Origin of the sequence: Streptomyces sp. NPDC048718 (assembly GCF_043198875.1) — a bacterium.
Classification (GTDB): Bacteria; Actinomycetota; Actinomycetes; order Streptomycetales; family Streptomycetaceae; genus Streptomyces.
On sequence record NZ_JBICVG010000027.1, the window covers coordinates 1 to 55604 of the forward strand.

Here is a 55604-nt window from a genome sequence, read left to right on the forward strand (position 1 = left end):
GAGAGCGCGCGCAGGCCCGCGAGGAACGAGTGGGCCGAGCACGGTCGACCGTCGACACACGCACCAGGCACCCGGAGGCGAAGGAGCCACAAAAAAGGCCAACGTGAAGCAAACAACATGCGCTCGCCCCTTGCCGCCTCACTCACGTGCGGCTCCGGCCCTTGCCGCCTCACTCACGTGCGGGTCCGGCCCTTGCCGCCTCACTCACGTGCGGGCCCGCGCCTTGCCGCCTCACTCACGTGCGGGCCCGGCCTTTGCCATCTCGCCCTCGTGCGAGCCCGCGCCTTGCCGCCTCGCCCTCGTGCGAGCCCGCGCCTTGCCGCCTCGCCCTCGTGCGGGCCCGCGCCTTGCCGCCTCGCCCCCGTGCGGGCCCCCGCCTCGCCGTCTCGCCCCCGTGCGGGCCCGCGCCTTGCCGTCTCTCTCAGGCGTGCGGTGCCCAGAAGTCGACGAGCTTGGCCGTGCCCGGTTCCACCGATTTCCAGGGGCCGTTGAAGGTGAGGACGGCGAAGGCGGCCGTCGGGAAGCCGGTCCGGGTCATCCGGGTCAGGGCGTCGCCTTCGGATTCGGCCGCGAGGATGTCGGCGAGGCCGTGCATGCCGGGGTTGTGGCCGACCACCAGCAGGTCGTCGATGGTGTCGGGGGTCTCGTTGATCAGGGCGATGAGTTCGCCGGGCGAGGCCTCGTAGATCCGCTCTTCGTAGACGGTCTTCGGGCGCTCGGACAGTTCCTGGACGGCCAGTTTCCACGTTTCGCGGGTGCGCAGCGCGGTCGAGCAGAGAGCCAGGTCGAAGCCGATGCCGGTGCCGGCGAGCCGGCGGCCCGCGACGGGGGCGTCGGTGCGGCCTCGCTCGGCGAGCGGGCGCTCGTGGTCGGTGGTCTGGGGCCAGTCCGCCTTGGCGTGTCGAAGCAGCACGATCCTGCGGGGTGTATCGACGCTCATGGGCTCAGCTTCGCACGGATCGCCCCGGCCCGGCCCGGGGACGGCGGAGGCTTCAGTGCGACAGGGTGTGCTGGATCTGCTGGACCCTGGTGAGGACGCCGCCGACGCTTCCCGCACCGGTTTCGCCGCCCATCGCCCGCGCCTCGCCCTGTCCCGCTATCAGGACGAACAGGGTGGCGAACGCGATCATGGACAGGGGCAGTGCCCACCAGGGGAGCCGGGTCGCGGCGCGGGCCGCCGTGGGCCGGACACCGGTGTGGGTTCGCGCCGCCATGGCCGCCTCCGTGGTCGGGGTCTTCGTGAGGACTCCCACGCTACGGAGAACGGGGCCGCGGACCCATCAGGTGATCCACCCATACGACCCTGAGAAGCGCCCCCTAGGGGATGGGGGCAGCCCCACCATCCCCTGGGGGCGTGGTCTCGGCGGCCCCGGTCAGGGCGAGGTGGATCAGGGCGACGCGATCGAGGCGATGACGGCGACGACGGCCGCGATGCCGAGCATCGCGCCGAGCACGATGAGCAGCTTCTTCTGACCGTTCGGGGGGTTCGGTTCGAGTACGGGCATGGGGTCAGTCTCGCATCTCAGCACTCGTCCTCGACGGTCCGGTCCCGCCCGGCGAGGGTGCCGACGATCATCTGCGGGATCATCAGGCCGCCCATCAGCATGATGGGCAGTCCCCAGCCCCCGCTGTGCTGGTAGAGCACGCCGACCAGGAGCGGTCCCGGGATGGAGATGAGGTAGCCGACGCTCTGGGCGAAGGCGGAGAGCTTCACGACGCCGGTGCCGGTGCGCGAGCGCAGTCCGATCATGGTGAGGGCGAGGGGGAACGAGCAGTTGGAGATGCCGAGCAGCAGGGCCCAGCCCCAGGCGCCGGCGGCCGGGGCGAGGTAGAGGCCGGTGTAGCCGGAGATTCCGCACAGGGCGAGGGCGACGACGATGGGGCCCTGGGTGCGCATCCGGGTCGCGAGGCGGGGGATGACGAAGGCGAGCGGTACGCCCATGACCATGGTGACGGCAAGCAGGAGGCCCGCGGTCTCGGGCGAGACGCCGGCGTCACGGAAGATCTGCGGCATCCAGCCCATGGTGATGTAGGCGCCGGTGGACTGGAGGCCGAAGTAGGCGCCGAGCGCCCAGGCGGTGCGGCTCCGGGTCACGCGGGGCGCGACCGCGGCGCGTACCGCTCCCCCGGTCCCGGCCGGTGCGGTGGCCGGGGCCGTACCCGCGCCCGGTCCGTCCGTACGGCCGGCCTTCCGGCCCGTGCCCCTGACGGCGCGCGGGGCACTGGACGTGCTCGCGGTGGCCCTGCGGTCGCGGACCAGGGGCAGCCACGGGAGGACGGCGACGGCGGCGAGGGCCGCCCAGACGCCGAGTCCGAGCCGCCAGCTGCCGCCGAGGGCCTGGGTCAGCGGCACGGTCACGGCCGCGGCCGCCGAGGTGCCCAGGGCGAGGGCCATGGAGTAGAGGCCGGTCATGCTGCCGACGCGGTCGGGGAAGTACTTCTTGACGAGGACCGGCATGAGGACGTTGCTGAGCGCGATGCCCATGAGGGCGAGGGCGCTGGCGGCGAGGAAGGGCACGGTGCCGCTCGCGAAGGGGCGCAGGGCCAGACCCGCGCAGATCGCGGCCATGCCGGCGGCGACGACGGCCACCGGGCCGAAGCGGCTCGCGAGGCGCGGGGCGGCGGTGCCGAAGAGGGCGAAGCAGAGCGACGGTACGGAGGTGAGGACTCCGGCCACGCTGCCGCTCATGTGCAGGCCCTGGCTGACCTCTTCGAGGAGGGCGCCGAGGCTGGTGATGGCCGGGCGCAGGTTGAGGGCGGTGACGACGAGTCCGACGGCGACGAGGGGGCCGATCCAGCGGGCGGGGCCGCCGGTCGGGGAGGTGTCGGCTCCGCGGGGTACGCCGGCGGTGTCGCGGGATCGGTCGCCGGACTGTCCGGGAAGCTTCCCGGGGGCGGAATCGAGTGTCTGGGGCTCGTCAAGCATGGACTCATCATAGAATCATGGGATGATTGATTGTCCATGTATTTGATGGTCGATCATGGGTTCGGTACGACGATCCGGTCACACGGGCGGATCGGCCGGACGAACGTGTCGAACGGAACGAACGGGAGGTGCGGCCATGGCGCTCGGCCAGCCGCGGCGCAGCGGGCTCTCCGACCAGGTGATCGCCCAGCTGCGGAATCAGATCACCTCGGGCGAATGGCCGGTGGGCACCCGGATCCCGACGGAACCGGAACTGGTCGAGCAGCTCGGTGTCGCCCGTAACACCGTCCGCGAGGCGGTCCGCGCGCTCGCCCACAACGGGCTGCTCGACATCCGGCAGGGCTCGGGCACCTATGTGGTGGCGACGAGCGAGCTGGCCGGGGTGATGAACCGCCGGTTCGCCGACTCGGACCCCCTGCATGTGGCGGAGCTGCGCGCCACCCTGGAGTCCTCGGCGGCCCGGCTCGCCGCCGAGCGGCGCACCGACCGCGACCTGGTGCAGCTCGACACGCTGCTGCGGCGGCGCGAGGCGGCCTGGGAGGCGCGGGACGCGGAGGAGTTCGTGACCGCGGACACGGCCTTCCACCACGCGGTGGTGGTCGCCTCCCACAACGACGTCCTCATCGAGATCTACGCGGACCTCGGTCATGTCCTGCGCACCTGGCTGCGGGAGGACCTGGGCGGGACGCTGCGCCCCGAGAACCACATGGAACACGGGCGTCTGGTGGAGGCCATCCGCGCCGGTGACGGCGAGCTGGCGGCGACGGAGGCGGCCGGTTATCCGTTCATGTGCCTGCGTGGCCCGAAGGCCGCGGAGAGCCTGCCGGAGGCATAGCCCGCGGGGGCGCCGCGGACTCCCCCGCCTCCCCGGGTTCCGGGGACTCGGGGCGGCCGGGGCCGGCGGTCACGGGCTCATGGGTGACCCAGGCCCAGCGGACCTCTTTCCAGCAGCGGCCGGTCACCTGTGCGAAGTCGGCGGGCTCGACGTCGACGGGAGCGCTGTCGCTGTCGACGTCCCACCAGCGGTCGCACTCCAGGTGCAGACGGACGCGGTCGGCGTACGGGTCGGGGTTGCTGCAATGGGCGGTCACCACCGAGCCCCGCAGGAGCAGCCGGCAGGAGGGTCCGCCGTCCTCGCGCGTCCCGCTCGTTCCCGCGCCGTCCCTCTCCTCTTCCTCCGCCGACCCGGTCCCGGCGCCGGCTCCGCGGGCCGATCCCCCGGCTCCGGGGCCGGCACCGATTCCGGCTCCGCCTCTCGTCTCGGCGACCGGAACCGCGCCCGGCCCCGCGGGGTCCGTGACCCGGACCCGGACCGGCGGGTCGGGTGCGGTGTGCAGGTCGGCGGCGACGGCGAGACCGGCGATCCCCGCGAGAAGAGCGACGGCCGGAACGACGCCGCGAACCCTGTGCCGCCGCGCGCGCATACCCGCACCTCCTGCCCGCCCGTAGCCGGAATGTCACGCCCTGAACATCACGCTCTGCCCCAGTCTGGGGTGGATCGCGTGACATTTCGACCCGGGGAGCGGCCCGGACACACGAAAAGGCCGGGTGCCCGCCGTCCTCTGGCGGGCACCCGGCCCTCGCGTCACGCTGGTCCTACGGTGTACGGCGCGTACGGCGCGTGTGCCCTACGGCGTACGACACGGGTCGTACACCGTACGGGCGCGCTTCCCGTGCGACGTACGAGAGGTCAGGCGCCGATGGCGTGCAGACCGCCGTCCACGTGGACGATCTCGCCGGTCGTCTTCGGGAACCAGTCGGAGAGCAGGGCCACGATGGCGCGGCCGGCCGGCTCCGGGTCGGTCAGGTCCCAGGCCAGCGGCGAGCGGCTGTCCCAGACGCTCGCCAGGTCGGAGAAGCCCGGGATGGACTTCGCGGCCATGGAGCCGAGCGGGCCGGCCGAGACCAGGTTGCAGCGGATGTCCTGCTTGCCGAGGTCACGCGCCATGTAGCGGCTGGTGGCCTCCAGGGCGGCCTTGGTCGGGCCCATCCAGTCGTACTGCGGCCAGGCGAACTGCGCGTCGAAGGTCATGCCGACGACCGAGCCGCCCTCGGTCATCAGCGGCAGCAGCGCCATCGTCAGGGACTTCAGGGAGAAGGCCGAGATGTGCATGGCCGTGGCGACCGACTCGAACGGCGTGTTCAGGAAGTTGCCGCCGAGCGCGTCCTGCGGCGCGAAGCCGATGGAGTGCACGACGCCGTCGAGGCGGTCGCCCAGGTGCTCGCGCACCTGGCCCTCCAGCCGGGCGAGGTGCTCGTCGTTGGAGACGTCCAGCTCCAGGACCTTGACGTCCTCCGGGCGGGGCAGCTTCTTGGCGATGCGCTCGGTCAGCGTCGGCCGGGGCCAGGCGGTGAGGATGATCTCCGCCCCCTGCTCCTGGGCCAGCTTCGCGGCGTGGAAGGCGATGGAGGACTCCATCAGCACACCGGTGATCAGGATGCGCTTGCCCTCGAGAATTCCGCTCATGTGATCAGTGACCCATGCCCAATCCGCCGTCAACCGGGATGACGGCTCCAGTGATGTACGAGGCGTCGTCCGAGGCGAGGAAACGCACCGCGGCGGCGATCTCCTCCGGACGCGCGTAACGGCCGAGCGGCACCTGGGAGACGATCCCGGCGCGCTGCTCGTCCGTGAGCACCTTGGTCATGTCCGTGTCGACGAAACCGGGCGCGACGACGTTGAAGGTGATGTTGCGCGAGCCCAGCTCCCGGGCCAGCGACCGCGCGAAACCGACCAGTCCGGCCTTCGAGGCGGCGTAGTTCGCCTGACCCGCCGAGCCGAGCAGACCGACGACCGAGGAGATCAGCACGACCCGGCCCTTGCGGGCGCGCAGCATGCCTCGGTTGGCACGCTTGACGACCCGGAAGGTGCCGGTGAGGTTGGTGTCGAGGACGGACGTGAAGTCCTCCTCGGACATGCGCATGAGGAGCTGGTCCTTGGTCACGCCCGCGTTGGCCACGAGCACCTCGACCGGACCGTGCTTCTCCTCGATCTCCTTGTACGCCTGCTCCACCTGCTCGGTGTCGGTGATGTCGCACTTGACGGCCAGGAAACCGGCCTTCTCGAGCTCCACCGGGTCACCCGAGCGGTACGTGATGGCGACCTTGTCGCCGGCATCGGCGAACGCGCGGGCGATGGCGAGGCCGATGCCCCGGTTGCCTCCGGTGACGAGAACCGAGCGGCTCAACGGATCACCCTTTCCATAGCGGTCTGGTATGCCGAAAACCTATCGGTCCATTTCGGGATACGGGGAATCGGGCCGTGACAGTCGCGTCAGTACGTCACTGTCGGATCCCTACAGAAACACCTGGGCAACCCGGCCCAAAGAGCGACATGATCGGGGTCGACCGGTCTCACACGACAGGAGACAGCTGTGCAATCTGGGACCCATTCCCTCGATGAAACCTTCACCCAGCTTCCGTTGCGGGCGCTCGCCGACGCCGCGCTCGCGCGGGCCCGGGCGCTCGGCGCGGACCACGCCGACTTCCGCCTGGAGCGGGTGCGCAGCGCCGCGTGGCGGCTGCGGGACGCCAAGCCGTCGGGTTCCTCGGACACCACGGACCTCGGGTACGCGGTACGGGTGGTGCACGGCGGGTCCTGGGGCTTCGCCTCCGGCGTCGACCTGACCATGGACGGTGCCGCGCGGGTGGCCTCGCAGGCGGTGGCCATGGCGAAGCTGTCGGCGAAGGTGATCGCCGCGGCCGGGTCCAAGGAGAGGGTGGAGCTGGCCGGGGAGCCGGTACACGAGGACAAGGTGTGGATCTCCTCGTACGAGATCGACCCCTTCACCATCGCCGCCGAGGAGAAGAGCGCGCTGCTCGCCGACTGGAGCACGCGGCTGCTGCGGACCGACGGGGTGGCGCACGTGGACGCCTCGCTGCTGACCGTCTTCGAGAACAAGTTCTACGCGGACACCGCCGGCACCGTCACCACCCAGCAGCGGGTCCGGCTGCACCCGCAGCTGACGGCGGTCGCCGTGGACGCGGCGACCGGCGAGTTCGACTCGATGCGGACGCTGGCGCCGCCCGTCGGCCGGGGCTGGGAGTACCTGACCGGCACCGGCTGGGACTGGGACAAGGAGCTGGACGAGATCCCGGCACTGCTCGCCGAGAAGATGCGCGCGCCGAGCGTCGAGGCCGGCCGCTACGACCTGGTCGTCGACCCGTCCAACCTGTGGCTGACGATCCACGAGTCCATCGGCCACGCCACCGAGCTGGACCGCGCGCTCGGCTACGAGGCGGCGTACGCGGGCACCTCGTTCGCGACCTTCGACCAGCTGGGCAAGCTGGCGTACGGCTCGTCCGTGATGAACGTGACGGGCGACCGGACCGCCGAGCACGGGCTGGCCACCATCGGCTACGACGACGAGGGCGTCGAGGCGCAGAGCTGGGACCTGGTGAAGGACGGCACGCTCGTCGGCTACCAGACGGACCGCCGGATCGCCCGGCTCACCGGCCTCGGCCGCTCCAACGGCTGCGCCTTCGCCGACTCCCCGGCGCATGTGCCGGTGCAGCGGATGGCGAACGTGTCGCTCCGGCCGGACCCGGGCGGGCTGTCCACCGAGGACCTGATCGGCGGGGTCGAGCGGGGCATCTACGTGGTCGGCGACCGCTCCTGGTCGATCGACATGCAGCGGCACAATTTCCAGTTCACCGGCCAGCGCTTCTTCCGGATCGAGAACGGCCGGCTCGCCGGGCAGCTGCGGGACGTCGCCTACCAGGCGACGACCACCGACTTCTGGGGCTCGATGGAGCAGGTCGGCGGCCCGCAGACGTACGTCCTCGGGGGCGCGTTCAACTGCGGCAAGGCCCAGCCGGGCCAGGTCGCCGCGGTCTCGCACGGCTGCCCGTCCGCCCTGTTCCGGGGCGTGAACATCCTCAACACGACGCAGGAGGCCGGTCGATGAGCCGCCACAGCAAACCGTCCGAGATCATCGAGCGGGCCCTGGAACTGTCCCGCGCCGACGGGTGCGTCGTCATCGCCGACGAGCAGTCCTCCGCCAATCTGCGCTGGGCCGGCAACGCGCTGACGACCAACGGCGTCACCCGGGGCCGCGAGCTGACGGTGATCGCCACCGTGGACGGCGCGCGGGGCACCGCCTCCGGTGTGGTCTCCCGGTCGGCGGTGACCACCGAGGAACTGGAGCCGCTGGTACGGGCGGCCGAGCGGGCCGCGCGGGCCGCCGGGCCCGCCGAGGACGCCCAGCCGCTGGTCGAAGGGCCCGCGGTGTCCCCCGGTTTCACGGACGCGCCGGCCGAGACCTCCTCCGCGGTCTTCGACGCCTTCGCGCCCGCGCTCGGCGAGGCGTTCGCCCGGGCCAGGGCGGGCGGCCGGGAGCTGTACGGCTTCGCGTACCACGAGATGACCTCCACCTACCTGGGGACGTCGACCGGGCTGCGGCTGCGGCACGACCAGCCCAAGGGCACCCTGGAGGTCAACGCCAAGTCGCCCGACCGCACCCGCTCCGCGTGGGCCGGCCGCGCGACCCGGGACTTCACGGACGTCGACCCGGCCGCGCTGGACGCCGAGCTGGCCACCCGTCTGAGCTGGGCCGAGCGGCGGATCGAGCTGCCGGCCGGCCGTTACGAGACGCTGCTGCCGCCGACCGCCGTGGCCGACCTGCTGATCTACCAGCTGTGGTCCTCGACGGCGCGGGACGCGGCGGAGGGCCGCACCGTCTTCTCCCGGCCCGGCGGCGGGACCCGGGTCGGCGAGACGCTGTCCCCGCTGCCGCTGAACCTGCGCAGCGACCCGGGCGCGCCGGGCCTGGAGTCGGCGCCGTTCGTCATCGCGCACGCCTCGGGCGACGACTCGTCCGTCTTCGACAACGGGCTGCCGGTCGCCCCGGTCGACTGGGTACGGGACGGCAAGCTCGCCCACCTGGTCACCACCCGGCACTCCGCGGGGCTCACCGGGCTGCCGATGGCTCCGGGGGCCGGGAACCTCATCCTGGACGGCGGCGGCGAGAAGTCCCTGGACGAGATGGTCGCGGCCACCGAGCGCGGGCTGCTGCTCACCTGCCTCTGGTACATCCGCGAGGTCGACCCGGCGACGCTGCTGCTCACCGGGCTCACCCGGGACGGCGTGTACCTGGTGGAGAACGGCGAGGTCGTCGGCGAGGTGAACAACTTCCGGTTCAACGAGTCGCCGGTCGACCTGCTGTCGCGGGCCACCGAGGCGGGCCGGACCGAGCAGACGCTGCCGCGCGAGTGGTGCGACTGGTTCACCCGGGCCGCGATGCCCGCGCTGCGGGTGCCGGACTTCAACATGAGCTCGGTCAGCCCGGGCGTCTGAGCACCTAGACTGGACTGTCACACCCCAACTGCAATCGAGGAGACGGACGACGTGACCGACATCGTCGACGAGCTGAAGTGGCGTGGGCTCTTCGCCCAGTCCACCGACGAAGAGGCCCTGCGCAAGGCGCTCGCGGACGGTCCCGTCACGTTCTATTGCGGTTTCGACCCGACCGCGGCCAGTCTCCACGTCGGCCACCTGGTCCAGGTGCTCACCGTCCGCCGGCTCCAGCAGGCCGGGCACCGGCCGCTGGCGCTGGTCGGTGGGGCCACGGGCCAGATCGGCGACCCGCGGCCGACGGCCGAGCGCACCCTGAACGACCCCGAGACGGTCGCGAACTGGGTGAGCCGGCTGCGTTCGCAGATCGAGCCGTTCCTGTCCTTCGAGGGCGAGAACGCCGCGGTCATGGTGAACAACCTGGACTGGACCGCCGGGCTGTCGGCGATCGAGTTCCTGCGGGACATCGGCAAGCACTTCCGGGTCAACAAGATGCTGACCAAGGACTCCGTGGCCCGCCGGCTGGAGTCCGAGCAGGGCATCAGCTACACCGAGTTCAGCTACCAGCTGCTCCAGGGCATGGACTTCCTGGAGCTGTACCGGCGGTACGGCTGCACGCTCCAGCAGGGTGGCTCCGACCAGTGGGGCAACCTGGTGGCCGGCCTCGACCTGATCCACCGCCTGGAGCCGGGCGCCGAGGCACACGCGCTCGCGACGCCGCTGATGGTGAAGGCCGACGGCACCAAGTTCGGCAAGACCGAGGGCGGCGCCGTCTGGCTCGACCCGGAGATGACCACGCCGTACGCGTTCTACCAGTTCTGGCTGAACGTGGACGACCGTGACATCTCCACGTACATGCGGATCCTGTCCTTCAAGTCCCGCGAGGAACTGGAGGAGCTGGAGGCGCTCACCGCCGAGCGGCCGCAGGCCCGTACCGCCCAGCGCGCGCTGGCGGAGGAGCTGACCACGCTGGTGCACGGCGCCGAGCAGTGCCAGGCCGTCATCGACGCCTCCAAGGCGCTGTTCGGTCAGGGCGAGCTGTCCGCGCTGGACGCGCCCACCCTGGCCGCGGCCCTGTCCGAGCTGCCGCACGCGCGCGTGGCGGAGCTGGGCGCGGTCGCGGACCTGTTCACCGAGGTCGGCCTCGCGCCGAGCAAGTCGGCGGCCCGCCGTACGGTCAAGGAGGGCGGCGCCTACGTGAACAACGTGAAGGTGACCGCCGAGGACGCCGAGGTGTCGGCGGACGAGCTGCTGCACGGGCGCTGGCTGGTGCTGCGCCGGGGCAAGAAGAACCTCGCGGCGATCGAGTACGCGCCGCAGGGCTGAGCCCCCGGGTCCCGTACGCGAGGGACATGTCCCTGAGGAACACTGACGGACGAAAGGCCCGGGGCCGGTGGAGGAATCCACCGGCCCCGGGCCTTTCGCGTCATGAGCTTCAGCCGCCGATCGCAGGCCGGCCGCCGGTCAGGTTCGTTGTTTGTTGCCCTTGATCGAGACCCACAGCATGTCGCCCAGACCCACGACCACGACGGCGCCGATCAGCTGGAGCAGATGACGGATCCAGTCGATGCCTTTGGTGTCGTTGACCCCGATCCAGGTCGCGACCGCGTTGCCGAGCAGACTGCCCACCATGCCGCACACGATCGTCAGCCACAGCGGGATCTGCTGCTTACCCGGGAGAATCGCCTTCGCGATCAAGCCCAGGACCAAGCCCACAATGATCGCCCACAACCAGCCCATCGTCGCCTCCTCGCGCACGTGTGAGCCCAGTTTCGGCTCGCCGCCCGCACCGCGCATGTCGGGCGGCGCCATCCGTGCCCCGGCCGCTGCCCGGACCGCTGCCGCGCCGCCGCTCCGGTCGCCGCCCCGGTCTCGTCGGGCCGGGCGGGCGGGCGTACCGTGGAAGCAGACCGGGCCGGGGAGTGTTCCGGCATGAGCCGTGGTGGTGGAATGTGATGCGGAAGCGTGGCGGGAGCGAGGTCTTCCGGATCACCGGCGCCCGTCAGGGGCTCGCCGAGGACGTCCGGGGCCGGCAGCGCCGGTACGTCATCTCGATGCTGATCCGCACCGTCGCCGTCATCGCCGCCACGACGCTGTGGAACGTGGAACGGCCCGTGGCGATCGTCGCCCTGGTGCTCGGCGCCCTGCTCCCCTATGTCGCCGTCGTGATCGCCAACGCCGGCCGCGAGACCACGCCGTCCCTTCCGTCCACTTTTGTCGTCAACCAGGTCCGGCCCGCACTGGGCGCCGGACCGGAGGCGGGAGCGGAAGACCAAGCGGAGGACTCGTTCCGCCGGGGCGCTCACCCAGAGTGATACGAACGAGGGAATGAACGCCCGGGTTCACTCCGAGCAATCATGAAGTTTCGGTGCACCACACCCCATCCCCCGTGACATACTGCGTACGCGCTCCGCATCCCCCGTCGGAGCGACGGACCGATGCCGGGCAGCTCCCCCCGTGGCTGCTCGGCATCGCCTTTTGTGGACAATGATCACGTGATCCATGGTCCCGTGAGCGAAGACAAGCCGACCTGTTCCGCCAAGGGCTGCCGGGTGGCCGCCGTGTGGGTACTGGCGTGGAACAACCCCAAGCTGCACACGCCGGAGCGACGCAAGACGTGGCTCGCGTGCGAGGAGCACCGCGAGCATCTGTCCCAGTTCCTGGGGGTACGAGGCTTCCTGAAGGACGTCGTCCCGCTCGCCGAGTGGGAGGCACCGGAGGAGGAGCGGCCGGAGGACTGAGCCCCGGCCCGAGCCCGGCCCCGCGCGCCCGTCCCCGCGGCACGCCCGTCCGTGCGACGCGCCCGCCCAAGAAACCCGCCCGGCCCCCTGAACAGCGCTCAAGAGCCGCTGCCGGGGGCCGCTTTCCCGTAACGGGCGGCTCAGCCGCCGATCGCCGACATCGGGCGTTCGGGCTGGAGGAAACCGGGGTCGTCGAGGCCCGAGCCGGCCTTCTTGCCCCACATCGCCTTGCGCCAGATCTCCGCGATCTCCGCGTCGGAGGCCGTCCCGCGCAGAGCCGCGCGCAGGTCGGTCTCCTCGGTGGCGAACAGACAGGTGCGCACCTGTCCGTCGGCGGTGAGCCGGGTGCGGTCGCAGGCCTGGCAGAACGGCCGGGTCACGGAGCCGATGACGCCGACCGTGTGCGGGCCGCCGTCGACGATCCAGCGCTCGGCGGGGGCGGAGCCCCGGTCGCCGGCCGTCTCGGGGGTCAGCTCGAAGCGGGTGCGCAGCGAGGCGAGGATGTCCTGCGCCGTGATCATGCCCTCGCGCTTCCAGCCGTGCTGGGCGTCGAGCGGCATCTGCTCGATGAAGCGCAGCTCGTACTCCTGCTCGATCGCCCAGGCCAGCAGCTCGGGTGCCTCGTCCTGGTTGAGTCCGGGCATGAGCACGCTGTTGACCTTGACCGGGCTGAGGCCGGCGGCGCGGGCGGCGGCCATGCCGTCGAGCACGTCCCGGTGGCGATCGCGGCGGGTGAGCGTCTTGAAGACCTCGGGGCGCAGGGTGTCCAGGGAGACGTTGACCCGGTCGAGACCGGCGTCCCGGAGCGCGGCCGCGGTGCGGGCGAGGCCGATGCCGTTGGTGGTCAGCGACAGCTGGGGGCGGGGTTCCAGGGCGGCGCAGCGCTCGACGATGCCGACGAGGCCGGGCCGCAGCAGCGGTTCGCCGCCGGTGAAGCGGACCTCGGTGACACCGAGGTCCGTGACGGCGATACGGACGAGGCGGACGATCTCGTCATCGGTGAGCAGGTCCGGCTTGGCCAGCCAGCTCAGGCCCTCTTCCGGCATGCAGTACGTACACCGCAGGTTGCACCGGTCGGTGAGGGACACTCGCAGGTCGGTGGCAACGCGGCCGTACGTGTCGATGAGCACGTAAGTCCCCTCCCCTTTTCCGGTTCGTCTTCCGGTTGTCTCGGCCCGAGCCTACGCGACCGTTCGGACGGCGGGCCGTGAACATCACGGAGTAGGAAACACGCGGCCGGCCGCGCCGTGGTGGTCCACGACGCGGCCGGCCGGTGGGGCGGCGTGCCCGGGAGGCCCGAGGTCCGGGTCCGGGGTCCAGGCCCGGGTCAGTGGGCTCCGACGCCGGTGAGGGACTTGACCTCCAGCTCCGCGTACTTGCCCGCGTCCGGCTCCTCCTTGGACAGGACCGTGCCGAGCCAGCCGAGCAGGAAGCCCAGCGGGATCGAGACGATGCCGGGGTTCTCCAGCGGGAACCAGTAGAAGTCGGCGCCCTTGAACATCGAGGTCGGCTTGCCGGAGACGACCGGCGAGAACAGCACGAGGACGACCGCGGAGACCAGACCGCCGTAGATCGACCAGAGCGCGCCCCGGGTGGTGAACCGCTTCCAGAAGAGGCTGTAGAGGATCGTCGGCAGGTTGGCGGAGGCGGCGACCGCGAAGGCGAGGGCGACCAGGCCGGCGACGTTGAGGTCGCGGGCGAGGGCGCCGAGCGCGATGGAGACGACGCCGATGAGGACGGTGGCCCAGCGGGCGGCGCGTACCTCTTCCTTCTCGGTGGCCTGGCCGCGCCGGATGACGTTGGCGTAGATGTCGTGCGCGAAGGACGAGGAGGAGGCGAGGGTGAGACCGGCGACGACCGCGAGGATGGTGGCGAAGGCGACGGCGGAGATGACGGCCAGCAGTATCGAACCGCCGGTCGAGCCTGAGCCGCCGCCGATCTCCAGGGCGGCGAGCGGCGCCGCGGTGTTGCCCGCCTTGTTGGAGGCGATGATGTCGCTGTTCTTGAGCAGGGCGGCGGCGCCGAAGCCGAGGACGATCGTCATCAGGTAGAAGGCGCCGATGATGCCGATGGCCCAGTTGACCGACTTCCGGGCGGCCTTGGCGGTGGGCACCGTGTAGAAGCGGATGAGGATGTGCGGCAGTCCGGCGGTGCCGAGGACGAGCGCGATGCCGAGGGAGAGGAAGTCCAGCTTCGAGGTGCCGGTGGCGCCGTACTTGAGGCCGGGCCGGAGGAAGGCGTCGCCCTTGCCGCTGTTGGTGGCGGCGGCGCCGAGCAGCTCCGAGACGTTGAAGTGGAACTTCATCAGGATCAGGAAGGTGATCAGGAGCGTGCCCGCGATGAGCAGGACGGCCTTGACCATCTGCACCCAGGTGGTGCCCTTCATGCCGCCGATGGTCACGTACACGATCATCAGGACGCCGACCAGGGCGACGATCGCGACCTTGCCACCGTCGCTGGTGATGCCGAGGAGCAGCGAGACGAGCACGCCGGCTCCGGCCATCTGGGCGAGCAGGTAGAAGATCGAGACGACGATGGTGGACGTGCCGGCGGCGGTACGGACGGGACGCTGGCGCATCCGGTAGGCGAGGACGTCGCCCATGGTGAACCGGCCGGAGTTGCGCAGCGGTTCGGCCACCAGGAGCAGCGCGACCAGCCACGCCACGAGGAAGCCGATGGAATAGAGGAAGCCGTCGTAGCCGAAGAGGGCGATGGCGCCGGCGATGCCGAGGAAGGACGCGGCGGACATGTAGTCGCCGGAGATGGCCAGGCCGTTCTGGAAGCCGGTGAACTGGCGGCCGCCGGCGTAGAAGTCGGCGGCGCTGCGGGTCTGGCGGCCGGCCCAGATGGTGATGACGAGCGTGGCGACGACGAACGCGCCGAAGAGGCCGATGATCAGCGGCCGGTGCTCGGTGGTCGCGTTGGGCGCCGCGGCGGCGAGGAGGAGCGGGGCGGCGGTCATGCGTCGGCCTCCGTACGGGCGTCACCGGGGGTGCGGGGGGCTCCGAGGGGGGTGGGGCCGCCCTCCATGTGCGTCTTGATGGTCGCGGCGCGCGGGTCGAGGCGGCCGGCCGCGTGCCGGGAGTAGAGCCACGCGATGAGGAACGTGGTCAGGAACTGGCCGAGGCCGAGGACCAGGGCCACGTTGATGTTCCCGAACAGCTTGGTGCCCATGAAGCCGTCCGCGTAGTTGGAGAGCAGCACGTACAGCAGGTACCAGGCGATGAAGGCGACCGTCAGGGGGAAGGCGAACGAGCGGTAGGTGCGGCGCAGGTCGCCGAACTCGCTGCTCCCCTGGACCTCGACGAATTCCTCCGTCGTGGGCGGGGCGGGGGCGGTGAAGTCCGGGCCGCTGCGGGGCGGCGGGGCGGCGTCGTAGGCCACGGGATCTCCTCATCTCCTCGGTCCGCAGGAGCGGCCGCGGGTGCGGGTGCAGACGCGCGTGCGAGGCGCGGAGTGCGGACAAGGCGGGCAGGGACGAGCTCAAGGGGCAGGGGAGGCAGGGAGGGTGGGGACACGAGTGCCAAGGTGCCCTTCCTCCCTTGCCCATCGACACGGATTCCGACACCAGGGGGTTCACCCGAGTGGGGAATTCTCCGTGCGATCTTCATGAAGTCTTCTCAACTCATTGAGCGAGAGGAAGATCAGCGCTAGCTTCACTCGTCATGCACCTGTCCAGCCGCACGTCAGCGGCCGGACGGCTCGACGGACGATGTGGAGAAACCATGGCTCACCTGGGATCGCGGCGCGCCCGCGTACTCGCTCTGCCCGCAGGCCTCGCGCTCACCGCTTCGCTGGGCTTCCTGCCCGCCGGCGGCGCCTCGGCCGCCGAGCTGAGCGACGCGCCGACGGCGGCGACCGCCAGTGGCCCGGAGCTGTCGTACGTCGTCAACGTCGGGGGCGGCCGGTGGACCGCCGACGCGGTGCGCGCGTCCATAGCCGAGGCCGGCGGCGACATAGTCCAGTCGTACGACCAGATAGGCGTCATCGTCGTCCACTCGAAGAACCCCGGCTTCGCGGCGGCCATCCGCAAGGCCCCCGGCGTCATATCCGCCGGCGCCACCCGGACGGCCCCGATGGCCGTACAGACCGACGACTCGATCGGCGAGGGCGGCCAGGCGCTGACCGAGGCCGAGATGAAGGCCGCGGCCGCCACGGCGACCGCGGGCCAGGACCCGCTCGAGCCCCTCCAGTGGGACCTGCCGGCCATCAAGGCCGACAAGGCGCACGAGAAGACCCTCGGCAGCAGCAAGGTGACGGTCGGCATCATCGACACCGGTGTGGACGACACCCACCCGGACCTCGCGCCGAACTTCGACCCGGCCGCCTCGGCCAGCTGCGTGGGCGGCAAGCCCGACACCACCTTCGGCGCCTGGCGTCCGAAGCCGGGCGAGAGCGACCACGGCACGCACGTGGCCGGCACCATCGGCGCCGCGAAGAACGGCATCGGCGTCACCGGTGTCGCGCCGGGCGTGAAGCTCGCCGGCATCAAGGTGTCCACGCCCGACGGCTACTTCTACACCGAGGCCGTGGTCTGCGGCTTCGTGTGGGCGGCCGAGCACGGCATCGACGTCACCAACAACAGCTACTACACCGACCCGTGGATGTTCGCCTGCAAGAACGACGAGGACCAGAAGGCCCTCATCGAGGCGGTCACCCGCGCGACCCGGTACGCGGAGAAGAAGGGCGCCGTCAACGTGGCGGCGGCGGGCAACTCCGCCTTCGACCTGGCGGCCGACTCGATCCACGACGGCGGCAGCCCCAACGACTCCACCGCGGGCGGCCGTGACATCGACCCCAAGGAGTGCTTCGACTACCCGGCGATGCTGCCGGGCGTGGTGACGGTCTCCGCGACCGGCGCCCTGAACATGAAGTCCTCCTACTCCAACTACGGTCTGGGCGTCGTCGACGTCGCGGCGCCGGGCGGCGACAGCACCAAGTACCAGCCGCCGCAGGCCCCGGCGAACAACGGTCTGATCCTGTCGACCACCGTGAACGGCGGCTACAACTACAAGGCCGGCACCTCAATGGCCTCGCCGCACGTGGCGGGCGTCCTCGCGCTGCTGAAGTCGAGCCACCCGAACGCCGCCCCGGCGGCCCTGAAGGCCCTGCTGGCCGCGCAGGCGACCGCGACGCCGTGCGCGCCGTACGACTACAACGGCGACGGCAAGGCCGACGCGGTGTGCGAGGGCGGCAAGCAGAAGAACGGCTTCTACGGCGCGGGCATCGTCGACGCGCTCGCCGCTGTCCGTAAGTGACGGTCCTTCCCGAAGAAGCGCCGGTACCTCGCCGATCGGCCTCGGGTCTCCGGCCCGGCCTTTGATCGACGGCTGATCCACCTCATATGAACCGCCCATGGCACTGCGTGCCATGGGCGGTTCATAGTGGTGCCCATGGACACCGACATGCGCACGGACACGGGGATCGGCACGGGTACGGAGTTGTTGTGGTCGGCGCTGGGCGGGGACCCCGCCCTGCTCGGCCGGGTGGTGTACGGCGGCCCCTCGGGGCTGCTCGGGGCGCGGCTGCCGGTGATGGACCTGGCCAGGGCGTCGGTCGCGGTGGCCGGACTCGCGGCGGTGGAGCGGGCGGGGCTTTCGGGGCCGGTACGAGTCCACGACGGGGCGGTGGCCACGGCGTTCACGAGCGAGCGGCGGCTGCGGGTGGACGGCCGGGCGCCCGAGGTCTTCGCGCCCCTCTCCCGCTTCTGGCGGGCCCGGGACGGCTGGGTCCGCACCCATGCCAACTACCCGCACCACCGGGCCGCGCTGCTCGCCGTGCTCGGGCTGAAGGACGGCGCGGATGCGGAGGGTGCGGCGCCGGGCGGTGCCCTTCCCGACGCCGTCGCGGCGGCGATCGCCGAGCGGACGGCGGTGGAGACCGAGACCGCGGTGTACGGGGCCGGCGGCCTCGCCGTCGCCCTGCGTACGCCCGAGGAGTGGGCCGCCCATCCGCAGGGCCGCGAGGTGGCCGCCCACCCGCTGGTCGTCCGGGAGCGGCTCGACGAGGCACCGCCGCGCCGCCGGGACGGCCGTCCGCCGCGCGTACTCGATCTGACCCGGGTCATCGCGGGCCCGGTGGCGACCCGGACGCTGGCCCTGCTGGGCGCCGACGTGCTGCGGATCGACCCGCCGGGCAACCCGGAACTGCCGGACCAGCACGCCGACATGGCGTTCGGGAAGCGGACGGCGGCGCTGGACCTGGAGCGGCCGTCGGACCGGCGTACCGTCCGTGAACTCCTCGACGAGGCCGACGTCCTGGTGACCGGTTACCGGCCGGGCGCGCTCGACCGCTTCGAGCTGACCCGGCCCGGTCTGGTGGTGGCGCGGCTGTCGGCGTGGGGCGATGACGGGCCGTGGGCCGAACGGCGCGGCTTCGACAGCCTGGTGCAGGTGGCGACGGGCATCGCGGCGGTGGAGGGCTCCGCGGAGCGGCCGGGGACGCTGCCGGCGCAGGCGCTGGACCACGGCACGGGATATCTGCTGGCCGCCGCGGTGCTGCGCGCGCTGACCGAACAGGACCGGGACGGCGGCACCCGGCTGGTGCGGCTGGCGCTCGCCCGCACCGGGCATTTCCTGACGCACTCTCTGGCCCGGTACGAGCCGGAGCGGCACCTCACGGAGGCCGACGGCCCGCTCGGGCGGCTGCTGCACGCGCGCCCGCCCGTGACGTACGACGGCGGCCCGGCCGGCTGGTCGCGCCCGCCGGGGGTGGCGGGCGCCGACGCCCCGGTCTGGCTGTAGACCCGGGGGCGGGTGCGGGAGATCCCCTGGGGGAGGGCGGCCCGGGGCTGGGCAGGGGCCGGTGTCGTACCCGGCGCCCGGGCCCTGGTCAGGCCCCGGGCGCCGGGGCGGCTTTGGTGACACGGGGTGCCGTGCCGGTCGTACGCGGCGCCTGTCCGGTGGCCCGCAGGGCTCCGGTGGTGAGCAGGTACTGGGCGGCGAGATAGGTCGCCATCACCCAGAAGTCGTGCCCGGGCAGCCGGGGCCAGTCGGCGACACCGGTCGCGATGAGGCTGTCGGAGAGCAGGAACAGCGCGCCGCCGACACCGGCCGTCACGCCGAGAGAGCTCGACCGGTAGGCCATCGAGGTCAGCAGCAGGGAGTAGCAGGCGACGGGGATCCGCAGGCCGGCGGGGAGGTCGGGCCAGAGCGCGACGACCGTACCGGCGAGGGCGACAGCGTAGAGCGCGCCCAGCGGGACGCTGCTGCGGCGCCGGCCGAACAGCGTCAGATAGCCGACATGACCGGCGGCGAAGCAGCCCATGCCGGCGAGGAAGGCCCAGTCGGGGTCCAGCATGAGGAACACGTCGCCGCCCCAGCCGAGCAGCAGTGCGGCGATCAGGATGCGGGGGGCGCCCTGCGTGGCGGCGTATCCGGCGAGCAGCGGCATGAGCAGCGGCTTGGCGATCATGTGCCCGGTGTGCACGCCGGCGAGCAGCGAGACGAGGTCGACCGCGGCGGCGAGCAGGAAGGCGCCGAGCAGGGCGCGGGACAGACGGTTCACGCGGCGGCCTCCGGTGCGGTGGTAGGGGTGGTGGTGCTGCCGGGCGTCGCGGCGACGGGACCGGAGTCGGTGCCGGGGATGGCGCCGGTGACGGGGACCGCGGCGGCGACGGCAGTGGTGCCGGGAACGGCAGCGGTGGCGGGGACGGCGGCGATGCCGGGGACGGCCGCGGCCGGCTGCCAGCCCGGTCCGCGCAGCAGCCGCCCGGAACGCTCGCGCCAGTCGCGGGCGGCCTTGAGGTCGCGGGCGATGGAGACGTACTCGTGGGTGGCGACGCGCAGCGGGTTGTAGGTGGAGATGTTCTTGGTGAGTCCGTACACGGGCCGCTCCGTCTCGGGGACGAAGGAGCGGAACAGCCGGTCCCAGACGATGAGGATGCCACCGAAGTTACGGTCCAGATAGCCGCCTTGGGAGGCGTGGTGGACACGGTGGTGCGAGGGCGTGTTGAAGACGTACTCCAGGGGGCGCGGCAGTCTGTCGATCCGCTCGGTGTGGATCCAGAACTGGTAGACGAGGCTGATGGAGGAGCAGAACGCCACGGCCGCCGGGTGCACCCCGAGCAGGATCATGGGCAGATAGAACGGCCATGAGGTGAGGCTGGTCCAGGGCTGCCGCAGCGCGGTGCTGAGATTGAACTTCCGGCTGCTGTGGTGCACGACGTGGCAGGCCCACAGGATGCGGACGACATGGTGGCCGCGGTGCTGCCAGTAGTAACAGAAGTCCTGCGCGAGCAGCATGAGCAGGACCGTCCACCACACGACGGGGACGCGCAGCGGCGTCAGCTCGTACAGGAGGGTGTAGAGCGCGACGACGGGGATCTTCCACAGGGCGTCGAAGACGAGGCTGCCGAGACCCATGCCGATGCTGGTGGCGGCGTCCTTGGTCTCGTACCCGGCGGCGTCCTCGTCGGGATGGAGGCGAACGCTGACCACCTCGATCACGGTGAGGAGGACGAACGCCGGTATGGACCAGAGCACGACATCGGGCAGATTCGGCATGCCGATGACGGTAGAGGCGGGCGGGCAGGCAGGGCTAGACGCTGTTACCAACAAGTATGTGAGACGGTTCGTCAGCAGGCTTTGGTAGCTTCCGACAACGCGGAGGGGTCACACCCCCACGGCTCCGAGCAGCGAACCGGCCGCGTAGGTGACGGCCATCGCGAGCGCGCCGCCGCCGACGTTGCGCAGGATCGCGCGGCCGGCCGGGGCCTCGCCGAGGCGGGCGCTCCACCAGCCGGTGAAGGTGAGGGCACCGAGGACGGACACCACGGTGATCCACAACCGGTGCTCGGTGGGCGGCAGGGTGATCGCCAGGAGCGGCAGCAGGGCACCGACGGTGAAGGCGAGACAGCTGGCGCCGGCCGCGTGCCAGGGGTTGGTGAGTTCGTCGGGGTCGATGCCCAGTTCCACGGCGGCGTGGGCGCGCAGCGCGTCGCGTTCGGTGAGCTGGAGGGCCGCTTCGCGGGCCACGTCGGGGCTCAGACCGCGGGCGGTCAGCATGGCGGTCAGCTCGTCGAGTTCGGCCTCGGGGTCCTCGTGCAGTTCACGGCGTTCCTGCGCGAGAGCCGCCTGTTCGGAGTCGCGCTGGGTGGAGACGGAGACGTACTCCCCCGCCGCCATGGACATGGACCCGGCGAGCAGTCCGGCGAGACCGGCGGTGAGCAGGGCGGACCGGGACTCGCTGGCGCCGGCGACGCCGACGACGAGACCGGCGGTGGAGACGACACCATCGTTGGCGCCGAGGACGGCGGCCCGGAGCCAGTTCAGCCGGGAGCCGAGGCCGCCCCCGTGCGCTTCGTCGTGTGCGGGGACTTCGGTCACCCCAGGAGGGTCGCACCCACCGGCCCGGCCGCGGCGGACCGACCCGCCGCCCCGGGCACCCGCCTCCTGAGACGGTGCTCACACGGCAGATGGTGCTCACGCGGCGATCGACGGTCCGGTGACCCCACGACACCTCTTCACCGTCACATTTCGGCCACTGATCACCATCGATTCCGGCCGGGAAAGCGGCACTGGGGGCCCGAGTGTCGGTCGGGGCCCGTATTCTCAGTGACCATGCTCGACGACCGTACGACAGCAGCGACGTGGCCGGCCGCCTACCCACAGGGGTACGCGGTCGTCGACGTGGAGACCACCGGCCTCGCCCGCGACGACCGGATAGTTTCGGCTGCCGTCTACCGGCTGGACGCCCAGGGCGAGGTGGAGGACCACTGGTACACCCTGGTCAACCCCGAACGGGACCCCGGACCGGTGTGGATCCACGGGCTCACCAGCGACATGCTGGCGGGCGCACCGCTGTTCCCCCAGATCGCCGAGGAGTTCTCGGCGCGCCTCGACGGACGGGTGCTCGTCGCGCACAACGCGATGTTCGACTGGCAGATGATCGCCCGCGAGTACGCGCGGGCCGAGCTCACCGCCCCGGTCCGGCAACGGCTGTGCACGATCGCGCTGTCCAAGGAACTGGCGCTGCCGCTGCCCAACCACAAGCTGGAGTCGCTGGCCGCGCACTACGGCGTGGTCCAGCAGCGCGCGCACGACGCGCTCGACGACGCGCGGGTGCTCGCCGAGGCGTTCCGGCCGAGTCTGCGCACGGCCGCCGAGCGGGGCGTACGCCTGCCGCTCCTTGAATGCCGTCCGCTGACCGAGTGGGCCACGACGCCCGCCCGCCCCCGGGTCGGCTACCAGCCGTCGTACGGAGCGGGCAGCTGGCGCCCCTCGCGCAAGCGCCCCGCGTGCCCGTACCCCAACCCCGGCCGCTACACCGCCGACGCCCCGCTCAAGCAGGGCATGCGGGTCGCGTTCTCCGGCGACACCTCGATCGACCGCGAACTCCTGGAGGACCGGACGGTCGAGGCCGGGCTGCACGTGGCGACGAGCGTGTCGCGGGTCACCAGCCTGCTGGTCACCAACGACCTCGACTCCGCCACCTCCAAGGTGGTCAAGGCGAGGTCCTTCGGCACGCCGATCGTCGACGAGGCCGCCTACACCCAGCTGCTGCGGGACGTCGCCCCGGCGGACGAGTGACCGCCTGGGGTGGCCCCGGCGGCGAGTGACCGCCGCGGGCCGTCCCGGCAGACGAGTGACCGCCGTGGAAGGCCGGGCGCGCCGTCCGGCCTTCCGCCGCACCCCGCTCCACGCTGTGGCGCATGGCACGTTGTGAAGTCTGCGGAAACGATTACGGCATGTCCTTCGAGGTGCACGCGCAGGGCGCGGTGCACGTCTTCGACTGCTTCGCCTGCGCGATCCACCGCATGGCCCCGATCTGCGAGCACTGCCGAGTCCAGATCATCGGCCAGGGCGTCGAGGTGCAGGGCAGCTGGTACTGCGGAGGGCACTGCGCCCGCGCCGAGGGGAGGGCGGGCATCATCGACAAGGTGTGAACGGCGGCACCGATGGGCGGTACGAGGGACCGCACGAGGGCGAGCGGAACCCCCGTGCGCAGAGCTCATGGTCCCCGGGGGTACCGTCGTGGGGTGTACCGCTTCCTGTTGTCCCGGCAGTGGGTGATCCTCACCCTCATCACCCTCGTCCTCATCCCCACGATGATCGAGCTGGGCTTCTGGCAGTTCCACCGGCATGAACACCGGGTGGCCCAGAACACCCTGATCGCGGACAACCTCAAGGCCGCACCGGCCCCGGTCGAGCGACTCACCTCCCCCGGCCACACGGTCCCGCGCACCGACTACTGGCGCCAGGTCACCGCCACCGGCACCTTCGACACCGCGCACGAGGTCGTCGTACGCCGCCGCACCTCGAACGACGACCGGGTCGGCGTCCACGTCCTCACCCCGCTGGTCCTCGCCGACGGCAAGATCGTCATGGTCAACCGCGGCTGGGTGCCGGGCGCCGACGACCAGCGGACCCTGCCGAAGATCCCGGCGCCGCCGAAGGGCGAGGTCACCGTCACCGGCCGGCTCATGGCCGACGAGACCACCGGCGCCAGCGGCATCAAGGACCTCAAGGGCCTGCCCGACCGCCAGGTCATGCTGATCAACAGCACCCAGCAGGCCGCCCTGCTCGGCCGCACGGTCCTCGGCGGCTACATCGAACAGGCCACCCCCGAACCCGCCGGCGACTCCCCCCAGCTCCTCACCGAACCCGACCACGAGTCGATCGGCCCGCACATGGCCTACGCCGTGCAGTGGTGGCTGTTCGCCGCCGGAGTGCCGGTGGGCTGGGTGGTCCTCGTACGGCGCGAGAAGCGCGACCGCGAAGCGGCGGCGCGGGAGGAGACGGACACGGTGGCGGAGGAAGCGCAGCCGGTGGCGTAGGGGGCGGGGGCTGGGCTTGTACGTAAGCGCGACGGCAAGGGCCGGGCCCGCACGAGCGCAAGGCGGCTACAGGCGAGCGCATGTGTGATTGGGCAACGTTGGCCTTTTTTGTGCCTCCTTCTCCCCCTGCCTTCGGCGGGGGGACCCCCACGGGGTGCTGGAGTCGGACTCACAGCACCGATCGTGCTCGGCCCACTCGTTCCTCGCGGGCCTGTGCGCGTTCGGCACTGTTCCCCCGACGCACCCCTTCGGCTCACTCGGCCGTAGGGGGCAGCCCGGTAGCTCTGGCCTCGTCAGGTGCGCGGCCCGCACTCGCGGTGCCTTCGGGAGGGGGCCCGCACGGGTGCGAGGTGGTTGGGGGCTGGGCTTGCGGGTGGGTGCGGCGCTGGTGCGTGGCCCGCACGTGCGCGAGGCGGCAAGCCTGGGCGCGTGTTGCTTGCTTCACGTTGGCCTTTTTTGTGCCTCCCTCGCCTCCGGGGTGCCGGAGTCGGACTCACAGCACCGATCGTGCTCGGCCCACTCGTTCCTCGCGGGCCTGCGCGCGTTCGGCACTGTTCCCCCGACGCACCCCTTCGGCTCACTCGGCCGTACACAGCAAACCCGCACAAAGACGTGACGGCAGGGAAGCGGCCCGCACTCGTGAGTGGAGACAGGGTCCCCTGATTGACCGTCGTCGCTTCCGGGAACAGCGCACAGCGTGACGCAACGCATCGACGACTACGCCCTCATCGGCGACCTCCAGACCGCCGCGCTGGTCGGACGGGACGGATCGGTCGACTGGCTGTGTCTGCCGCGCTTCGACTCCGCCGCGTGCTTCGCCGCCCTCCTCGGCGACGAGGAGAACGGCCACTGGCGGCTCGCCCCCAAAGGGGCCACCACCTGCACCAGCCGCCGTTACGCCGAGGACACCCTGGTCCTGGAGACCCTCTGGGAAACTCGTACCGGCACCGTCAAGGTCGTCGACTTCATGCCGCAGCGCGACCTGGCCCCCGACCTCATCCGGATCGTCGAAGGCGTCAGCGGAAACGTCGAGATGAGCGGCGTCCTGCGGCTGCGCTTCGACTACGGCTCGATCGTGCCGTGGATGCGCCGCGCCGACGGCCACCGGGTGGCGGTCGCCGGGCCCGACTCCGTATGGCTGCGCAGCGAGCCGCCCGTGAAGACCTGGGGACAGCAGCTCTCGACCTGCTCGGAGTTCACCGTCGCCGCCGGGCAGCGGGTCGCGTTCGTCCTCACCTGGCACCCCTCGCACGAGCCGCGCCCGCGGCTCGTCGACCCCTTCGAGGCCCTGGAGCAGTCGCTCGGCGACTGGCGGGAGTGGGCGTCCCGCTGCACCTACGGCGGACCGTACCGGGACGCCGTCGTCCGCTCCCTCATCACCCTGAAGGCGCTCACCTACGCCCCGACCGGCGGCATCGTCGCCGCGCCCACCACCTCCCTGCCGGAAGCCATGGGCGGGGTGCGCAACTGGGACTACCGGGCCTGCTGGCTGCGCGACTCCGCCTTCACCCTCGGCGCCCTGCTGTCCACGGGATACGTCGACGAGGCACGGGCCTGGCGCGACTGGCTGCTGCGCGCGGTGGCCGGCGATCCGGCCGACCTGCAGATCATGTACGGGCCGGCCGGCGAGCGCCGGCTGCCCGAGACGGTGCTGCCCTGGCTGCGCGGCTACGCCGACTCGGCACCGGTCCGTACCGGCAACGCCGCCGTGAACCAGCTCCAGCTCGACGTGTACGGGGAAGTGCTCGACTCGCTGAACCGGGCGCGGGAGGCGGGCATCCCCGCCAAGCCGCACGCCTGGAACCTCCAGCTGAGCCTGCTCGGCTTCCTGGAGTCGACCTGGCGCGAACCCGACGAGGGCCTGTGGGAGGTACGCGGGCCGCGCCGTCACTTCACCCACTCCAAGGTGATGGCCTGGGTGGCGGCCGACCGCGCCGTGCGCACCCTGGAGGCCGAGCCGTCGCTGCGCGGCGACGTGGGGCGCTGGCGGGCGATGCGGGACGCGATCCACGCGGAGGTGTGCGCGAAGGCGTACGACGCCAAGCGGGGCACCTTCACGCAGGCGTACGGCTCGTCCGAGCTGGACGCGGCGACACTGCTGATCCCCCGGGTCGGATTCCTGCCGCCCGACGATCCGCGCGTGGTGGGCACGGTCGACGCGGTACGGGGGGAACTCCTCGACGGCGGGCTGCTGCGCCGCTATTCGACGGCCGGGGTGTCGGTCGACGGGCTGCCGGGCCAGGAAGGCACCTTCCTGGTGTGCTCGTTCTGGCTGGTGGACGCGCTGCGGCTGACCGGGCGGATGACGGAGGCCCGTGAACTGTTCGAGCGGCTGGTCGGACTGTGCAACGGCGTCGGGCTGCTCGCCGAGGAGTACGACCCGGTGACGGGACACCAGTTGGGCAACTTCCCGCAGGCGTTCAGCCACCTGGGCCTGGTCGGCGCCGCGCTGGCGCTGTCCGACCAGGACGACGCCATCGCGCCGTGAGCACGCCCCCTGCCCCAGCCCTCTCTCCGGCCTGCCCTTCCCGGGGGAAACCCTCGGTGCGGAATACCCCCAGGGGGTATATGGTTCTGATCGTCGTCCGGAACGGACAACGCCAGCAGGCGCGTCACACAGGGGAGTTGTCATGTCGAACCACGCCGCCCACACCGGTCACGACCACGCCGCCCACGCCCACCACGGCGGAGGACAGCCCGGCGGGCTGTCGGTCTCCCAGCACGGGTACAGCCTCGAACTCGACGCGCCGATCCTCTCCGCCGGCGTGCGGACCGTCTCCTTCCGGGTGATCGGCCCCGACGGCGCGCCGGTGACCGCCTTCACGCCCGAACACGAGAAGGAACTGCACTTCATAGCCGTCCGGCGGGACACCGCCGGCTTCCAGCACGTACACCCGGTGCGGGACGAGAAGGGCACCTGGAGCACCGAACTGACCCTGGAGCCGGGAGACTGGCGGTTCTTCGCCGACATCCACCCGGCCGGCCACGACGGGACCATGACGCTGGGCATCGACGCCGCGGTCACCGGGACGTACGACCCGCGGCCGCTCCCCGAGGCCACCGGCGTCGCGCGGATCGGCGCGTACACCGTCGCGCTCGACGGCGTCCTCCTGCCCGGTGAGGCGAGCCGGCTGACCCTCACCGTCAGCCGGGACGACCGGCCCGTCACCGACCTGGAGCCCTACCTGGCCGCGTACGGACACCTGGTGGCCCTGCGCGTGGGCGACCTGGCCTACCTCCACGTCCACCCGGAGGGAGAGCCCGGCGACGGCGTCACCGCGCCCGGGCCGGAGATCGCCTTCATGGCGGTCGCACCGTCGGCGGGCACCTACCGCCTGTTCCTGGACTTCCAGCACGACGGCGTGGTCCGGACGGCCGAGTTCACGCTACGGACCGCCGAGACGGCACCCGCGCCCGCGCCCGCCGAGCAGCACCACGGCCACGAGCACCACGGCCACGGCGACCACCACGCGCACCACTGACCGACGGGCCGCTTTTTGTGCCCCGGTTCTCCTCCGGGGTGCTGGAGTCGGACTCACAGCACCGATCGTGCTCGACCCGCTCGTTCCTCGCGGGCCCGCACGCGTTCGGCACTGTTCCCCCGACGCACCCCTTCGGCTCACTCGGCCATAGGCCGGCCCGCGCCCTCGGCCCGAACCTACAATCGGCCCATGGATCTTGGGCTGAAGGACCGTGTGTACGTGGTGACCGGCGCGACCCGAGGGCTCGGCCGGGCCTCGGCGGAGGCGCTGCTCGGGGAGGGCGCGAAGGTGCTGCTCACCGGGCGCGAGGAGAAGACGGCCGCCGAGGCGGCGGCCGAGCTGGGCCCGGACGCGGCCGGGGTCGCCGCCGACAACGCCGATCCGGGCACGGCGGCCCGGCTGATCGGGGAGGCGAAGGCGCGGTTCGGCGGCTTCGACGGCATCCTCATCAGCGTGGGCGGCCCGGCGCCGGGCTTCGGCACCGACAACACCGACGAGGAGTGGGCGGCCGCGTTCGACACCGTCTTCCTGGGTGCGGTGCGGCTGGCCCGGGCGGCGGCGGAGGCCCTGCCCGAGGGCGGTGTGATCGGGTTCGTGCTGTCCGGTTCGGTGCACGAGCCGATCCCGGGTCTCACCATCTCCAACGGTCTGCGGCCGGGCCTGGCCGGTTTCGCCAAGTCCCTCGCCAACGACCTGGGCCCGCGCGGCATCCGGGTGATCGGCCTGCTGCCGAGCCGGATCGACACCGATCGGATGCGTTCGCTGGACGCGCTGTCGGGTGACGCGGAGGCGTCGCGCACGGCGAACGAGGCGACGATCCCGCTGCGTCGCTACGGCACGCCGGAGGAGTTCGGGCGGACGGCCGCGTTCCTGCTCTCGCCCGCCGCCTCGTATCTGACGGGTGTGATGCTCCCGGTGGACGGCGGGGCGCGCGGCGGTTTCTGAGCCGTCACGTCACGTCCGGGCCGGCCTCACGTCACCCGGCTGGCCTGGTGGCGGACCGCGCGGAGACGGGCCTCGGCGGGCAGGGCGGCGAGCCCGGTGCCGGCACGGGCGTTGCCGAGGGCCTCAGCGGCGAGGGTGGCGAGCGCGCCGGCCGGGGAGGCATGCGGTTCAAGCAGCAGGGCGACCCGGGCGCGGGGCGCGGAACGGCGCCCGGTGAGCGCGATCCGGGCCCGGGCGACGCCTTCCTGGGCCTCGGCGTCGGCGGCGAGGACGGCTTCCAGGGCCCGGCCCCGCACCACCGCTTCCTCGCCGTCGCCACTGTCGACGACGACCTCGGCGAGCCGGGCCCGCCGGAACTGGGCGATCAGCCACCACAGGGCGAGCAGCACGACGAGCCCGAGGACCGCGATGACCGCCGGCCACCACCAGCCGTCGGAGCGGAAGTGCTGCCGCTCCGAGCGGCTGAGCAGGACGTCGTGCGGGCCGGACCAGGGCCACCAGGACGGTACGGCGAGGCCGAGGCCGGCGGCGAACACGGCGCCGCCGCCCACGACGAGGACCAGGCCCGCGAGGGCGAGCACGGTCCGGTCGACGCGGCGCAGGACTGCGGTCACGCGGATCACCCCTTCCGGGGCGGCCGGGCCACCCGGATCCTCAGGCCCGGCGGCCGGGCGAGGGCGAGTTCGCCGACGCCGGCGGCGAGGGCGTTCTCCAGGTCGGCGCGGACCTCGTCGAGTCCGCGGAAGTGCGAGACGGCCCGCACGGACACCTTGCGACGGCCGGCCGTGACCCGGACCGACTGGACGCCCGACACCTCCATGGCGCGATCGCGCAGCACCAGGGCGACGGCCTCGCGGTCGAGACCGGCGCGGACGTCGGGGTACGTACGGAGCATGGGCAGGACGGCCCGCAGGCCGGGGGTGAGGGCCAGGAGCAGCAGCCACAGTCCGATTAGGACGGCGAGGGCCGCCGCGGCGAGCACCCAGGTGTCGTCGAGGGGCCGGGTCGCGAGCTGATCGGCCAGCGAGCGGCGCCAGGACATGGCGGTGCGGCCGGCCCGGACCGCGGCGATGTCGTACAGCAGCAGCCCGGCGCCGCCGAGCAGCACGGCGGCGAGCACGGCGGCGGGAACACGCCGTACGGACCAGAACCGGCGCGCGCGCACGCGGGCCGGCGGTTCGCCACCGCCTTCCTCCAGTACGGGTACGGGGTCGGTCATCGCGGACGCTCCCGCCCGCCGGCGGCGGTCCGTACCGAGTGCAGCCGTTCGACGTGGACGGCGACCTCGTGGACGCGCATGCCGGCCAGTGCCTCGACCCGGGTACGCACCCGGCCCCGGACGGCGCCGCACTGGCGGCCGACGTCGCCGGGATAGCCGAGTTCGAGGCTGACCGAGACCCGGGCGGTGTCCCCGTGGACGACGACCGAGGCATGCGGCGGTTGCCCCCACTCGGGGACGTCGATCGCCTCACGGGCCGCCTGCGCGGCGATCTTCGCGACGACCCGGTCGGCGATCGTGGTCGCTCCCCGGCCGGCCGGGGGCACCCGTGCCGCCCCCACCCGCCGCTGAGCCAGGTCCGCCACCCCGGATCACCTCCTGCGGCCGCGTTCGCGGCCGCGGAAGAACTCGCCGGGTTCGAGATCGCCGTCCAGGAACCGGCCGACCACGAATCCGATCGCGCCGAGCGCCGCGACCAGGACAAACGCACCGAAGCCGCCGAAGTATCCGGCGAAGCCGAGCGCCAAGCCGGCCACCAGGCCGGCCATCGCCATGCTCATGCTGAGCCCTTTCCGCCGGGCGGTCAGCGGCTACTGGAGCCGCGACTCCGGCTCCTCGTCCTCTTCGTCGGGCAGTTTCACGTCACTGACGGCGATGTTGACCTCGACGACCTCCAGGCCGGTCATGCGCTCGACGGCGGCGATGACGTTCTCCCGGACGGCTCCGGCGACATCGGCGATGGAGACGCCGTAGTCGACGACGATCTCCAGGTCGAGCGCGGTCTGCACCTCGCCGACCTCGGCCTTGACGCCCCGGGAGGCCCCGGACTTCGCACTGCCCCCGCCGGGGACCCGGTCGCGGACGGCGCCGAGGGTCCGGGAGAACCCGCTGCCCATGGCATGGACCCCGACGACATCGCGTGCGGCGAGCCCGGCGATCTTCTCGACGACCCCGTCGGCGATGGTGGTCCGCCCTCGGGAGGCCGGATCACCGCCACCGCGCTTGGTCATCGTCGTATGCGGAGAGGAATCCGTACGGTCGGTCATCACGCACCCCTTCCATCGACTTTCGTCACCGTATTCGCCAGATTAAGACGAGTTGCCCGATCTCGCGCCGTGGATACGGCAGGCTGGGGTGATGACGACGGCGGAGACGTGGCACGCGACGGACCGGCTGCTGCCGCTCGGCGACGCGGCGGACGGCGCGTGGATCGCGGAGCGGACGGTACGGGCACTCCTGGCCCAGGCGGCCCGGCGGGTACGGGGAGTGGTGGCGGGGCGGCCCGGGTTCCGCCTCGCGGGCGAGGGCGCCCGTTCACCCGTTCCGGTGCCGCCGGGCGGGCTGCCACCCGGGGAACTGCGGATCTCGATGGATGTCGCGGCGGTCGCGGGCCGGCCGCTGCCCCAGCTGACGGGCCGCCTGCGCGCGGCGCTCCTCGACGCGGCGGAGGGCACCCTCGGCCTGAAGGTGGCGGGAGTGGACCTGCGGGTGACGGAGCTGCTCGACACGCCCCCGGACCGCCCGGCACCCCCTCCCCCGCCGGGCCGCACCTCGCCCCCGGCCCCGGACGACCCGGCCGCCCTGACCACCCTCACGGTCCCGGGCGTGGCCGCCCTCACCGACGCCTTCGGCGCCCCGCTCCAGCGCACCCCGGGTCACGTCCGCGTCGAGGTGGCGGTGACAACGGGCTACCGCGCCTTGACGGTGGCCCGCGCGATCAGCCGGGCACTGACCACCGAAGAGCAGCCGAAAGTCACAGTCCTGATCTCAGAACTCCACTGATAAAAATCCCCCCACCAGCGGAAAGCCGCCCCCCCACCAACCCCCTCACCCACCTCCCCCCACCCACCGGCGGACGGCACCCCACCCCCCATCCCAGCGGGAGGGGTGCGGGGCGGTGCGCGCGAGACGGCGACGGGAGCGGGGGCCGGGGAGGGGGTCGTGTTCGAAACGTAAAGCGTGATTTGTGGCGCGGAAAAAGAACGCTTCACGCACAAGTCAGGGCCCCGCGCCGTAAATCATGCAGTGCGGAACACGAGCCCCCGGACCGGCCCACGCGCACCACCCACGAACCCCCAGCGCACCACCCCGCAGCCCCGAACGCGCCCCCACGCCCCGCCACCACCACGCGCCACGCTCACCCGCACAGCACAGCGCAGCGCTACTCGCCCAGCCCCGCCAGATCCCGCAGCCGCCGCCCCTGCGCCGCCCGCTCCGCCACCCGCTGCTCCTCGTACGACCGCTCCGCCGCCCCCCGCAGCAACGCCTTCGTCTCGACGACGGCGTCCCGCGGCGCCGCCAGCAGCGCCGCGCTCAGGTCCTTGACCGCCGCGTCGAGTTCGGCGGCGGGCACGGCGATGTTGGCGAGGCCTACGCGTTCGGCTTCCTCGGCGTGGACGAAGCGTCCGGTCGCGCAGATCTCCAGCGCGCGGGCGTAGCCGACGAGGGAGACGAGGGGGTGCGTGCCGGTGAGGTCGGGGACGAGGCCGAGGCTGGTCTCGCGCATGGCGAACTGCACGTCGTCGGCGACGACCCGCAGGTCGCAGGCGAGCGCGAGCTGGAAGCCCGCGCCGATGGCGTGGCCCTGGACGGCCGCGATGGACACGATGTCGTTGCGGCGCCACCAGGTGAACGCTTCCTGGTACTCGGCGATGAGCGCGTCGAGGTCGCTGTCGGACCCGCGGGCCATGTCGAGGAACGACGGTTCGCCGTCGAAGCCTTCCGGCGTGAACGCCTGCCGGTCGAGGCCGGCGGAGAAGGACTGGCCTTCGCCGCGCAGCACGACGACGCGTACGGTGCCCGGCAGGGACCGGCCGGCTTCGGTCAACGCCCGCCACAGCGCGGGAGTCTGGGCGTTGCGCTTCGCCGGATTGGTCAGGGTCACCGTGGCGACGGCGTCCTCGACGGTGAGTCGTACACCGTCCTTTTCGAAAACGTGCTCAGTGTTCTCGAACGTGGTCATGGGGCGTCTCCGGTTCCGGTGCAGCACTGTGTCCGATGCTAAGTGACTGCACAGTAACCACCCGGTCGGTCGCAGGACAGACCGGGTGGCCACCGGGAGACCCGGTGGCCCGATCGAGACGTCCCGGCGTCAGGCCGAGGCTGCTTTCTTGCCTCGTGTGGCTCCGCCGCGTCCTCGCAGCGTGACCCCGGATTCGCTGAGCATCCGGTGGACGAATCCGTAGGAACGGCCGGTTTCCTCGGCCAGTGCCCGGATGCTCGCACCGGAGTCGTACTTCTTCTTCAGGTCTGCCGCGAGCTTGTCGCGCGCGGCGCCGGTCACCCGGCTGCCCTTCTTCAGAGTCTCGGCCACCCGTGCCTCCTCATGGGAAGTGCGCTCTGGTCTTCTCATGATCACCCCTCCCGTGCCTCCTGGCCACCCATTCGACAAGGTCGGTGCCATTCGCTCGCACGCTGTGACACGGCCCGTCACGACGGGAACGGGCCCAAGCCGTCGCCCCGGGCGACCGCTTTCGCCGGCGCCGTTCGAAAAGCAGCAGGTCAGCGGCGTGCCGGGGGCAGAGGAACGGCGCGGGCCCCGCGGTGGGAATTCCGCGGGGCCCGCGCCGGAGGTGCGCGAGGAGTACGAGACGTACTCACTCAGATGAAGGATCACCGATGAGCCGAATGATCCAGCCCGGCACGGCACGGCCGGGTGTTTGACGGGTCAGGCGAGGGACACCAGGTCCGCGTAGTCCGCGCCCCACAGGTCCTCGACGCCGTCCGGGAGCAGGATGATCCGCTCGGGGTCGAGCGCCTCGACGGCGCCCTCGTCGTGGGTGACGAGGACGACGGCGCCCTTGTAGGTGCGCAGCGCGCCGAGGATCTCCTCGCGGCTGGCCGGGTCGAGGTTGTTGGTCGGCTCGTCCAGGAGGAGCACGTTCGCCGAGGAGACGACGAGGGTGGCGAGCGCGAGACGGGTCTTCTCGCCGCCGGAGAGCACCCCGGCGGGCTTGTCGACGTCGTCGCCGGAGAACAGGAACGAGCCCAGCACCTTGCGGACCTCGACCAGGTCGAGGTCGGGCGCTGCGGAGCGCATGTTCTCGAGGACGCTGCGCTCGGGGTCGAGGGTCTCGTGCTCCTGGGCGTAGTAGCCGAGCTTGAGGCCGTGGCCCGGGGTGACGGCGCCGGTGTCGGGCTGCTCGACGCCGCCGAGCAGCCGGAGCAGGGTGGTCTTGCCGGCGCCGTTGAGGCCGAGGATGACGACGCGGGAGCCCTTGTCGATGGCGAGGTCCACGTCGGTGAAGATCTCGAGGGAGCCGTACGACTTGGACAGGCCCTCCGCCGTGAGCGGGGTCTTGCCGCAGGGCGAGGGCTCCGGGAAGCGCAGCTTGGCGACCTTGTCGGAGACCCGCGCCGCCTCCAGGCCGGACAGCAGCCGCTCGGCACGCTTGGCCATGTTCTGCGCGGCGACGGTCTTGGTGGCCTTGGCGCGCATCTTGTCGGCCTGCGAGTTGAGGGCCGCGGCCTTCTTCTCGGCGTTCTGGCGCTCGCGCTTGCGGCGCTTCTCGTCGGCCTCGCGCTGCTGCTGGTAGAGCTTCCAGCCCATGTTGTAGACGTCGATGGTGGAGCGGTTGGCGTCCAGGTAGAAGACCTTGTTGACGACGGTCTCGACGAGGTCGACGTCGTGGGAGATGACGATGAAGCCGCCTCGGTAGCTCTTCAGGTAGTCCCGGAGCCAGGCGATCGAGTCGGCGTCGAGGTGGTTGGTGGGCTCGTCGAGGAGCAGCGTGTCCGCGTCCGAGAAGAGGATGCGGGCCAGCTCGATACGGCGGCGCTGACCACCGGAGAGGGTGTGCAGCGGCTGGCCGAGGACCCGGTCGGGCAGACCGAGGGCGGCGGCGATGGTGGCCGCCTCGGCCTCGGCCGCGTAGCCGCCCTTGGTGAGGAACTCGGTCTCCTGGCGCTCGTACTGCCGCAGCGCCTTCTCGCGGGTGGCGCCGGAGCCATTGGCGATGCGCTCCTCGTTCTGGCGCATCTTGCGGATGAGCGTGTCGAGACCGCGGGCGGACAGGACGCGGTCGCGGGCGAGGACGTCGAGGTCGCCGGTGCGCGGGTCCTGCGGGAGGTAGCCGACCTCGCCGGAGCGGGCGATCTGGCCGGCGGCGGGCTGTCCCTCGCCCGCGAGGCACTTGGTGAGCGTGGTCTTGCCGGCGCCGTTGCGGCCGACCAGGCCGATCCGGTCGCCCTTGGCGACGCGGAACGAGGCGGACTCGATGAGGACACGGGCGCCGGCGCGCAGCTCGATGCCGGAGGCGGTGATCACGGACGGACTCCAGGGTGATGGGGGAACGGCGGAAGGACGACGGGCGGGCTTCGACGCCGCTAATGCACCCAAAACACGGTGGGAATGTCCATAGAGCCAGTCTAGCGGGACCCTGCAACTGGTTTTCGGCCACGCGAGCCACTCGTCCCGGCCCCTTCCCGCCCCCTTCCCGCATGCTTCCCCCGAGCCCTCCCCTGTGCCTCCTCCCGTCCCGTCTCCGGCCCCCGGGACCGGCGTCGAGCGGTGCGGACGCGATGATTCACCGATACTCCGAAGAGACACAAAGGGTGGTGGGCATGCAGTTCGACGACGACGCCGATCTCGACACGTCGGAGGTCCAGGACGTCCGGGGAAGCCGTATCCCGGGCGGCGGGGTCACCATCGGCGGCGGGATCGTCGGCCTGGTCGCCCTGGTCATCGGCCTGCTCCTGGGGGTGGGCCCGGCGGAGCTCGGACTCTCGTCCGGCTCGAACGCCCCGGCCGCCGGCGCGTCGTCGGTGGCGGAGGTGAGCCAGAAGTGCAAGAAGGGCTCGGACGCGAACACCCGCCAGGACTGCCGGATCGTCGCGGTCGTCAACAGCCTGCAGGACTTCTGGCGCGGCGAGTACCCGCGCCACGGCGGGCGGTACACGGACGCGCCGACCGTCCTGTTCAGCGGCCGGGTCTCCACCGCGTGCGGCGCCGCGGACTCCTCGGTCGGCCCCTTCTACTGCCCGGGGGACCGGCAGGCCTATCTGGACCTGGGGTTCTTCGACGAGCTGCACACCACGTTCGGCGCGAACGGCGGACCGTTCGCCCAGGCGTACGTGGTGGCGCACGAATACGGGCACCACATCCAGAACCTGACGGGCACGCTGGCCCGCACCCAGGACGGCCGGACCGGGGCCGGCTCGAACGCGGTACGGGTGGAGCTCCAGGCCGACTGCTACGCGGGGGTCTGGGCGCATCACGCGACGACCACCCCGGACAGCCGGACGGGCCGCCCGCTGCTGACCCGGCTCACGGACGCCGACATCCGCGACGGTCTGGACGCCGCGGCGGCGGTGGGCGACGACCGGATCCAGGAACGGTTCCAGGGCCGGGTGGCGCCCGAGGCGTGGACGCACGGCTCGGCGGCCCAGCGGCAGCAGTGGTTCCGTACCGGCTACGAGACCGGCGACATGGCGCGCTGCGACACCTTCCGCTAGAAATCGCCCGGCGGATCGGGGTCGGCGCCACCGACGAGGAAAGGCGAGAGCACATGACCACGACGCCCGACATCTGCCCGGCCCTGCTCTACACGGACGCCAGGGCCGCCATCGAGCAGCTCACGACGGCGTTCGGCTTCACCGCGGACGCCGTGTACGAGGACGAGGACGGCCGGGTGGCGCACGCCGAGCTGTCGTACGGCAACGGGAGGGTGATGCTCGGCAGCCGGGGCACCGGCAGCCGTTACGACACGATCATGGCCGGCGGCGGACCGGCCGGGGTGTACGTCCGGGTGACCGACATCGACGCGCACCACGCGCGGGCCGCCGCCGCGGGCGCCGAGATCCTGATGCCGCCGACGGACCAGGACTACGGCTCGCGCGACTACATGGCCCAAGACGCCGAGGGCAACGTCTGGAGTTTCGGGACGTACGCCCCGGGCACGCCCGCCGGGTAACCCGGGGGGCTGTCCTTCGGATCAGGCGCCGCCCGTGTGGACCTGGAAGGCGGCCCGGCGGACCGCCTTCGCCAGGGCCGGGTCGGGGTGCGCGGCGGCGAGGGCGACCAGGACCTGGACCGTACGGGGGTGGCCGACGGCCCGGACCTCGTCGAGGAGCGCCGGGACGGTGCCCTGGACGGCGGACTCCAGGTGGCGGACGAGCAGATCGCTCTCGCCGTGGTCAGTGACGGCGGCGGCGGTGTCCACCCACAGCCAGGTGGCCTCTTCGCGGGTCAGCACCTCGGCGGCCTCGTCCGGGTCGGCGCCCTCGTGCTCGGCGAGCCAGAGCAGCGCGTACGGGCGCAGCGACGGCTCGGCGACGGTGGCGCGGACCACGGGCTCGGCGGGCGCTCCGACGACCCGCAGCGCCTCGAAGGCGAGGCCGCGCAGCAGGGCGTCCTCGCCGCGGGCGACGGTGATCAGTTCGGCGATGGCGGCGGCGAGGGTACGGGCGGCGAGCCAGGCCCGGTATTCGTCGCGGGCCGGTCCCGGGGTGAGCCGAGCGCAGCCGCGGAGCATGTCCTCGGCTGACTGCTCGATGTTGCCGGCCGGGCTCTGGGCGGCGACGCAGATCTGTTCCAGCTTGACCCAGACCGCCCAGTTGCCGAGCGGGGTGAGGGTGGCCTGCCGGCCGCCTTCGCCCTCGCCGAGGGTGAGGGCGCCGACGGCCGCGAGGCCTTCGAGGGCCCAGTCGAGCAGGGCGGGAAGCCCGTCGACGGCGGCCGGGTCCCGTTCGGTGACGGGAACCGGGGCCATCGACTCCGGCGCGACACCGGGGGCGGGGACCTCGCAGCGCCCCTCGCGCAGTTCGTCGACGCGCTGGCCCAGCAGGTCCAGGAGGGCCGGCACGGCGACCGGCCCGGCGGACAGCTGGAGCAGCGAGAGGGCCTGCGGGACGGCCTCGACGACCTCGGCGACGGCGCCGGGCGCCACCGCCTCGGGCGCCGGGTGCGCCAGCGACCAGGCGTCGAAGAGCGCGACCCAGCCGCGCAGGACGGCGGTGTCGTCGCGGTCCCAGGCATGCAGCCGCCAGCCCGGGCGGGCGGTGCCGTCGTGCAGTTCGACCAGCCCGGCGAGGCGGGCCCGGTCCCAGCAGGCCCGGACCTCGGCCGGGGTCAGGCCGAGGGCGTCGGCGGCCGCCGCCCCGTCCTGGGGCGCGGTCCGCGCCCGCTGGTCGTCGGCGGCCCAGCGGGCGAGCCGCACCGCGTCCGCGAGCAGGGTCCGTGCCTGGTGGGCCAGAACGGCGCGGGGCGGTGTGCCCTCGGGCGGCCGTGGCGCGGGGCGGGTGCGCCGGTTCGTCACGGCCCCCCGCGCGGTGGCGAGTGGCCGCGGACGGACGAGTCGGAGTCTGGAGTTGCGCGCCAATGGTTCATCGGGCTTTCGAGACGTCACGGGGGCAGTCTTCCCGCTGATCGCCCGAAAGCCCAATCGGAAGGGGAGACGCCGCCGCCCTGGCCCCGGTTTCGTGTCCGGAGGGTCCCGAAAGCCCCGTACGGACCCGTTTCGACCTCTGTTCTACGACCCTCTGTTCGAGATCGGGAACCGGCCGGCCTCCGCAGGAGGGGGCGTGGGTCCTAGACAAGGGGGGTGAGGAAGCGGCGCAGCGCCTCCTCGTAGCGGACCGGGTCGGCGTTCCACATCGCGGCGTGCGGGGCGTCGCGGACCGTGGTGAGGGTGACGAGGTCGGGGCGGAGTTCGGCGAGCCGGCGCGAGGGGCCCCAGGGGGCGATGGTGTCGTCCGGGCCGTGGAAGAGGAGCGTGGGGACGCGTGCGCCGCCGGGGTCGGCGGCGTCCCGCAGCCGGTCGCCGTGCGGGCCGGTCCGGCCCTGGGCGGCGCGGACGGCGAGCGGCAGGAGCGGGGCGGGGACCCGGTGGGCGGCGGCCAGGTTGCGCACGGTGGCCTCCCAGTCGAGGACCGGGGAGTCGAGGACGAGCCCGCGGATCCGGCCACGCACGCCGGAGTGCGCGGCGGCGTACAGGGCCATCGAGGCGCCGGTGCCGAAGCCGTGCAGGATGACCTGGGCCGCGCCGCGGCGGACGGCGTAGCGGATGGCCGCGTCGACGTCGCGCCACTCGGAGTCGCCGAGGTGGGCGAGTCCGTCGGGGGACGGCGGGGCGCCCGGGTCGCCTCGGTAGGCGGGAATGAGGACGGGGACGCGGCGGCGGTGGAAGAAGGGGACGAGATTGAGCGGGTGCTCGCGGGTGGTGCCGAGCCCGTGCAGGGCGATCACCCAGGTGCCGCGGGCGCCGGGGACGAGCCAGGCGGGCAGGGGGCCGAGTTCGCCGGGGATCTGGACGTCCTCGTAGCCGACGGCGAGGGCGGTTTCGGGGGTGCCTCGGTGGAGCTGGGGGGTGAGCCGGACCCGGGCGCCGGCGGCGGGGATGCCGGACTCGATCCGTTCGAGGCGGCGCACCACGGTGTCGGCGGCGTGCGGGACCCGGTCGAGGACGGGGCCGACGACGGCGTGCAGGCCGTCGCCGCCGTCGATGCCGTACGTGCCGGGGCGCAGCGTGGCCAGGCTGCGGGTGAGGGTGATCCGGTCGGGGTCGGCGGAATGGACGGTGAGCCGTGGTTCGCCGGGGAAGGGGCGTCCGGGCGGCGCGCCGAGGGCGACGTCGCAGGCGTACCGGCCGGCCGCCACCGCGGCCGCGCCGAGACCGAGCACTGTGGTGACGGCCGCTGCCGCCGCTGTAGCCGGGCGCACGCTCCCAGTGTCGGCGGGGCCCGCGCACCCTGCCATCGGACGCTCTCGTTCGAGTGACAAGGGTCTCGCCGACGGGGTCCTTCGTACGAGTGAAGGCCGACCGAGGGGCGTCCAGGGGGTGATACGGGGAGGGAACGGGAGGAGTGCCGCACCCCGGTTCGGCCCTTGGGAGGCCCCGGATGACCCGTGGTTACAGGGCGACCGCATCGTGGACGCCGTCCGGTCCGGAACACGGATCGCGCACAACCGGAATCTTCCGAACCCGGTTCGGGACACCACCGCGCCCGGCCCAGTTCACCTTCCGTTCACTCAGGTTGCCTAGGTTCGACGCGCCACTGACGTCAAACGATTGCCTGGGTAAATGGAACACATCACGCTGCTGCTCGCCATTGTGGTCGTGACAGCTCTCGTGTTCGATTTCACGAACGGTTTCCACGACACCGCCAACGCGATGGCGACGACCATCTCGACCGGTGCTCTCAAGCCCAAGACGGCGGTGGCCATGTCCGCCGTGCTGAACCTCGTCGGCGCCTTCCTCTCCGTGGAGGTCGCCAAGACGATCTCCGGCGGCATCATCAACGAAGAGGGCATCCGCACCGAAGTGATCTTCGCGGCGCTCGTCGGCGCCATCCTGTGGAATCTGCTGACCTGGCTGCTCGGCCTTCCGTCGAGCTCCTCGCACGCGCTGTTCGGCGGCCTCATCGGCGCCGCGGTGATGTCCGCCGGCTGGTCCGCGGTCAACGGCTCGACCATCGTCACCAAGGTCCTGCTCCCCGCGGTCGCCGCCCCGATCGTCGCCGGCCTCGCCGCGATGGTGGCCACCAAGCTGACGTACCGCATCAACGCCGCCCCCGAGGCCAAGGCCACGGCCAAGGGCTTCCGGGCCGGCCAGATCGCCTCCGCCGGTCTCGTCTCGCTCGCCCACGGCACCAACGACGCCCAGAAGACGATGGGCATCATCACCCTCGCCCTGGTCGCCAACGGCGTCCTCGTCCCCGGCTCCAACCCGCCGGTCTGGGTCATCGCCTCCGCCGGTGTCGCGATCGCGCTCGGCACCTACCTCGGCGGCTGGCGCATCATCCGCACCATGGGCAAGGGCCTCACCGACCTCCAGCCGCAGCAGGGCTTCGCCGCCCAGACCAGCGCCGCGACGGTCATCCTGGCCTCCTCGCACCTCGGCTTCTCCCTCTCCACCACCCAGTCCTGCTCGGGTGCCGTGATGGGCGCGGGCCTCGGCCGCAAGGGCGGTGTCGTCCGCTGGTCGACCGCCACCCGGATGTTCGCCGCCTGGGGTCTGACCCTGCCCGCCGCGGGCCTGGTCGGCGCCGGCGCCGAGTTCCTCACCAAGCAGGGCGACTGGGGCATCGTCACCGTCGCCGTCCTGCTGATCGCGGGCTCCGGAGTGATCTGGTCGCTGTCCCGCCGCAAGCCGGTCGACCAGCACAACGTGACCGCCGACGACCTCGACGCCCCGGCCGCTGCCGACGTCGAGCCGGCGGGTGTCGTCACCACCGCCATCGCGGCCGTCACCCCGCCCCCGCCGGCCGGCTCCGTCGCCGCCGTCAAGGACGAGGCCCTGAAGACCACCATCCCCTCCCCCGGCCCGACGGACCCGGCCGCCCCGCCGGCCGCTCCCGCCGCCGCGGTCTAAGGAACTGGAAGCACGCACATGAAGATCGACTGGGCAGCTCTCGGCTCCGTCTTCGGAGTCAGCCTCGTGACCACCGTCGCCCTCGTGGGCCTGTTCACCCTCGGTGTCGCCGCGCTCGCCAAGCAGGAGCGGGCCACCGCCGCGGGCGGCTCGGCCACTCTGGCCCGTACCGGCGCGTACGCCTGCTTCGCGCTCTGCGCGGCCGCCGTGGCCTACGGCATCTACCTGATCGTCGCCTGACCGGACACCGACGAGCACCACGAACACGCGCGCACACCACGCCGTCTGGGCGGCCCCACCTCCGGGTGGGGCCGCCCAGACGGCGTATGCGGGTTCGTGGCACTGCGCACAGTGACCAGGCGCAGGTCAAGCGCGGGTTGACGGGCCTTCCGGCCGCGTGGTGGACTGCCGGGGCCATTACGGCGGCATGGGGAGGAAGTCCGGTGTGATTCCGGCACGGTCCCGCCACTGTGACCGGTCCTCGCGGCCGGGAGTCAGGAACTCTCGCCGCCGATCACGTCGATCCAGGGCGCGGACCCTGAGTGAGGACACTGTGCCATGCCCGGCAACGGCTCCAGGACACCCCGAACCCGCCGCTTCTCCTCTCCCGCGGCCTCCCGCACCCGCTCTCCCCGTCTCTTCGCGTACGGAGCGGCCGCCGGCCTCGCCGCCGATCTGCTCGTGGGCGATCCCCGGCGCGGTCATCCGGTCGCCGCGTTCGGCCGGGCGGCGGGCGCCGTCGAGCACCGGATGCACCGGGACCACCGCGGCCGGGGCGCCCTCTACACCGCGCTGTGCGCCGGCTCCGCCGTGGCGCTCGGCGCCGTCGCGACCCGCGCGGTACGGGGCAGCGCCACCGCCACCGCCGCGCTGACCGCCGCCTCCGTGTGGGCCGTCGTCGGCGGGACGACGCTGGGCCGCGAGGCGCGCGCCATCGGCGGGGCGCTCGAAGCCGGGGATCTGGGGGTCGCCCGGGAGCGCATGCCGCATCTGGTCGGGCGCGACCCACAGGCGCTGGACGGGCCCGCGATGGCCCGCGCGGTCGTCGAGTCGGTCGCCGAGAACACCTCGGACGCCGTCGTCGGCGCCCTCTTCTGGGGCGCGGTCGCCGGTGTGCCGGGGCTGCTCGGGTTCCGGGCGGTCAACACGCTGGACGCGATGGTGGGCCACAAGTCCCCGCGCCACCGCCGGTTCGGCTGGGCCTCGGCCCGGCTCGACGATGTGGCGGGCTGGCCGGGTGCCCGGCTGACGGCCGTCCTCGCCACCGTCGCGGGCGACGATCCGCGCGGGGCGCTGCGGGCCTGGCGGGCGGACGCCGCCCGGCATCCGAGCCCCAACGCCGGCCCGGTGGAGGCCGCGTTCGCGGGGGCGCTCGGCGTCCGGCTCGGCGGCACCCTGTCGTACGGCGGGCGGGTCGAGCACCGGCCGGTGCTGAACGCGGCGGGACGGCCCGTCGAGGTCGCGGACATCGACCGGGCGGTACGGCTGTCGCGCCGGGTGACCTGGCTGACCCTGGCCGGCTGTGCCGGCGGCCGGCTCCTCGCGGGCGCGCTGCGCCGGCGCGGGGGTGCGGCGTGAGGGGCGGCGGTACGACGAAGGGCACGGCGGGCCGGAGCGGAGCGCGGGGCGGCGGGCTGCTCGTCGCGGGCACCACGTCCGACGCGGGCAAGAGCGTCGTCACGGCGGGGATCTGCCGGTGGCTGGTCCGCCAGGGCCTGAAGGTCGCGCCGTTCAAGGGCCAGAACATGTCCCTGAACTCCTTCGTGACCCGGGACGGCGCCGAGATCGGCCGCGCCCAGGCGATGCAGGCGCGGGCCGCGCGGGTCGAGCCGACCGCGCTGATGAACCCGGTGCTGCTCAAGCCCGGCAGCGACCGGTCCAGCCAGGTCGTCCTGATGGGCAAGCCGGTCGGCGAGATGAGCGCCCGCGGGTTCTTCGGGCGGGCCGGGCGGGCCGGGCAGACCAGTGGGTCCGAAGTGTCCGAGGGGCACCGGCGGGAGCTGTTCGAGCCGGTGTTCGCCGCGTTGGAGGAGCTGCGGCGGACCCACGACGCGGTGATCTGCGAGGGCGCGGGCAGTCCGGCGGAGATCAATCTGCGCCGCAGCGACATCGTCAACATGGGGATCGCGCGGGCCGCGCGGCTGCCCGTGGTGGTGGTCGGCGACATCGACCGGGGCGGGGTGTTCGCCCAGTTCTTCGGGACGACGGCGCTGCTCGCGCCAGAGGACCAGCGGCTGGTCGCCGGATATCTGGTGAACAAGTTCCGCGGCGACGTGTCGCTGCTCGAACCGGGCCTCGCCATGCTGGACGGGCTGACCGGGCGCCCCACGCTCGGCGTGCTGCCGTACGCCCACGGCCTCGGCATCGACGAGGAGGACGGGCTGCGGATCTCGCTGCGCGGCGCGGTCCGCGAGTCGGTCGTGGCGCCGCCGGTCGGCGAGGACGTGCTGCGGGTCGCGGTCTGTGCCGTTCCGCTGATGTCGAACTTCACGGACGTCGACGCGCTCGCCGCGGAGCCGGGCGTGGTGGTGCGGTTCGTGGACCGGGCGGAGGAGCTGGCCGACGCGGACCTGGTGGTGGTGCCGGGCACTCGCGGCACGGTGAAGGCGCTGGCCTGGCTGCGGGAGCGCGGCCTCGCGGCGGGGCTCGCGCGGCGGGCCGCCGAGGGACGGCCGGTGCTCGGGATCTGCGGCGGTTTCCAGCTGCTCGGGGAGCGCGTCGAGGACGAGGTGGAGTCGCGGGCCGGGGTCGTGGACGGGCTCGGTCTGCTGCCCGTACGCGTCCGGTTCGCGCGCGAGAAGACGCTGGCGCGGCCGGTCGGCGAGGCGCTCGGCGAGCGGGTGGAGGGGTACGAGATCCATCACGGCGTGGCGGACGTACGGGGCGGCGAGCCGTTCCTGGACGGCTGCCGGGTGGGCGCGGTGTGGGGGACGCACTGGCACGGTTCGCTGGAGAGCGATGGCTTTCGCCGGGCGTTCCTGCGCGAGGTCGCGGCGAGTGCCGGGCGGCGTTTCGTCCCGGCGCCGGACACCTCGTTCGACACGCTGCGCGAGGAACAGCTGGACCGGCTCGGCGATCTGATCGAGGAGCACGCCGACACGGACGCGCTGCTCCGGCTGATCGAGAAGGGCGTACCGGAGGGGCTGCCGTTCGTGCCGCCGGGTGCGCCGTGAGCGCCCCGTACGCCGCACGCGCCCTGCGCGCCTCGCACGCCCCGCGCGTCGCGAGCGCTTCTCGCGCCGTGCGCGCCGTGTCCGCCCCGCGCGCCGCCGTCCTTGCCTCCGTACGACTCGAAGGAGCGACCGTCCGATGAGTACCCGTTACCCGTTCACCGCCGTCGTCGGCATGGACGATCTGCGCCTCGCGCTGCTCCTGAACGCCGTCAGCCCCGCGGTGGGCGGGGTCCTCGTCCGCGGCGAGAAGGGGACGGCGAAGTCCACCGTCGTCCGCGGTCTCGCGGCGCTGCTGCCGCCCATGGACGTCGTCGCGGGCTGCCGGTTCAGCTGCGACCCGGCCGCCCCCGACCCGGGCTGCCCGGATGGGCCGCACGAGCCCGGGTCGACGGCCGCCGACGAGCGGCCGGCCCGGATGGTGGAGCTGCCGGTCGGCGCCTCCGAGGACCGGCTGGTCGGCGCGCTCGACATGGAGAAGGCCCTCGCCGAGGGCGTGCGGGCCTTCGAGCCGGGGCTGCTCGCCGACGCGCACCGGGGCATCCTCTACGTCGACGAGGTCAATCTGCTCCACGACCATCTGATCGACCTGCTGCTCGACGCCGCCGCCATGGGGGCGTCGCATGTCGAGCGCGAGGGGATCTCCGTACGGCACGCGGCCCGGTTCCTGCTCGTCGGCACGATGAACCCCGAGGAGGGCGAGCTGCGGCCGCAGCTCCTCGACCGGTTCGGGCTGACCGTGGAGGTGGCCGCGTCCCGGGACCCCGGGCAGCGGGTGGAGGTGGTGCGCCGGCGGCTCGCGTTCGACGACGATCCGGCCGCGTTCGCCGCGCGCTGGGCGGATGAGGAGACGGCGCTGCGCGGGCGGATCACGGCCGCGCGGGCGCTGCTGCCGAAGGTGGTGCTCGGGGACGCGGTACTGCTCCAGATCGCCGCGACCTGCGCCGCGTTCGAGGTGGACGGCATGCGCGCCGACATCGTGATGGCCCGGACGGCGACCGCGCTCGCCGCGTGGGACGGGCGGCGGGAGGTCACCTCCGACGACGTACGGCAGGCGGCGCTGCTCGCGCTGCCGCACCGGCGGCGGCGCAACCCGTTCGACGCGCCGGGGCTCGATGAGGCCAAGCTGGACGAGACGCTGGAGCGGTTCAAGGGCGAGGAGCCGGAGCGGGAGCCAAAGCAGCCGGACGACGATCCGGAGCCGGACGGTCCGGGCGACGGCGGCCCCGGTGGAGACGGCGGCCCCGACGGCGGTGGGGGCGGGAACGGCGGCGGGATTCCGCCCCAGGGCGACGCGCCCGCGCGGGAGTCGGCCCAGGACCCCGGGGCGGCCGAAGCCCCGCAGACGCAGGAGACCGGGGAACCCGGCTCCGCCGAGCAGCCCGGCACCGCGCCCGCGCCCCGGGGCGCGGGTTCCGGTGAGCGGGCCGTCGTCGGCGCCGGCGAGCCGTTCCGTACGAGGATGCTCAGCGTGCCCGGACTCGGCCAGGGCGCGACGGGCCGCCGTTCCCGGGCCCGTACCGCGCACGGCCGCACCACCGGCGCGACCCGCCCCCGGGGCGCGCTGACCTCCCTGCATCTGACCGCGACGGTACGGGCCGCCGCCCCGCACCAGAAGGCGCGCGGCCGTACCGGCCGGGGTCTGGTGGTGCGCCGGGACGATCTGCGGCAGGCGGTCCGCGAGGGCCGCGAGGGCAATCTGGTCCTGTTCGTCGTGGACGCGTCCGGTTCGATGGCGGCCCGGCAGCGGATGGGCGCCGTGAAGGGCGCCGTCCTGTCGCTGCTGCTCGACGCCTATCAGCGGCGCGACAAGGTCGGTCTGGTGACCTTCCGGGGCCGGGGCGCCGAGGTCGCGCTGCCGCCGACCTCGTCGGTGGAGGCCGCCGCCGCCCGGCTCGACCGGCTCCCCACGGGGGGCCGTACCCCGCTGGCGGCGGGCCTGCTGACGGCCCGTGAGGTGCTGCGGGTGGAGCGGCTGCGCGACCCCTCGCGCCGGCCGCTGCTCGTGGTGGTGACCGACGGCCGGGCGACCGGTGGCCGGGAGCCGCTGGCGCTCGCCGCCCGCGCCGCGCGGCTGCACGCCTCGGACGGCACCGCCGCCGTGGTCGTCGACTGCGAGACGGGCCCGGTGCGGCTCGGGCTGGCCGGGGAACTCGCCCTCGGCCTGGGCGGCGGGGCCGTCACCCTGGACGAGCTGCGCGCCGACGCGATCGCCGGGCTCGTCCGCGATGTACAGGAACAGCACACCGCAGTCAGGAGGGCCGCGTAATGCCTCAAGGACAGCCGTCCGTCGTCCCCGACGACGGGCTGACCACCCGCCAGCGCCGCAACCGCGCGCTGGTGATGGTGCACACGGGCGTCGGCAAGGGGAAGTCGACCGCCGCCTTCGGGATGGCGCTGCGCGCCTGGAACCAGGGGTGGCCGATCGGGGTGTTCCAGTTCGTCAAGTCCGCCAAGTGGCGGGTCGGCGAGGAGAACGCGCTGCGGACGCTCGGCGAGAGCGGCAAGGGCGGCACGGTCGTCTGGAACAAGATGGGCGAGGGCTGGTCCTGGATCCAGCGCGCCCCGGCCGACGGCGAGCCGTCGCACGAGGAGAAGGCGCGCGAGGGCTGGGAGCAGGTCAAGCGGGATCTCGCCGAGGAGCGCTACCGGTTCTACGTCCTCGACGAGTTCGCGTATCCGCTCCACTGGGGCTGGATCGACACGGCCGAGGTGATCGAGGTGCTGCGCGAGCGTCCCGGGCAGCAGCATGTCGTCATCACGGGCCGGAACGCACCGGCGGAACTGATGGACTTCGCGGACCTGGTGACCGACATGTCGAAGGTGAAGCACCCGATGGACGCGGGTCAGAAAGGGCAGCGGGGCATCGAGTGGTAGCACGTCTCGTCATCGCCGCGCCGTCCTCCGGCGCGGGCAAGACCACCGTCGCGACCGGTCTGATGGCCGCGTTCGCGGGCCGGGGGCTCGCGGTCTCGCCGCACAAGGTCGGCCCGGACTACATCGACCCGGGCTATCACGCGCTCGCGACCGGCCGTCCGGGCCGGAACCTCGACGCGTACCTGTGCGGGCCGGAGCGGATCGCGCCGCTCTTCGCGCACGGGGCGCGCGGCTGCGAACTGGCGGTCGTCGAGGGCGTGATGGGCCTGTACGACGGGGCCGCCGGGCAGGGCGAGCTGGCCTCGACGGCGCATGTCGCGAAGCTGCTGCGGGCGCCGGTGGTGCTGGTCGTGGACGCGTCCTCGCAGTCCCGGTCGGTGGCTGCGCTCGTGCACGGCTTCGCGTCCTGGGATCCGCGGGTCCGCATCGGCGGGGTGATCCTCAACAAGGTCGGCTCGGACCGGCACGAGGAGCTGCTGCGGGAGGCCCTGGAGGAGTCGGGCGTGCCGGTGCTCGGGGTGCTGCGCCGGGCTTTGGCGGTGGCGACACCGTCGCGGCACCTCGGTCTGGTGCCGGTGGCCGAGCGGCAGGCGGCGGCGGTGGCCGCCGTGGCGGCGCAGGCGGAGCAGGTACGGCAGGGGTGCGATCTGGACGCGCTGCTCGCGCTCGCCCGGTCGGCGCCGCCGCTGGACACCGAGGCGTGGTCGCCGCCGGTGACCGAACCGGCCGGATCGGCTGAACCGACCGGCCCGGCCGGCCCGGTCCGGCCCGTGGTCGCCGTCGCGGGCGGGCCCGCGTTCACCTTCTCGTACGCCGAGCACACCGAACTGCTCACGGCCGCCGGGGCCGAGGTCGTCACCTTCGATCCGCTGCGCGACGAGGCGCTGCCCGAGGGGACCCGCGGGCTGGTGATCGGCGGCGGGTTCCCGGAGGTGTACGGGGCGGAACTGTCCGCCAACGCGCCGCTGCGCGCGGCGGTCGCGGAACTGGCGGCGTCGGGCGCGCCGGTGGCGGCCGAGTGCGCCGGGCTGCTGTATCTGGCGCGGTCGCTGGACGGCCGGCCGATGTGCGGGGTGCTGGACGCCGAGGCGCGGATGACCGAGCGGCTGACGCTGGGCTACCGGGACGCGGTCGCGATCGGCGACAGCGTGCTGGCGCCGGCCGGGTCCCGGACGCGGGGGCACGAGTTCCACCGCACCGTGATCGAGCCGGGCGCGGGGGCGGCGCCCGCGTGGGGCCTCACGCTGCCGGTGCGGCGGGTCGAGGGCTTCGTCCAGCGCGGGGTGCACGCCAGTTACGTCCACACGCACTGGGCCGGGGCGCCCGGCACGGCGGCGCGGTTCGTGGAGCACTGCCGGTGAGCACGGCGGACCGGGTGGATCCCGGCGATCCTGACGGCCCTGGCGGCCTTGGCGGCCCCAGCCGTCCCGGCCCCGGGGGCTCAGCCGGACAGGCCGACCACGAGCCAGATGAAGGCCGCTCCCAGGACCGTGCACAGCAAGGTGGTGCGGGCGGGGTGGGTGTGATGGGCCTCGGGCAGGATCTCGGCGGCGGCGAGGTAGAGCAGGGCGCCGCCGAAGAAGCCGAGATAGCTGCCGAGCAGTTCGGCCGGAAGGGTGAACAGGAGGGTGGAGGCGGCGCCCACGACCGGGGCGAGCGCGTCGGCGGTGAGCATGGCGAGGGCCCGGCGGCGGGCGTTCCCGTACAGGCTGGTGATCGTGTACGTGTTGAAGCCGTCGGCGAAGTCGTGGGTGATGACGGCGAGCGCGACAGTGGCGCCCATGCCGCCGCCGACCTGGAACGCAGCGCCGATCGCGATGCCGTCCATCAGGCTGTGGCCGACCATGGCCGCGGCGGCCGTGAGGCCGACCTGCGGGGCCCGCTTCCCCTGGTCGCCGCCGTGGCCCGCGCGGCGGACGGCGAGCAGGCGTTCGACGGCGTGGGCGAAGAGGAAGCCTCCGACGAACAGCAGCAGGGCCTGGGGCACGCCGAGGACCGGGCGGCCCGCGGCGGCCATGGCCTCGGGGAGCAGGTCGAGTCCGACGACGCCGAGCATCAGTCCGCCGGCCAGGCCGAGGACGAGGTGACGGCGGTCGGTGACGCGCTGGGCGGTCCAGCCGCCGACCAGCGTCATCAGGAACGCGCCGAGCGCCACGACCACAGCCATGGGCCCTTGCTAACCGATGGCGCCTCCCCCGCGCACCTCGGGCCGGGCCGCCGTGTGGTGGTGGGGGTGGGGTCCCGGTCGGGGGCGCCGGAGGCGGAGGTGCTGGGTCTGGTGCGGGCGGCGCTCGCGGAGGCGGGGCTGCCCGCGGTCGCGGTGACGGCGTTCGCGACGCTGGACCTACGGGCCGGGGAGCCGGGGATCCTCGCGGCGGCGGCGTGGTTCGGGGTGCCGGTGCGGGCGTACCCGAGCGAGGAGCTGGCGCGGGTGGCCGTACCGCATCCGTCGGCGGTGGCGCGGGCGGCCACCGGTTCGGGTTCGGTGGCGGAGGCGGCGGCGCTGCGCGGGGCGGGGCCGGGGGCGGAACTGGTGGTGGAGAAGCGCAAGACGGGTCGTGTTACGTGCGCCGTTGCCGCTTTTCTCCCGATAGTTCCGGGCGAAGTGACCGTGGAGGAACGGTTGTCGGGGCCTACTGGCGGGTACATCGGTGGCGATGCCCGGACACCCCCCACATGTCCCACTCCCCTCCCCTCCCCCCACGCGACGGCGGCCATGACCATCGACATTCCTGCAGAGACGCATGACCTCAGACACCACGGCGACGCCGAGGTGCGCGACGAGAAGCTGATCGACCTCGCGGTCAACGTACGGACGCACACCCCGCCTCTGTGGCTGCGGGACCGGATCGCGGCCTCGCTGACGGAACTCGCGGCCTATCCGGACGGACGGGCGGCACGGGCCGCGGTCGCCTCGCGGCACGATCTGCCGACCCGGCGGGTGCTGCTGACCTCGGGCGCGGCGGAGGCGTTCGTCCTGCTCGCGCGGGCGCTGCCGGTACGGCGGGCGGTGGTGGTGCATCCGCAGTTCACCGAACCGGAGGCGGCGCTCGTCGCCGCCGGGCACACGGTCGACCGGGTGCTGCTGCGCGAGGAGGACGGCTTCCGGCTGGATCCGGCGGCGGTGCCCGAGGACGCGGATCTGGTGATCATCGGCAATCCGACCAATCCGACGTCGGTACTGCACCCGGCGGCGGCGATCGCGGCGCTGGCCCGGCCGGGGCGGACGCTGGTGGTCGACGAGGCGTTCATGGACGCGGTGCCGGGCGAGCGGGAGTCGCTGGCCTCCCGGACGGACGTGCCGGGCCTTGTGGTGCTGCGCAGCCTGACCAAGACCTGGGGGCTCGCGGGCCTGCGGGTCGGGTACGTGCTGGCCGAGCCGGGGATCATCGCCGCGCTTGAGCGGGCCCAGCCGCTGTGGCCGGTATCGACGCCGGCGCTGGCGGCGGCGGAGGCGTGCATGTCGCGGGCGGCGCTCGCGGAGGCGGAGGACGCGGCCCACCGGATCGGGGTGGACCGGGCCCATCTGCTGGCGGGTCTGGTGGAGTTCGACGAGGTACGGGCGGTGGCGGCGGCCGAGGCGCCGTTCGTGCTGGTGCGGATCGAGGGCGCCGACCAGATACGGGAGCGGCTGCGGGCCCGCGGGTTCGCGGCGCGGCGTGGCGACACCTTCCCGGGGCTCGACCGGAACTGGCTGCGGCTCGCGGTCCGGGACAGGGTCACGACGAATCGTTTCCTCCAGGCTCTGGACCAGTCGCTGTTGCTGCTGGGCTGAGCGGTGGCGGGCCGAGCGGTGGCGGGGGCGCGGCCCCCGGAGTCCGTACGGCATGACGCGCGGGGGCGGCGCCCGGTCCGGCGCCGCCCCCGTGTCCTGTCACCTCAGCCCTGTTCGTCTCGGCTCAGTTCGACTCGCCTCCCCTTCTTCGCACCCTGGTTCCCCCTGGTCCCCGCGGGTGCGGGCCCCTCGGCGATCCCCGCGGTGGTCGGCCGCGGGGAGCTTTCCGGGGTCTGTTCGGTAATCAGCCGCGGGCGCGGGCGCGGGACCGGCTGCGGGCCATGATGAGCGCGCCGCCGGCACCGACCAGCAGGATGGCGCCACCGGCGAGGTACGGCGTCGTGGAGCTGCTGCCGGTCTCGGCGAGGTCGCCGGCGGGGGTGGTGCCGCCGTTCTGGGTGTCCACGTTCGAGCCGTGGCCGGCACCCCCGGAGTTACCCGAGTGCCCGGAGCCGCCGGTGGAGCCACTGGTCGAGCCGCTGGAGGACCCGCCGGTCGAGCCACCGGTCGACCCGGACCCACCGGTCGAGCCGCTGGAGGAGCCGCCGTTCGAGCCGTGCGAGGGCTCACCGGTCGGGTGACCGGTGGGGTGGCCCGTCGGGTGGCCGGTGGGCTCGGTGCTGGGGCCGTCGGTGGGACGGCCGCCGGCCGGGGTCGCGCAGGTGGCCTCCGCGAGGGTGATCTTGCCCTTGACCTCGGCGACGTTGAGCTTGAGCGGGTTGACCTCCACGCCCAGTTCGAGCGCGGTGGCGGCGGCGGCCTTGGAGGTGACGACCGTACGGGAGAGGTCGAGGTAGACCTCGCCGACGCCCGGCACGGTCACCTTGGTGCGGCCGCCGGTGGACAGCGAGACCCGCTGGCCGAGGACGCTGACGTGGCCGAGCAGATTGGCCTGGGCGACCGGGCGCCGGCCGGCCTCGCACACCGCCTTGGCGGTGACCTGCTCCAGCTCGATCAGGGACAGCAGGGGCAGTCCGGGGACGTGGACGCGGGCCTTGACGAGGTTGACGTACCCCTGGGCCTTGCGCCCCTCCACGGTCGCCTCGGAGGTGGCGACGTCGGCCTTGAGGATGTCGACGGGCCGGCCCTGCTCGGCGCCCGCCACCCGGACGCTGAGCGCGGTCTGCTCGGCGCTGGCGGGGGCCTCCACCGCGTTGAGGGAGGCACGCAGCGGCACGCTCACCGTCTTGTCGAGCAGGTTGACGTCGAGCCCGGCGCGCAGGACGACGGCGGTGGCGTGGCCTTCGCCGCCCGCGCCGCCGGTGCCGCCCGTGGCGTGGGCCGCCGGGGCCGCGAGGACCAGCGGTCCGACGGCGAGCGCGGCGACGGTGGCCGCGGCGGCGGTGCGGCGGACGGGCAGGCGGAAGGTGTTGCTGTTCACGTAGGTGGAACCCCCACAAGAGACATGGCATCGCCGGCCGCTCGCCACGGGGACTGTGGGTCACTGCGGCGGCGGCGACTTGGGACACCGGAATCTTTACGCACTGTGGGTGAACTGGCGGACACCTGAGGTGAGTTCACTCCAAAGGGTGGTTTCCGCGCTCATTTTCGAATCTTTTCGGTACAACCGTACGCAGTAGCCCCACTCCGCACCTCACGCACCAGGCCCCGAGTGCGGCCGCGTAAAGGGAAACAACGAGCAGCACCCGCCGAAGGCAACGAAACGTCAACTCACCGCCCCCTCCCCCATCCACCCCGACCATGGGTTAAGTTAGGTGAGCCTTACCTAATAAGCGGCGAGCGGATCGGGGCGTACGCAGTGAGCATCGAGGTCTTCCGGGACGCCTGGGGCATCCCCCATCTGCGCGCCGCCGACCCCCTGGAACTCGCCCGCGCCCAGGGCCGGGTGACCGCGCACGACCGGGCCTGGCAGCTGGAGGTCGAACGGCACCGGGCCGAGGGCACGACGGCCGCGTTCCTCGGCGCGGCGGAGACCGGCTGGGACGCCTTCGCCCGGCAGGCACGGCTCGCCGACACCGCCCGCCGCTGCCACGCCCGGCTCGACGCGGAGACCGCCGCATGGGTGGCGGCGTACGCGGCCGGGGTCAACGGAGGACTGGCCGAAGGGGCCCGGCGGGCACCGGAGTTCGCGCGCACCGGGCTCGTGACGGGCCGCTGGGAGCCGTGGACCCCGCTCGCGGTGTGGCTGTCCACGCACATCCTGTTCGCCGGTTTCCCCACCAAGCTGTGGCGGGACCGGGTCGCCCGGCTGCTCGGCGAGGAGTGGACGGAACTCTTCGCCACCGACGGCCCGGGCACGGCCGGCTCCAACGGCTGGGTCGTCGCCGGTTCCCGTACGGCGAGCGGCGCCCCGATCGTGGCCGGGGACCCGCACCGGTTCATCGAGGCGCCCGGCGTCTACCAGCAGATACGGCTCGCCTGCCCCGAGTTCGACGTGCTCGGCCTGGCCGTCCCCGGGGTGCCCGGCCTCGCCCACTTCGGCCACACCGGCACCGTCGCCTGGGCCATCACCAACGCGATGGCCGACTACCAGGACCTGTACCGCGAACGCCTGCGCCGCCTCGCGGACGGCCGGATCGAGGCCCTGGGCCCTAACGGCTGGGAACCGGCCGCCGCGCACACCGAGACGATCCCCGTGCGGGACGCGGACCCGACGCTGGTCACGGTGATCGAGACGGCCCGCGGCCCGGTGATCGCCGGCGCCGACGCCCCCGCCGGCGCCCCGGTCGGGCACGGCGCCGGGGACGGCGTCTGGGAGGCCGTCAGTCTGCGCCATCCGCCGCGTGTCACCGGCGACCTGGGGTTCGCCGCGCTGCCCGCGCTGCTGCGGGCGCGCGAGGTCGCCGACGTCGACCGGGCCCTGGACGGCTGGGTGGAGCCCGTCAATGTCGTCCAGGCCGCCGACACCGCCGGCGGGCTGCTGCACCGGGTGGCGGGCCGGGTCCCCGTACGGGACCGGGCGAACCGGCTCCGGGTGGTGCCCGCCTGGGACGCCCGGCATGCCTGGGGCCCGGCCCCGGAGCCGATGCCCCGGGCGGCGGTCGGGGGGTACGCGGTGATGGCCAACGAGCGCGGGCCGGCCGCGCCGCTGGGCGTCGAGTTCGCGCCCGCGCACCGGGCCCGCCGGATCGCCGCTCTCCTCGACGCCTCCGACGCCTGGACTCCCGGGGCGATGACGGCGATCCACACCGACACCGACAACCCGTCCGCCGCCCGCCTCCTGGCGGCCGTACGGGAGACGGACCCGGCGGTCCTCTCGCCCGCCGCCCGCGCCGTACGGGACCGGCTGCTCGGCTGGGACCGGCGGATGACGGCCGACAGCACGGACGCCGGACTGTACGCGGCGGTGCGCGGCGCGGTCGTCCGCGCTCTGACCGCCCACCCGGCGTTCGCCGCCCTGCGGGGGCCGCACCCCGACCCGTACCCCGAACTCTTCGCCCCCTGGCTGGCGCTGGGCGCACGGGTCGCGTTCGCGGTGGAGACCCTGCTGGTCACCGGACCGGTCCCGGCCCCCGACGTGGCCCGGATCGTGCGCGAGGCCCTGGAGGAGACGGGCGGCGGGGACCCCCCGCCCACCTGGGGCACGACCCACCGGCTGGCCCCCTGGCAGGCCCTGCCGGAGCCGGACGACACATGGCCGGGGCTCGACGGCGACCACGACTGCGTGCTGTCGACCTCCAGCGTGCCCGGTTTCACCGATCGCGGTGCCCGCGCGTCCGCGGCCCGCTTCGTCTGGGACCTCGCGGACCGGGACCAAAGCCTGTGGGTCGTCCCGTTCGGCGCCTCGGGCGTCCCCGGCAGCGCGCACCACCGCGACCAGCTGCCCCACTGGCTGCGCGGCGACCTCGTCCCCGTCACCACCGACTGGGCCCACCTCGTTCCCGAAGAGGACCACGATGACCAGCACTGAGTACACCCGGACGATCGCGGGCTTCGGCACCGTACGCGTCGACCGCGTCGATCCCGCCGCCGACGCCCCGCTTCTGCACCGCTGGGTCAACGAGGAGCGGGCCCGCTTCTGGGGCATGCACGGCACCACCGTGGCGGAGGTGTGCGACATCTACGCCCACCTCGACGCGCTCCCCACCCACCACGGCTTCCTCGTCCACCGCGACGACGTGCCGGTGGCGCTCTTCCAGACCTACGAGCCCGAGGCCGACCGGGTCTCCGAGTGCTACGACGTCCAGCCCGGCGACATCGGCATCCACCTCTTCCTCGCCCCCTCGACGACCCCGGAACCGGGCTTCACCGAGCACCTGCTGACCGCCCTGCTCGACTTCGCCCTGACCGCCCGCACCCGCGTGGTGGGTGAACCGGACGCCGCCAACACCCAGGCCCTCACCCGCCTCGCCCGCACGGGCTTCACCCTCGGCCCGGAGATCGTCCTGCCGGAGATCGACCTCCCCGAGGTCCATCTTCCGGAAAAGCAAGCGCGGTTGGTCTTCTACACCCGAACGATGCCCTGACCCCCACCCGAATTCCCCCACACATCTCCATTCCCGCGCCCACCCCCACCCTCCCCATCCCCACCCACTCGCGGAACCGCCCCCCACCCCTTCCACTCAAGCGGACGGGGTGCGGGGCGGTGCGCCGCGAGACGGACGGGAGCGGGGGCCGGGGAGGGGGTCGTGTTCGGAACGTAAAGCGTGATTTGTGGCGCGGAACAAGAGACGCCTCGCGCACAACTCAGGCCCCGCGCCGTAAATCATGCAGTGCAGAACACGAGCCCCCGGACCGGCCCACGCGCACCACCCACGAACCCCCAGCGCACCGCCCCAGCACCCCGAACGCGCCCCCACGCCCCGCCACCACCACCCGCACAGCGCAGCGTCACCGCAGCGTCACGCGATCACCCGCCCGTTCACCACCACCCGCCGCGGCGCGCCCAGCACCCGCACATCCGCCCGCGGATCCTCCCCGTACACCACCAGGTCCGCCGGCGCCCCCTCCACCAGCCCTTCCCGCCCGAGCCACTCCCGCGCCTTCCACGCGGTCGCGGACAACGCGTCGATCGCGGGGATTCCGGCGCGGGTGAGTTCCTCGACTTCCGAGGCGACGAGCCCGTGCGGCAGCGAGCCGCCCGCGTCGGTACCGACGAAGACGGGGATGCCGGCGTCCCAGGCGGCCCGCA

The 55604-nt window shown here is 73.1% G+C and carries 54 protein-coding genes and 1 riboswitch (1 of these 55 running past the window's edge); of the genes, 27 read left to right on the forward strand and 27 right to left on the reverse strand.

Features of this window, described 5'->3' with window-relative positions:
• Positions 1 to 421: 421 nt before the first annotated feature.
• The 4 genes from ACGFRB_RS32295 to ACGFRB_RS32310 form a co-directional block, all read right to left on the reverse strand.
• Positions 422 to 940, reverse strand: coding sequence for a SixA phosphatase family protein (locus tag ACGFRB_RS32295; protein ID WP_393248125.1), 519 nt, complete (start codon positions 938 to 940; stop codon positions 422 to 424).
• Between the two features lie 52 nt (positions 941 to 992).
• The gene (locus tag ACGFRB_RS32300) at positions 993 to 1214 is read right to left on the reverse strand and encodes a hypothetical protein (protein ID WP_393248127.1); all 222 of its coding nucleotides are present in this window, start codon (positions 1212 to 1214) and stop codon (positions 993 to 995) included.
• A gap of 174 nt (positions 1215 to 1388) precedes the next feature.
• Entirely contained in the window at positions 1389 to 1505 is a 117-nt protein-coding gene (locus ACGFRB_RS32305; RefSeq protein WP_363008552.1) for an SGM_5486 family transporter-associated protein, read from the reverse strand.
• Positions 1506 to 1522: 17 nt separating this feature from the next.
• The gene (locus tag ACGFRB_RS32310) at positions 1523 to 2926 is read right to left on the reverse strand and encodes a CynX/NimT family MFS transporter (protein WP_393248129.1); all 1404 of its coding nucleotides are present in this window, start codon (positions 2924 to 2926) and stop codon (positions 1523 to 1525) included.
• 136 nt (positions 2927 to 3062) lie between these two features.
• Here ACGFRB_RS32310 and ACGFRB_RS32315 point away from each other — a divergent pair, with 136 nt between their 5' ends.
• A complete protein-coding gene (locus ACGFRB_RS32315) occupies positions 3063 to 3761 on the forward strand; it encodes a FadR/GntR family transcriptional regulator (protein WP_393248131.1) in 699 nt (232 codons plus the stop codon).
• Here the strand turns inward: ACGFRB_RS32315 and ACGFRB_RS32320 are convergent.
• The 3 genes from ACGFRB_RS32320 to fabG all read right to left on the reverse strand — a co-directional run bounded on the left by ACGFRB_RS32320 (position 3712) and on the right by fabG (position 6114).
• Positions 3712 to 4350 (reverse strand): hypothetical protein, encoded by a 639-nt coding sequence (locus ACGFRB_RS32320; protein ID WP_393248133.1) that lies wholly within the window; start codon positions 4348 to 4350, stop codon positions 3712 to 3714. The two genes, ACGFRB_RS32315 and ACGFRB_RS32320, sit on opposite strands and share 50 nt — an antisense overlap.
• 266 nt (positions 4351 to 4616) lie before the next feature.
• The gene (gene fabI / locus ACGFRB_RS32325; protein ID WP_361229476.1) at positions 4617 to 5393 is read right to left on the reverse strand and encodes an enoyl-ACP reductase FabI; all 777 of its coding nucleotides are present in this window, start codon (positions 5391 to 5393) and stop codon (positions 4617 to 4619) included.
• A gap of 4 nt (positions 5394 to 5397) precedes the next feature.
• On the reverse strand, positions 5398 to 6114 hold the full coding sequence (fabG, locus tag ACGFRB_RS32330; RefSeq protein WP_363008544.1) for a 3-oxoacyl-[acyl-carrier-protein] reductase: 717 nt from the start codon (positions 6112 to 6114) through the stop codon (positions 5398 to 5400).
• Positions 6115 to 6300: 186 nt separating this feature from the next.
• Between fabG and ACGFRB_RS32335 the strand changes: the two genes are divergently transcribed.
• From ACGFRB_RS32335 to tyrS, 3 genes are read left to right on the forward strand one after another with little or no spacing between them, the layout of a single operon-like run.
• Positions 6301 to 7833 (forward strand): TldD/PmbA family protein, encoded by a 1533-nt coding sequence (locus ACGFRB_RS32335; RefSeq protein WP_393248135.1) that lies wholly within the window; start codon positions 6301 to 6303, stop codon positions 7831 to 7833.
• Complete coding sequence (locus tag ACGFRB_RS32340) at positions 7830 to 9221, forward strand: metallopeptidase TldD-related protein (RefSeq protein WP_393248137.1); 1392 nt, start codon at positions 7830 to 7832, stop codon at positions 9219 to 9221. Before ACGFRB_RS32335 ends, ACGFRB_RS32340 begins: the two co-directional genes overlap by 4 nt.
• A gap of 51 nt (positions 9222 to 9272) precedes the next feature.
• Positions 9273 to 10544 (forward strand): tyrosine--tRNA ligase, encoded by a 1272-nt coding sequence (gene tyrS / locus ACGFRB_RS32345; RefSeq protein ID WP_393248139.1) that lies wholly within the window; start codon positions 9273 to 9275, stop codon positions 10542 to 10544.
• Positions 10545 to 10682: 138 nt separating this feature from the next.
• Here tyrS and ACGFRB_RS32350 read toward each other — a convergent pair whose 3' ends face one another.
• Positions 10683 to 10958 (reverse strand): GlsB/YeaQ/YmgE family stress response membrane protein, encoded by a 276-nt coding sequence (locus ACGFRB_RS32350; protein WP_361229554.1) that lies wholly within the window; start codon positions 10956 to 10958, stop codon positions 10683 to 10685.
• Positions 10959 to 11173: 215 nt separating this feature from the next.
• Between ACGFRB_RS32350 and ACGFRB_RS32355 the strand changes: the two genes are divergently transcribed.
• Together ACGFRB_RS32355 and ACGFRB_RS32360 are read left to right on the forward strand one after the other, a co-directional pair.
• Complete coding sequence (locus ACGFRB_RS32355; protein ID WP_363008536.1) at positions 11174 to 11533, forward strand: DUF3099 domain-containing protein; 360 nt, start codon at positions 11174 to 11176, stop codon at positions 11531 to 11533.
• 195 nt (positions 11534 to 11728) lie between these two features.
• Complete coding sequence (locus tag ACGFRB_RS32360) at positions 11729 to 11959, forward strand: hypothetical protein (protein ID WP_393248141.1); 231 nt, start codon at positions 11729 to 11731, stop codon at positions 11957 to 11959.
• 140 nt (positions 11960 to 12099) lie between these two features.
• Here the strand turns inward: ACGFRB_RS32360 and moaA are convergent, their stop codons facing one another.
• The 3 genes from moaA to ACGFRB_RS32375 all read right to left on the reverse strand — a co-directional run bounded on the left by moaA (position 12100) and on the right by ACGFRB_RS32375 (position 15343).
• On the reverse strand, positions 12100 to 13089 hold the full coding sequence (moaA, locus tag ACGFRB_RS32365) for a GTP 3',8-cyclase MoaA (protein ID WP_363008532.1): 990 nt from the start codon (positions 13087 to 13089) through the stop codon (positions 12100 to 12102).
• A 197-nt stretch (positions 13090 to 13286) separates the two neighbouring features.
• Positions 13287 to 14921, reverse strand: coding sequence for a cation acetate symporter (locus ACGFRB_RS32370; protein ID WP_363008530.1), 1635 nt, complete (start codon positions 14919 to 14921; stop codon positions 13287 to 13289).
• On the reverse strand, positions 14918 to 15343 hold the full coding sequence (locus tag ACGFRB_RS32375; protein WP_363008528.1) for a DUF485 domain-containing protein: 426 nt from the start codon (positions 15341 to 15343) through the stop codon (positions 14918 to 14920). The genes ACGFRB_RS32370 and ACGFRB_RS32375 overlap by 4 nt, the downstream gene beginning before the upstream one ends.
• 341 nt (positions 15344 to 15684) lie before the next feature.
• On the opposite strand from ACGFRB_RS32375, the gene ACGFRB_RS32380 reads away from it, so the two are divergent.
• Together ACGFRB_RS32380 and ACGFRB_RS32385 are read left to right on the forward strand one after the other, a co-directional pair.
• Complete coding sequence (locus tag ACGFRB_RS32380; protein ID WP_393248143.1) at positions 15685 to 17217, forward strand: S8 family serine peptidase; 1533 nt, start codon at positions 15685 to 15687, stop codon at positions 17215 to 17217.
• A gap of 135 nt (positions 17218 to 17352) precedes the next feature.
• Positions 17353 to 18702 carry a CoA transferase gene (locus tag ACGFRB_RS32385; RefSeq protein WP_393248145.1) on the forward strand — a complete coding sequence of 450 codons (1350 nt, stop codon included), beginning with the start codon at positions 17353 to 17355 and terminating at the stop codon, positions 18700 to 18702.
• 88 nt (positions 18703 to 18790) lie between these two features.
• On the opposite strand, the gene ACGFRB_RS32390 is transcribed toward ACGFRB_RS32385, so the two are convergent.
• The 3 genes from ACGFRB_RS32390 to ACGFRB_RS32400 all read right to left on the reverse strand — a co-directional run bounded on the left by ACGFRB_RS32390 (position 18791) and on the right by ACGFRB_RS32400 (position 21285).
• On the reverse strand, positions 18791 to 19465 hold the full coding sequence (locus ACGFRB_RS32390) for a lysoplasmalogenase (RefSeq protein ID WP_363008522.1): 675 nt from the start codon (positions 19463 to 19465) through the stop codon (positions 18791 to 18793).
• Positions 19462 to 20463 (reverse strand): sterol desaturase family protein, encoded by a 1002-nt coding sequence (locus tag ACGFRB_RS32395; protein WP_393248147.1) that lies wholly within the window; start codon positions 20461 to 20463, stop codon positions 19462 to 19464. The genes ACGFRB_RS32390 and ACGFRB_RS32395 overlap by 4 nt, the downstream gene beginning before the upstream one ends.
• Positions 20464 to 20571: 108 nt before the next feature.
• Positions 20572 to 21285 carry a VIT family protein gene (locus tag ACGFRB_RS32400; protein WP_363008518.1) on the reverse strand — a complete coding sequence of 238 codons (714 nt, stop codon included), beginning with the start codon at positions 21283 to 21285 and terminating at the stop codon, positions 20572 to 20574.
• A 228-nt stretch (positions 21286 to 21513) separates the two neighbouring features.
• On the opposite strand from ACGFRB_RS32400, the gene ACGFRB_RS32405 reads away from it, so the two are divergent.
• The 6 genes from ACGFRB_RS32405 (at position 21514) to ACGFRB_RS32430 (ending at position 28162) form a co-directional block, all read left to right on the forward strand.
• Positions 21514 to 22488, forward strand: coding sequence for a DEDDh family exonuclease (locus ACGFRB_RS32405; RefSeq protein WP_361229440.1), 975 nt, complete (start codon positions 21514 to 21516; stop codon positions 22486 to 22488).
• 122 nt (positions 22489 to 22610) lie between these two features.
• Entirely contained in the window at positions 22611 to 22844 is a 234-nt protein-coding gene (locus tag ACGFRB_RS32410; RefSeq protein WP_363008516.1) for a hypothetical protein, read from the forward strand.
• A 93-nt stretch (positions 22845 to 22937) separates the two neighbouring features.
• Complete coding sequence (locus tag ACGFRB_RS32415) at positions 22938 to 23735, forward strand: SURF1 family protein (RefSeq protein WP_363008514.1); 798 nt, start codon at positions 22938 to 22940, stop codon at positions 23733 to 23735.
• A gap of 697 nt (positions 23736 to 24432) precedes the next feature.
• Complete coding sequence (locus tag ACGFRB_RS32420; RefSeq protein WP_393248150.1) at positions 24433 to 26223, forward strand: glycoside hydrolase family 15 protein; 1791 nt, start codon at positions 24433 to 24435, stop codon at positions 26221 to 26223.
• Positions 26224 to 26365: 142 nt separating this feature from the next.
• A complete protein-coding gene (locus ACGFRB_RS32425; RefSeq protein WP_393248152.1) occupies positions 26366 to 27217 on the forward strand; it encodes a hypothetical protein in 852 nt (283 codons plus the stop codon).
• Positions 27218 to 27406: 189 nt separating this feature from the next.
• Positions 27407 to 28162, forward strand: a complete 756-nt coding sequence (locus tag ACGFRB_RS32430; RefSeq protein ID WP_393248154.1) for an SDR family oxidoreductase — start codon at positions 27407 to 27409, stop codon at positions 28160 to 28162.
• A gap of 26 nt (positions 28163 to 28188) precedes the next feature.
• Here the strand turns inward: ACGFRB_RS32430 and amaP are convergent, their stop codons facing one another.
• From amaP to ACGFRB_RS32455, 5 genes are read right to left on the reverse strand one after another with little or no spacing between them, the layout of a single operon-like run.
• A complete protein-coding gene (gene amaP, locus ACGFRB_RS32435) occupies positions 28189 to 28776 on the reverse strand; it encodes an alkaline shock response membrane anchor protein AmaP (RefSeq protein ID WP_393248156.1) in 588 nt (195 codons plus the stop codon).
• Between the two features lie 5 nt (positions 28777 to 28781).
• Positions 28782 to 29381, reverse strand: a complete 600-nt coding sequence (locus tag ACGFRB_RS32440) for a DUF6286 domain-containing protein (RefSeq protein ID WP_363008504.1) — start codon at positions 29379 to 29381, stop codon at positions 28782 to 28784.
• Entirely contained in the window at positions 29378 to 29746 is a 369-nt protein-coding gene (locus ACGFRB_RS32445) for a hypothetical protein (RefSeq protein WP_393248158.1), read from the reverse strand. The genes ACGFRB_RS32440 and ACGFRB_RS32445 overlap by 4 nt, the downstream gene beginning before the upstream one ends.
• Before the next feature lie 6 nt (positions 29747 to 29752).
• Complete coding sequence (locus ACGFRB_RS32450; RefSeq protein WP_363008500.1) at positions 29753 to 29941, reverse strand: hypothetical protein; 189 nt, start codon at positions 29939 to 29941, stop codon at positions 29753 to 29755.
• A gap of 30 nt (positions 29942 to 29971) precedes the next feature.
• Positions 29972 to 30427: an Asp23/Gls24 family envelope stress response protein gene (locus tag ACGFRB_RS32455; RefSeq protein ID WP_393248160.1), complete on the reverse strand. Its 456-nt coding sequence runs from the start codon at positions 30425 to 30427 to the stop codon at positions 29972 to 29974.
• Positions 30428 to 30518: 91 nt separating this feature from the next.
• Between ACGFRB_RS32455 and ACGFRB_RS32460 the strand changes: the two genes are divergently transcribed.
• Complete coding sequence (locus ACGFRB_RS32460) at positions 30519 to 31163, forward strand: hypothetical protein (RefSeq protein ID WP_393248162.1); 645 nt, start codon at positions 30519 to 30521, stop codon at positions 31161 to 31163.
• Positions 31164 to 31542: 379 nt separating this feature from the next.
• On the opposite strand, the gene ACGFRB_RS32465 is transcribed toward ACGFRB_RS32460, so the two are convergent.
• From ACGFRB_RS32465 to ACGFRB_RS32475, 3 genes are all read right to left on the reverse strand, one after another.
• Complete coding sequence (locus ACGFRB_RS32465) at positions 31543 to 32343, reverse strand: enoyl-CoA hydratase/isomerase family protein (RefSeq protein WP_393248164.1); 801 nt, start codon at positions 32341 to 32343, stop codon at positions 31543 to 31545.
• 129 nt (positions 32344 to 32472) lie between these two features.
• Positions 32473 to 32694 carry a helix-turn-helix domain-containing protein gene (locus ACGFRB_RS32470; RefSeq protein ID WP_006123601.1) on the reverse strand — a complete coding sequence of 74 codons (222 nt, stop codon included), beginning with the start codon at positions 32692 to 32694 and terminating at the stop codon, positions 32473 to 32475.
• 354 nt (positions 32695 to 33048) lie between these two features.
• Positions 33049 to 34647: an ABC-F family ATP-binding cassette domain-containing protein gene (locus ACGFRB_RS32475; RefSeq protein WP_393248165.1), complete on the reverse strand. Its 1599-nt coding sequence runs from the start codon at positions 34645 to 34647 to the stop codon at positions 33049 to 33051.
• 296 nt (positions 34648 to 34943) lie between these two features.
• Between ACGFRB_RS32475 and ACGFRB_RS32480 the strand changes: the two genes are divergently transcribed.
• Both ACGFRB_RS32480 and ACGFRB_RS32485 read left to right on the forward strand, forming a co-directional pair.
• Entirely contained in the window at positions 34944 to 35834 is an 891-nt protein-coding gene (locus ACGFRB_RS32480) for a neutral zinc metallopeptidase (RefSeq protein ID WP_363008490.1), read from the forward strand.
• A 53-nt stretch (positions 35835 to 35887) separates the two neighbouring features.
• Positions 35888 to 36292, forward strand: coding sequence for a VOC family protein (locus tag ACGFRB_RS32485; protein ID WP_393248167.1), 405 nt, complete (start codon positions 35888 to 35890; stop codon positions 36290 to 36292).
• 21 nt (positions 36293 to 36313) lie between these two features.
• On the opposite strand, the gene ACGFRB_RS32490 is transcribed toward ACGFRB_RS32485, so the two are convergent.
• Positions 36314 to 37726 carry a hypothetical protein gene (locus tag ACGFRB_RS32490; RefSeq protein ID WP_393248169.1) on the reverse strand — a complete coding sequence of 471 codons (1413 nt, stop codon included), beginning with the start codon at positions 37724 to 37726 and terminating at the stop codon, positions 36314 to 36316.
• A 182-nt stretch (positions 37727 to 37908) separates the two neighbouring features.
• On the reverse strand, positions 37909 to 39039 hold the full coding sequence (locus ACGFRB_RS32495) for an alpha/beta hydrolase (protein WP_393248171.1): 1131 nt from the start codon (positions 39037 to 39039) through the stop codon (positions 37909 to 37911).
• Positions 39040 to 39400: 361 nt separating this feature from the next.
• On the opposite strand from ACGFRB_RS32495, the gene ACGFRB_RS32500 reads away from it, so the two are divergent.
• The 7 genes from ACGFRB_RS32500 (at position 39401) to ACGFRB_RS32530 (ending at position 48098) form a co-directional block, all read left to right on the forward strand.
• Positions 39401 to 40690, forward strand: coding sequence for an anion permease (locus ACGFRB_RS32500; protein ID WP_393248173.1), 1290 nt, complete (start codon positions 39401 to 39403; stop codon positions 40688 to 40690).
• An 18-nt stretch (positions 40691 to 40708) separates the two neighbouring features.
• Complete coding sequence (locus tag ACGFRB_RS32505) at positions 40709 to 40930, forward strand: hypothetical protein (RefSeq protein WP_393248175.1); 222 nt, start codon at positions 40709 to 40711, stop codon at positions 40928 to 40930.
• Between the two features lie 152 nt (positions 40931 to 41082).
• A riboswitch (cobalamin riboswitch) is annotated at positions 41083 to 41217 on the forward strand.
• Between the two features lie 31 nt (positions 41218 to 41248).
• Positions 41249 to 42268, forward strand: a complete 1020-nt coding sequence (locus ACGFRB_RS32510) for a cobalamin biosynthesis protein (protein WP_393248177.1) — start codon at positions 41249 to 41251, stop codon at positions 42266 to 42268.
• Positions 42265 to 43863, forward strand: coding sequence for a cobyric acid synthase (locus ACGFRB_RS32515; RefSeq protein ID WP_393248179.1), 1599 nt, complete (start codon positions 42265 to 42267; stop codon positions 43861 to 43863). Before ACGFRB_RS32510 ends, ACGFRB_RS32515 begins: the two co-directional genes overlap by 4 nt.
• Before the next feature lie 136 nt (positions 43864 to 43999).
• The gene (locus ACGFRB_RS32520; protein ID WP_393248181.1) at positions 44000 to 46129 is read left to right on the forward strand and encodes a putative cobaltochelatase; all 2130 of its coding nucleotides are present in this window, start codon (positions 44000 to 44002) and stop codon (positions 46127 to 46129) included.
• Positions 46129 to 46737 carry a cob(I)yrinic acid a,c-diamide adenosyltransferase gene (gene cobO / locus ACGFRB_RS32525; protein WP_393248183.1) on the forward strand — a complete coding sequence of 203 codons (609 nt, stop codon included), beginning with the start codon at positions 46129 to 46131 and terminating at the stop codon, positions 46735 to 46737. The genes ACGFRB_RS32520 and cobO overlap by 1 nt, the downstream gene beginning before the upstream one ends.
• Entirely contained in the window at positions 46731 to 48098 is a 1368-nt protein-coding gene (locus tag ACGFRB_RS32530; RefSeq protein WP_393248185.1) for a cobyrinate a,c-diamide synthase, read from the forward strand. Before cobO ends, ACGFRB_RS32530 begins: the two co-directional genes overlap by 7 nt.
• An 80-nt stretch (positions 48099 to 48178) precedes the next feature.
• Here the strand turns inward: ACGFRB_RS32530 and ACGFRB_RS32535 are convergent, their stop codons facing one another.
• Positions 48179 to 48904, reverse strand: a complete 726-nt coding sequence (locus tag ACGFRB_RS32535) for a ZIP family metal transporter (RefSeq protein ID WP_363008469.1) — start codon at positions 48902 to 48904, stop codon at positions 48179 to 48181.
• A 57-nt stretch (positions 48905 to 48961) separates the two neighbouring features.
• Between ACGFRB_RS32535 and cobC the strand changes: the two genes are divergently transcribed.
• Positions 48962 to 50512, forward strand: a complete 1551-nt coding sequence (gene cobC, locus ACGFRB_RS32540) for an Rv2231c family pyridoxal phosphate-dependent protein CobC (protein ID WP_393248193.1) — start codon at positions 48962 to 48964, stop codon at positions 50510 to 50512.
• Between the two features lie 244 nt (positions 50513 to 50756).
• Here cobC and ACGFRB_RS32545 read toward each other — a convergent pair whose 3' ends face one another.
• Positions 50757 to 51893: an SCO1860 family LAETG-anchored protein gene (locus tag ACGFRB_RS32545; protein ID WP_393248187.1), complete on the reverse strand. Its 1137-nt coding sequence runs from the start codon at positions 51891 to 51893 to the stop codon at positions 50757 to 50759.
• Positions 51894 to 52271: 378 nt separating this feature from the next.
• Between ACGFRB_RS32545 and ACGFRB_RS32550 the strand changes: the two genes are divergently transcribed.
• Both ACGFRB_RS32550 and ACGFRB_RS32555 read left to right on the forward strand, forming a co-directional pair.
• Positions 52272 to 54383 (forward strand): penicillin acylase family protein, encoded by a 2112-nt coding sequence (locus tag ACGFRB_RS32550; protein WP_393248189.1) that lies wholly within the window; start codon positions 52272 to 52274, stop codon positions 54381 to 54383.
• Positions 54370 to 54939, forward strand: a complete 570-nt coding sequence (locus ACGFRB_RS32555; protein ID WP_393248191.1) for a GNAT family N-acetyltransferase — start codon at positions 54370 to 54372, stop codon at positions 54937 to 54939. The genes ACGFRB_RS32550 and ACGFRB_RS32555 overlap by 14 nt, the downstream gene beginning before the upstream one ends.
• A gap of 375 nt (positions 54940 to 55314) precedes the next feature.
• Here the strand turns inward: ACGFRB_RS32555 and ACGFRB_RS32560 are convergent, their stop codons facing one another.
• Positions 55315 to 55604: the end of an amidohydrolase family protein gene (locus ACGFRB_RS32560; protein WP_363008459.1), read on the reverse strand. Its footprint extends 805 nt past the window's final position; only the last 290 of its 1095 coding nucleotides appear in the window; the start codon falls outside the window, past its right edge; its stop codon occupies positions 55315 to 55317.

Excerpts from the sequence above, each read along its gene's own strand:
- ACGFRB_RS32295 (WP_393248125.1), bottom strand. The coding sequence starts at position 940 with ATGAGCGTCGATACACCCCGCAGGATCGTGCTGCTTCGACACGCCAAG.
- ACGFRB_RS32300 (WP_393248127.1), bottom strand. The coding sequence starts at position 1,214 with ATGGCGGCGCGAACCCACACCGGTGTCCGGCCCACGGCGGCCCGCGCC.
- ACGFRB_RS32305 (WP_363008552.1), bottom strand. The coding sequence starts at position 1,505 with ATGCCCGTACTCGAACCGAACCCCCCGAACGGTCAGAAGAAGCTGCTC.
- ACGFRB_RS32310 (WP_393248129.1), bottom strand. The coding sequence starts at position 2,926 with ATGCTTGACGAGCCCCAGACACTCGATTCCGCCCCCGGGAAGCTTCCC.
- ACGFRB_RS32315 (WP_393248131.1), top strand. The coding sequence starts at position 3,063 with ATGGCGCTCGGCCAGCCGCGGCGCAGCGGGCTCTCCGACCAGGTGATC.
- ACGFRB_RS32320 (WP_393248133.1), bottom strand. The coding sequence starts at position 4,350 with ATGCGCGCGCGGCGGCACAGGGTTCGCGGCGTCGTTCCGGCCGTCGCT.
- fabI (WP_361229476.1), bottom strand. The coding sequence starts at position 5,393 with ATGAGCGGAATTCTCGAGGGCAAGCGCATCCTGATCACCGGTGTGCTG.
- ACGFRB_RS32340 (WP_393248137.1), top strand. The coding sequence starts at position 7,830 with ATGAGCCGCCACAGCAAACCGTCCGAGATCATCGAGCGGGCCCTGGAA.
- ACGFRB_RS32350 (WP_361229554.1), bottom strand. The coding sequence starts at position 10,958 with ATGGGCTGGTTGTGGGCGATCATTGTGGGCTTGGTCCTGGGCTTGATC.
- ACGFRB_RS32355 (WP_363008536.1), top strand. The coding sequence starts at position 11,174 with ATGCGGAAGCGTGGCGGGAGCGAGGTCTTCCGGATCACCGGCGCCCGT.
- ACGFRB_RS32370 (WP_363008530.1), bottom strand. The coding sequence starts at position 14,921 with ATGACCGCCGCCCCGCTCCTCCTCGCCGCCGCGGCGCCCAACGCGACC.
- ACGFRB_RS32380 (WP_393248143.1), top strand. The coding sequence starts at position 15,685 with ATGGCTCACCTGGGATCGCGGCGCGCCCGCGTACTCGCTCTGCCCGCA.
- ACGFRB_RS32385 (WP_393248145.1), top strand. The coding sequence starts at position 17,353 with ATGGACACCGACATGCGCACGGACACGGGGATCGGCACGGGTACGGAG.
- ACGFRB_RS32395 (WP_393248147.1), bottom strand. The coding sequence starts at position 20,463 with ATGCCGAATCTGCCCGATGTCGTGCTCTGGTCCATACCGGCGTTCGTC.
- ACGFRB_RS32410 (WP_363008516.1), top strand. The coding sequence starts at position 22,611 with ATGGCACGTTGTGAAGTCTGCGGAAACGATTACGGCATGTCCTTCGAG.
- ACGFRB_RS32425 (WP_393248152.1), top strand. The coding sequence starts at position 26,366 with ATGTCGAACCACGCCGCCCACACCGGTCACGACCACGCCGCCCACGCC.
- ACGFRB_RS32430 (WP_393248154.1), top strand. The coding sequence starts at position 27,407 with ATGGATCTTGGGCTGAAGGACCGTGTGTACGTGGTGACCGGCGCGACC.
- ACGFRB_RS32440 (WP_363008504.1), bottom strand. The coding sequence starts at position 29,381 with ATGACCGACCCCGTACCCGTACTGGAGGAAGGCGGTGGCGAACCGCCG.
- ACGFRB_RS32450 (WP_363008500.1), bottom strand. The coding sequence starts at position 29,941 with ATGAGCATGGCGATGGCCGGCCTGGTGGCCGGCTTGGCGCTCGGCTTC.
- ACGFRB_RS32455 (WP_393248160.1), bottom strand. The coding sequence starts at position 30,427 with ATGACCGACCGTACGGATTCCTCTCCGCATACGACGATGACCAAGCGC.
- ACGFRB_RS32460 (WP_393248162.1), top strand. The coding sequence starts at position 30,519 with ATGACGACGGCGGAGACGTGGCACGCGACGGACCGGCTGCTGCCGCTC.
- ACGFRB_RS32465 (WP_393248164.1), bottom strand. The coding sequence starts at position 32,343 with ATGACCACGTTCGAGAACACTGAGCACGTTTTCGAAAAGGACGGTGTA.
- ACGFRB_RS32480 (WP_363008490.1), top strand. The coding sequence starts at position 34,944 with ATGCAGTTCGACGACGACGCCGATCTCGACACGTCGGAGGTCCAGGAC.
- ACGFRB_RS32485 (WP_393248167.1), top strand. The coding sequence starts at position 35,888 with ATGACCACGACGCCCGACATCTGCCCGGCCCTGCTCTACACGGACGCC.
- ACGFRB_RS32500 (WP_393248173.1), top strand. The coding sequence starts at position 39,401 with ATGGAACACATCACGCTGCTGCTCGCCATTGTGGTCGTGACAGCTCTC.
- ACGFRB_RS32505 (WP_393248175.1), top strand. The coding sequence starts at position 40,709 with ATGAAGATCGACTGGGCAGCTCTCGGCTCCGTCTTCGGAGTCAGCCTC.
- ACGFRB_RS32510 (WP_393248177.1), top strand. The coding sequence starts at position 41,249 with ATGCCCGGCAACGGCTCCAGGACACCCCGAACCCGCCGCTTCTCCTCT.
- ACGFRB_RS32520 (WP_393248181.1), top strand. The coding sequence starts at position 44,000 with ATGAGTACCCGTTACCCGTTCACCGCCGTCGTCGGCATGGACGATCTG.
- cobO (WP_393248183.1), top strand. The coding sequence starts at position 46,129 with ATGCCTCAAGGACAGCCGTCCGTCGTCCCCGACGACGGGCTGACCACC.
- ACGFRB_RS32535 (WP_363008469.1), bottom strand. The coding sequence starts at position 48,904 with ATGGCTGTGGTCGTGGCGCTCGGCGCGTTCCTGATGACGCTGGTCGGC.
- ACGFRB_RS32555 (WP_393248191.1), top strand. The coding sequence starts at position 54,370 with ATGACCAGCACTGAGTACACCCGGACGATCGCGGGCTTCGGCACCGTA.